The sequence below is a fragment of the Sphaerisporangium melleum genome, from assembly GCF_014646695.1.
GTDB lineage: Bacteria > Actinomycetota > Actinomycetes > Streptosporangiales > Streptosporangiaceae > Sphaerisporangium > Sphaerisporangium melleum.
Map to the genome: position 1 here is coordinate 24,352 of NZ_BMNT01000036.1, position 56,577 is coordinate 80,928.

Here is a 56,577-nt window from a genome sequence, read left to right on the forward strand (position 1 = left end):
TGTGCGACGATCGCACCGAGGGCGATTAGCTCAGTGGGAGAGCGCTACCTTGACACGGTAGAGGCCACTGGTTCAATCCCAGTATCGCCCACCATCGAGATCCCCAGGCCGACGGCCTGGGGATCTTTCGTTTCCCACCCGTGCCCCTCCCCCGCCGGTCAGCCGAGCAGGCGGAGCGGGAGGCGGCGGGGCCCGCGGAGGAACAGATCGTCCGTCCACTCCAGCGTGGCCGGGTCGGCCGCCAGGTTCATGTCCGGGAAGCGGCGCACGAGCGTGCCGATGGCGGCGCGGGCCTGCACGCGGGCCAGGGCCGCGCCGAGGCAGAAGTGGATGCCGTGGCCGAAGCCCAGGTGGCGGTTCGGGCTGCGGGCGATGTCGAAGAGGTCCGGCCGGGGGAACACCGCCGGGTCCCGGCCCGCGGCCAGCAGCACGGGGACGATGATGTCGCCGCGCGGGACGACCGCGTCGCCGAAGTCCACGTCGTCCAGCGCGAACAGCGGCCGGGAGTGCCCGACGGGGCCGTTGTACCGCAGGACCTCCTCCACGGCCGGGCCGATCAGCTCGGGGTGGGCGCGCAGCCGGGCGAGCTGGCCGGGGTGGCGGAGCAGTTCCAGCACCCCGATGCCGATCAGGTTGACCGTCGTCTCGTCGCCGGCGAACAGCAGCTGGAACACGCTGGAGATCAGCTCGTACCGGGTGATCCCGCCGGCGGCCTCCGCCTCGGCGAGCTGGGACAGCAGGTCGCCGCCCGGCCGGTCACGCCGCTCGGCGATCTTCCGGGTGATGTAGGCGACGAACTTCATCCCCGAGCGGCGCGTCTCCAGCCCGTTGCGACCGGCGACCATCTCGTCGCTCCAGCGGCGGAACAGCGCACGGTCCTCGGCCGGGAAGCCGAACAGGTCGGCGACGACGAGGATCGGCAGCGGGAGCGCCAGCGCCTCGATCACGTCGGGCTCGCCGCCCGCGGCCGCCGTGGCGGCCATGCCGTCGGCCAGGTCGCCGACGACCCGTCCGACGCTCCGCTCCAGCTCCGCCACGGCCCGGGCGCCGAAGGCCGGCGTGATCAGCCGGCGCAGCCGGGTGTGGTCGGGCGGGTCGAGGTTGAAGACGTTGCGCCGCACCATCGCCAGCGCGTCGTTCTCCCACCTGCGGTGCGGGGCGGCGAGTTCCTCGGGCAGCCGGTCGAGCTGGCGTCCGATGCCGGGGTCGAGCAGGGCGCGCTGCACGTCCGCGTACCGGGTGAGGAACCAGAAGACCCGGCCGCTGTTCGGGGCGACCTGGCGGTAGACGGGCGCCTGCTCCCGCATCCGGTGGAAGAGCGGGTGCGGGTCGGGAACGTGCAGCGGGTCCGCCGGGTCGAACGCCTGCTCCTGCGCGATCGCGGTCATGGCCTCTCTCTCCTCACCGTGCCGTCGGGACGTGTCCGAAGGGGCGGCCGGGCTCAGCCGGATCCGCGGCCGCGCTGGACGTCCAGGGCGAAGAACCGCCGGGCGACCCGTCCGAGCTCCTCCGCGGCGAAGAAGCCGCGCCGGGCGAGCTCGACCTCCGCCTGCGCGCCCGGCCGCCGCCAGTGGCGCATGAAGATGCGGCCGCACAGCTCGGGCGGCGGGAGGACCAGCCGGCCGCGGCTGCGTTCGGCCGCCTCGTCGGCGCCGGCGACCAGCTCGCACCATTGCGCCCAGCGCCCGGTGCCTTCCACGTGCTCCAGCAGGGCGGGCCGCCAGTCGGCCGACTGCCAGACCGGCCAGACCCGCACCATGACCAGCCGGAGCCGGTCGGCGGTGGGCAGCGTGGCCGACTCCTCCGCGGTGAGCCATGCGGCAAGGCCGGGCGGCAGGACTTCACCGTCCCCGACACCGAGCGTGGCGTGCGCGTACGCGGAGAGGTCCAGGCCCTGGGCGGCGGCGAAGCCGCGCAGCAGGCCGGTGAGGACCTCCTCGTGCAGCGCGGGGTAGCCGGGGTCGAACAGCCGGCCGGCGTTCAGGGCGTCGAGGTCGGACATCCACCGGCCGGGCGCGTACTCCCGCCTGGACCTGCGGCGCAGCGCCTCGTCGCGGGTGAGGCCGGTCAGCCCCGCACCGGCGGGCGGAGCCGCGGGCGCGGCGGCCGGCTGCCCGGCGGCGGCTCTGAGCGCGGTCATCGCGTCCAGCCGCTTGACGTCCCACTCCCCCGTGCCGATCTTCCGCTGCAGGGTGCGCAGCGGGCCGCCGGCGTCCGGGCCCAGGGCCTGCTCCATCTCCTGCCAGGTGCGATGGGTGAACGGCCGCGCCTTGGCCTCGGCGACGATGCGCTCCGCGGCGTCCGCGGGCAGCAGCTCCGCCCGCGCGCCCTCGCGGCAGCCGTAGCGGATGTTGACCATCGCCACGGTGCTCGCGCGGTACCCCATGGCGGCGGGGCCGTGCAGCACGGCGACCTCGTCGTCGCCGTCGACCACACCGGTGGCGTACATGCCGAACACCTCGCCGACACCGCGCATGCCGTACGGGTGGAGCTCGGCCGCGCGCAGCGCGCCCATGCTGGCGGCGCCGATGACCTCGACGCCCTCCTGCAGCAGCCGCAGGATCTCCTTGTGCCCCACCGACAGCCGCTCCCGGTAGTAGCCGTCGATGATGACGGCGGTGTCACCGGGGGCGAAGTCCTCGGCGAACAGGTCGCCGCGGGCGACGGGCGGGCGCACCTCGGCCTGCGGCACCAGGTCGTGCACCTCGCCGGCCGAGATCGTCGGGCCGGCGTAGACGACCACCTTGCGCGGGCTCACTACATCACCTCCGGGCTGACGCGGCTGCCCGGGGCGATCACCTTGACGACCGGGACGCCGATGACGTCGTCGGTCAGGTCGACCATCAGGGGCGGGTGGGAGAAGGCGACCGCGGCCCGCTTGACCACGTCCTCCAGGTCGTCGGCCAGGGTGGCGTGGGCGTGGCAGGGCGTGATCGGCGCGCCGGGCCCGGTGATCGGCGCGGGCCGCGCGGGAGGCTTGCCCTGGTCGTCGTTGAAGTCCGACCACAGGTCGTCCCGGGCGCCGGAGACGTAGCTCAGCCTGGTCTGCGCGGCCTCGGTGATCGCCCGGGTGAGCGCGATCTCGGAGCTGAGGTGGCAGCCGAACCCGAAGAACGCCGGCGGGTAGTCGTCGCAGGTGATCCGGGCGAGGAAGCACGGCAGCCCGGTGGGCGACGGCACCGACCTGACCTCCAGGCGGACCCCGGCCCGGTCGATCGTCTCGCACAGCCCGTCGGCCACCGGCGAGCCGAGCGTGGCCGGGTCGGCGCGGACGCCCATCTCGCCGCCGGCGTGCAGCGCCGCGGTCATCGCGTCGCGTTCGATCACTTCGTACAGCGCGTGCAAGATGGCCTCGACCAGGGTGTTCCCGCTGGCCAGGCCGTTGGTCGAGGACAGGAACACCGGCGGGTTCCACCCCTCGCGCACGTCGAGCGTGAGCGCCACGGTGTCGCGGGGGACGAGCGTCGCGGCGCCGTCGACCAGGGAGCGGGCGGGGACCCAGCCGAGCGGCAGCCCGTCGTGGAGCACGCTCGGCGCGCACGCTGCCAGAGCGTGGACGTCGTACCCCAGCCGGTCGCCGAGCTCGCGGATGCTCGCCGTCGTACCGGCCGGAAGCGGCCGCTCCACGTGCCACAGCTCGACGGACTCCATGATGGCCGACAGTTTCGCCAGCTCGGGGGTGATCCCCTTGCCCTGCGACACCGCGAGCGTCCGGGACGCCGGGCGGACCGCCTGGTAGGTCGGGATCCCGATGGTGTCCAGCCGGGTGATGTCGGCGACCCGGGTGACCCCGACCGCGCGCGCCGCGCGGCCGGCCATCGCCAGCGTGGTCGCGGGGTCCACGGCGCGGTCGGTGCCCGGCAGCCGGACCTTGGCCTGGTCGGATCTCGCGAAGATCCCCGAAAGGGAGGAGGTGTCAGTCTGCATAGTCCTTGCCGTCGTCCACGGGCCAGTACGGCGATCGGGGGTCAGATGTTGCTCGCGCGGTTCAGCAGGGCACGGCCGGCCACGGCGTAGCCAGCCGCGGCGATGCCGGTCAGCACCAGCAGGTCCGGCCAGGCGTCGGCGAAACCGAAGACCGCGGCGTCCCGCATGCCGTTGATCGCGTAGGTCAGCGGGTTGACCACCGACACCCACTGCAGCACCAGGGGCATGTTGTCCACGGTGTACATCGAGGGGGCGCTGAAGACCAGGACGAGCAGCGACACGTTGGTCAGCACCATGAAGGTCTGGAAGTCCCTGATCGTGATCGCGGCCGCCAGGTACAGCCCGTTGATGGCCACCGAGGCCAGCGTGAGCGCCACCAGCAGTCCGAGCCAGCCCTGCGCGTCGAAGGGGAAGTCGAAGATCAGCACGGCGACCCCGAGCGCCACCAGGCTCTGCCCGAGCACCAGCGACACCCCGGCGAGCAGCTTGCCGAGCAGGAACCGCGACCGGCGCAGCGGCCAGGACCACAACTGGGTCGACACCCCGCTCAGCTCCTCCTGGAACAGCGCCATGCCGGAGGTGCCGGCCGCGCTGACGACCGACATCGCCAGCACCATGGGCAGCAGGAAGATCGCGAACGGCAGCCGCGCGCCCTTGTAGTCGATGACGCCGACGAGGTCGCCGAGCGAGGTGTTGACCAGCAGCAGGTACACCATCATCGGCGTGAGGCTGAGCACCAGGTTGATCCGGTTGCGGGCCAGCAGGGCGTACTCGCGGTAGAGCACGGCGAACAGGTCGGCCGCCCTGGCGGTCGCGGCCGGGGCGGTGTGGGTGAAGGTCAGTTCGGCGCTCATGTCAGGCGGCCTCCTCGGTCATGCGCAGGAAGACCTTCTCCAGCGAGTCCAGTGCGGTCGAGATCCCGGTGATGGCGACGGCGTTGTCCTGGCAGTAGCGGGACAGCTCCGGCAGCACGTCGCGCACCTGGGCGCCGTGCACGTGCACCTGGGTGTCCTCGGCGGTGGCCGCGAAGCCGGCCTGCTCCGCCCAGCCCGCCACGGCGCGGCTCGCCTCGGGGTCGTCCACGGTCACCAGCATGTGGGTGGTGCCGAACTCCTCGACCAGCTCGCGCGGCTTGGCGAAGCGCAGCACCCGCCCGTGGTCGACCACCATGACCCGCTGGCTGTTGCGCTCCAGCTCGTCGATGTGGTGGCTGGTCCACAGCACGGTCACCCCGTGCTCCTCGCGCAGCCAGGTCACGAACCGCTCGACCTGGTGCCGGCCGGACACGTCCAGGCCGGCCGAGGGCTCGTCGAGGATCAGCAACCGGGGGATGGTGATCAGCGCCCGCACCATCTGCAGCCGCTGCCGCTGCCCGCCGGACAGCTGGAAGCAGAACTGCGACAGCACGTCCTTCAGGCCGAGGTACTCGGCCACCTCCAGCGACCAGGGCGCGACGTCGCGCCAGCGCAGGCCGCGGAACCGCGCCGCGATGCGCAGGTTGTCGATCGCGGGCAGCATCATGTCGAACGGCCCGCTCTGGTGCATCGCGCCGATGTGACTCTTGGCCAGGACCGGCTGGCGCACGGGGTCGGCGTCGAAGACGCGGATCCGTCCCGAGGTGGGGGCCGTGACCCCGCAGATCATCTTGATCAGTGTCGTCTTGCCGGCGCCGTTCGGCCCGAGCAGCCCGATGGTCTCTCCCCGGGCGATCTCGAAGGAGACGCCGTCGACGGCGGGGGTCTGCTTGCCCCGGTACCGTTTGGTCAGTTGTTCCGCCGTCACCACGTCGCTCGACACGGCCATGTCTCTCACTTCTTCCGCAGCGACCTTCCCGGTCCGAATCGTGCTCATGGCCCGGGCGGGCGGCGCGCTCCGGTGGTCCGGTCCGTCCGCACGCCCAGGCCATGGATGCGTCCCCGGGAGCCCGCGCCGGGCTGGTTCGCCCGGCGGGCGGGCCCCGGAGGCCGCACCCGGGGGTCAGTTCTGGGCGTTGCCCGACCCGGACCAGAGCCCGCAGGCGCACAGCATGGCGGCTTCGAAGCCGTGCTGGGTCGCCTCCGGAGCGTCCCACTGTGCGCTCGCCATGTGGGCGAGCACCTCGGGCACGACCGCGGGAGCACGGCTGTTGAGCGTGATGAGCAGGTTCGTTTCCTCTTCACTCAGGGAGGCGAACGCCTCCTCGAGTGCCGGGGCCACCGGGTCGCCGAGAATTCCGGCCGCCCGGAGGGCTTCCTTGGGATCGAAGGCCATGCCGCCACCTTCCTTTTAGGGCGGAAATGGGGATGCGATCCGAGTATGAACGCGCCCCAGGCGGCCCGCACAACCCCACGAACGTGGGCGACCGGGCAGGATTATCGGCCCGATAATCGGGCCGGCCGGGACGGACCCACGTGATTCGGCCGCCCGTCACATGCGCGGCGCCCGGCCCGGCATGAGGCGATCAATCACGGCCGACGGCCCGGACCTGGGGATCAACCGGGCACATGGTTGGTCCATACCGATGGTTAAGCGAACGCTCCTAGCGTACCGGCATGGCGATTCCATCAGGACGCCTCCGGGCAACGCATTCGATCCGGGACGACGTATGAAACAGGTTTCCGACGGCCTGATCGATGATCGCGACAGGCTGTTGATCGTCATGCTGGCCAGGGGGCACACGACAGCGAGAATCGCGCGCGAGATGCGCCTGAGCAGGTACACCATCGCCGAGCGGATCAGCAAACTGCTCGACAGGTTCGGCTGCAGCAACCGCAGTGAGCTCGTGGCCTATTCCTACGTCCACGAGCTCCTGCACGCCGGAAGCTGGCCGCCCTGCGCCGCCGCGGCCGGCCGGATCGACCCGCACGTGAAGGCGGAATTGTCCCGTAGCTGATTGTCGGAAAAAGCGCGTGACCACCGGCGTGAACGGCCGTGAAATGGCCCCACGTTCGTGGGGTTGCCGCACTCGGTCAAGGCGAGTTCATACTCGATCTGCGACCCATCCCCGGTCAATCAGAGAGGTGGCGGCAATGGCCTTCGACCCGCGGGAAGCACTGCGTGAGGCCGGAATTCTGGGCGGCCCGGTGGCCGAGGAACTGCAGGGGGCCTTCGCCACCCTGTCCGAAGAGGAAACCAATCTGCTGATCGCGCTGAAGAACCGCATTCCCGCGATGCTGCCCGAGGTGCTCGCGCACTCGGCGGGCGTGCAGTGGAGCAGGCCCGAGGCCGCGCAGCACGGCTTCGAGCCCGCGATGCTGTGCGCGTGCGGGCTGTGGTCGGGAGCGGGACAGAACTAGTCCCGGCAGCCGGTGGTGCGGCCCCGGCGTCCGGCTCCCCCGTCCCGCGCGGACCGCGGAGGAGGACCCGGGGCCCGCACCCGCGGCTGAAGGGCGCGAAGGGAGACCGGATGCCTGCGATGCTGGCCAGAAACCGCTCGCTGTTCGAGGTGCCGAACGACCTCACCTACTTCGTGCACGACGAGGACCGCCTGGTGGTCAACCCGCACTCGGGTGGCAGGTGCCTGCTCGGCCCCCGGGAGTTCGCCGTCCTCACGGCCCTGGCACGTCCCGGAGCCGACGGCGGGCCGGCGCCCCTGCCCGAGACGGTGGAGACCGAGCGGACCCTCGCCAAGCTCATCCTGAACTGGGTGGTCTACTACAACGGCAACCGCCCGGAGATCAGGATCCAGGAGGCGCCGCTCCGCACGGCGTACTACGCCATCACCGACGGGTGCAACCTCCGGTGCCCCTACTGCTACGCGTCCTCCGAGAAGTGCCTTCCCGGCGAGCTGAACACCGAGGAGTCCCTCGGCCTGGTCTCCCAGATCGCCGATTTCGGGGCCGACCTGATCGTGTTCACCGGCGGCGAGCCGATGCTGCGCAAGGACCTGTTCCAGATCGCCGAGCACGCCAACCGCAGCGGCCTGAAGTCCAACGTCATCACCAACGCCACGATGATCCGCACCCCGGCGACCGCGCGGCGGTTCGCCGAGCTGTTCAACGCCGTCACCATCAGCCTGGACGGCGGCACGGCGGAGTCGCACGACCGCACCCGGGGCGCCGGGTCCTTCGCCCGGACCCACCGCGCCATCCAGCTGCTCAACGACGCCGGCGTGGTGCCGGCGATCAACCACATCGTCACCTCCGACAACGTGGAGGAGCTGGAGCAGTTCGCCACCTTCGTCAAGGGGCTCGAGGTGCACAGCGTCCGGCTGATGTACCACAACGACCTGGGCCGGGGCGTGGACGACGAGTACGGCTTCGGCTTCGAGGACCACCTGCGGATCCAGCAGATCGTGTGGACCTCGCCGGTCGCCGGGAAGCTGAAGCCGGACGGGCCGCGCATCGTCTCGCCGTGCTCGATCAAGGGCAACTGCGGGATGGGCGGCAACGAGATCTACGTCAACTCGCTCGGCGACGTCTACCCGTGCAAGCTCATCACCGGCAGGGCGCAGTACGCCGGCAACGTCCGCGAGCGGCCACTGGCGGAGATCTTCGCCGCCCCCGTGCTGAGCGCCATGCGGCGCAGCACCGTGTACGGCGGGGACTACCACGCCGACTGCGCGAAGTGCTACATCAAGCCGTCCTGCGGCGGCGGATGCCGCGCCGCCCACATGGCACAGTCGGGCGACCTGCAGCGCAACAGCCGCCACTGGTGCCGCATCCTGCGCCACGGCGTCGTCACCCAGCTGTGGCGGGAGGCGGGCTTCGGCAACGCCGAGCTGGCCGAGAAGGACCTGGAGATGACCGTCCCGCGGCTGGTCCGCGACGACGAGGTTCACCCCGTGTTCGACGACTGGAAGGGCTACGTGCCCGACTCGCCCAAGGCGATCAAGGTCGGCGAACTTCTTTCCATCACCCCGGTATGACAGGAGGTGGAGCATGTCGCTCCGGATCAGTGACGCCGTGGTGTGGCAGGAGACCGCGGAGGGCGTCTCGCTGTACCACACCGAGACCGGCGACTTCCGCACGCTGAACGAGTCGGGCTCGCGCATCTGGATGCTCGTCGCCGACAACGGCGAACGCGAACCGGTCGTCAGCGAACTCTCGGGCGAGTTCGCCGGCAGCAACACCGCGATGCTCAAACGCATCCTGACCGACGTGGACGAGTTCATCAGCGCCCTGGTCAAGGACGGCCTCATCGAAGAGCACCTTTCGTGACGAACCCGGGCGAGGGGGCGCCGCGCGCCCCCGTCCGGCCGGGCCGCCCGCCCGCCGCGCGTCGATGACCACGGTCGTCGTCCTCGGCGGGGGGTTCGCCGGAACGCTGACGGCCGCCGTGCTCGCCCGGCACGCCGACCGGGTCGTCCTGGTCGAAGGCGACCGCTATCCCGCCGGCGCGGGCCCGCGCCGGGGACTGCCCCAGGCAAGGCACACCCACGTGCTGGTGACCGGCGGGGCGCGGGCCCTGGAGGCGCTGCTCCCCGGCACCCTGCGTGAGCTGTCCGAGCGGGGCGCCCACCGGCGCGGCCTGTCCGATGGCACGCTGATCCTCACCTCTGATGGGTGGTACCACCGCCACGACACCGAGGCCTACCTCATCTCGTGCAGCCGCGGACTGCTGGACGCTGTGGTGCGGCGGCGGGCGCTCGGCGGGGGCGCCGTCACGGTCCTGCAGGGCACGCGGGCGCTCGGGCTGACCGGAGACGCGGCCCGGGTCACCGGCGTGTCGGTGCGGCGCGGGGACGGGCCGGAGGAGACGATCGAGGCGGACCTGGTCGTCGACGCGACCGGCCGCCGGTCCAGGGCGCCCCGCTGGCTGGCCGATCTCGGCGCGCCCGAGGTCGAGGAGGCCCTCCTGTCCTCGGGCCTCGCCTACGCCACCCGGCTCTACCGGGCTCCCGCGGGCCTGGCCGCCGCGATTCCGGCGGTCATGCTGCACCCCGCCCCCACGGCCGGGCGGCCCGCCCAGGGGGCGACGGTGTACCCGATCGAGGACGGCCGGTGGGTCGTCACCCTGACCGGCACCCGGGGCGGCGAGCCGCCGACCGGCGAGCGGGCCTTCGCCGACTTCGCCCGCGGCCTGCGCAGCCCGATCGTGGCCGAGCTCATGGCGGCGGCCGAGCCCGACGGCCCGGTGCGGCCGTACCGGGACACCGCCGACCGCAGGCGGTTCTTCGAGCGGGCGCGCCTGCCGGACGGCTTCCTGGCCGTCGGCGACGCGGTCGTGGCGCTGAATCCCGTCCACTCGCACGGGATGTCGGTCGCCGCGCTCAGCGCGCTCAGGCTGGAGGAGGAGCTGACGCGGCACGGCAAGATCGCGCCGTCCGCCGCCCAGGAGTTGCGGGAGGCCGTGGCGGCCGAGGCGGAGTGGTCGTGGCGGATGGCGACCGGGGACGCCGGGCCCGGCCACCGCGCGGGGCCCGCGCGGCGGGAGGCGACCGCGTTCGAGCGCCGGGTGCGCGAGCACATGGCCCGCGCGGCGCTGAGCACCCCCGAGCTCGCGGCCGGTTTCTTCCGCGCCCACGCCCTGATCCCCCCGCCCGCGGCGGGCGGGCCTAACCCGTCCCGGGGGGCGCCGGTGCGGGCCGAGCCACCGCTCACCGACCAGCAGGCGATCGCGCAGTACCCCGGGCTGGCCGCATGGTGGCGTGCCAGGCCCGCCCCGGCGCCGGCCGGCGCGCCGTACCCCGGCTCACCTGCGGCCGGCGACCACGTGGCCCTCGCATAGTGGGAGTACCGATGACCACCACCCAAGCCGTCCCGCTGATCCCCCGCGACGTGCTGTTCGGCAACCCGGCCTACGCGGCGCTCGGGATCTCCCCGGACGGCACCCGCCTGCGCTACCTCGCGCCCGACGAGGGCGTGATGAACGTGTGGGTGGGCCCGGTCGACGCGCCCGCCGAGGCGCGGCCGGTGACCCGCGACCGGGGGCGCGGCATCCGGGCGTGCGGCTTCTGCCACGACGACCGCACGCTGTTCTACCTGCGGGACAAGGACGGCGACGAGAGCTGGCGGCTGTACCTGGTCGACCTGGACTCCGGGCTGGAGCGCTGCGTCACCCCGTTCGAGGGGGTGCAGGCGCGCGTCCTGGCGCACAACCGGTGGCATCCGGACACCATGCTGGTCGGGCTGAACAGGGACCGCCGCGACCTGCACGACGTGTACCGGCTGGACCTGCCGACCGGTGAGCTCACCAAGATCGCCGAGAACCCGGGGTACCTGACCTGGGAGATCGACACCGACCTGCGGGTTCGCGGCGGGACCGCGATGAACCCCGACGGAAGCAAGACCATCCACCTGGCCGGGCCGGACGGAGAGACGGCGCCATGGCTGGAGGTGCCGCGCGAGGACGTCATGGGCACCCACATCGCCGGCCACTCCCGGGACGGCGCCACGTTCTACCTGCTGTCGTCGGTCGGCGCGAACGCCACCCGCCTGTTCGCGGTGGACGCCGCGACCGGGACGCGGACACTGCTCGCCGCAGACCCGGTCTACGACGTCAAGCAGGTCGAACTGGACCCCGAGACGCGGGTGCCGCAGGCGGTCGTGCTCGGCAAGGACCGCGAGGAGCGGGTGTTCCTCGACGAGGGCCACGCCAAGGCGGTCGAGCAGCTCCGCGCCGAGCTCGCGCTGCTCGGCGTGGACGGGGAGATCTCCCTCGACCGGTCCGACCGTTCCGGCCGGCGCTGGGCGGTGACCGTGATGGCCTCGGACCTGCCGGTGAGCTTCTACACCTTCGACCGGCTCGACGGCGGCCTGCGCTTCGTCTTCGACCACCAGCCCGGGCTGGGCGGCTACCGCCTCGCCCGCATGGAGCCCTTCGCGTTCACCGCGCGCGACGGGGTCGAGGTGCACGGCTACGTCACCTGGCCGGCCGGCGTGGCGCGCCGGGATCTGCCCGCCGTGGTGAACGTGCACGGCGGGCCGTGGGCGCGCAACTCGTGGTGCTTCGACGAGGAGGCGCAGTGGCTGGCCAACCGCGGCTACGCCTGCGTGCAGGTCAACTTCCGCGGGTCGGCCGGGTACGGCAAGGAGTTCCTCAACCTGGGGGCCAAGCAGTGGGGCAGGGCCATGCAGAGCGATCTGCTCGACGCCGTCGGCCACCTCGCCGCGGGCGGTGCGATCGACCCGGCCCGCGTGGCGATCATGGGGTGCTCCTACGGCGGGTACGCCGCCCTGGCCGGCGCGGCGTTCACGCCCCGGGCGTTCCGGTGCGCGGTCGACCTGTGCGGCCCGTCCAACCTGCTCACCCTGCTCGACGGCGGGCCGGCCTACCGGCGGCCGCTGATGTCCTTCATGTACGCCAACGTGGGCGACCCCGAGACCGAGCGCGACCTGTTGTGGGAACGCTCCCCGCTGTCGCGGGTGGACGACATCGCCATCCCGGTGCTGGTGGCCCAGGGGGCCAACGACGTGCGGGTGCCCCGCGAGGAGGCCGAGCAGATCGTCGCCGCGCTGCGCGCCAAGGGCCTGCCGCACGAGTACCTGCTGTTCGAGGACGAGGGCCACGGCCTGGGCAGGCCGGAGAACCGCGAGCGCTACTACGCCGCCGTCGAGCGCTTCCTCGCCGAGCACCTGGCCTAGCGGACCCGCCTCCACCCTCCGGCAGGGGGGCCGGGGGTCGGGCGCATACTGGGAGCGATGTCCCAGCAGAGCCAGTTGCGCAGCTTTCTCACCTCGCGCCGGGCGCGCCTGACGCCGCCGGAGGTCGGTCTGCCCTGGCGCGACGGCCGCCGGGTGGCCGGGCTGCGCCGGGAGGAGATCGCGCTGCTGGCCGGGGTGAGCGTCGACTACTACACGCGCCTGGAGCAGGGGCGGGCCGGCAACGTCTCCGACCAGGTGCTGACCGCCGTGGCGGACGCCCTGCGGCTGGACGGCCTGGAGCGGCGCCACCTGTCCGACCTGGTCAGGGCGGAGGCGGGCCGATCAGGCCGCCGCGGCCCGGCCGCCGGGGCGGTCGTGCGGGCCAGGCCCGCCCTGCACGCCACGCTCCAGGCACTCGACCCGGTGCCGGCCCTGCTGTACGGCCCGCGCCTTGAGGTGGTCGGCATCAACCGGATGGGCGCGGTGCTGTTCGACGACTTCGACCGCAAGCCGCCCATCGAGCGGAACCTGGCCCGGTGGGTCCTGCTGGATCCGAAGGCGCGTGCGGTCTACCCCGACTGGGAGGAGATCGCCACCCAGGCGGTGTACATCCTGCGCGTCGCCCACGGCCGCGACGCCCGCGACCCCACCCTGACGGCCCTGGTCAGGGAGCTGAGCGCCCGTTCCGAGCACTTCGCCCGGCACTGGGGCGACCACGGGGTCTTCGAGCACACCCACGGCCCCAAGCGGGTGCGGCACGAGGCGGTCGGCGTCATGACCCTCAACTACGAGACGCTCCGCCCGCAGGCCGACCCCGGCATCCGCCTGACCCTCTACACCGCGCCGCCCGGCTCACCGGCGGAGGAGAAGCTGCGCCGGCTCGCCGAGTGGGCCCGCGCCGCGGGCACCGGAGCCGGCCGGGAGCCCTCGGCGAGGGCGGGGCGGGAGAGTGCGCCGGGAGGCGCGGCGCCTAGGTGACCTGCCGGACGGCGGGCGACCAGGTGTCGCAGGTGCCGGGACGGCCGGTGCGGTAGCCCCGTTCCAGCCAGCGCAACTGGGTGGCGAGCCGGCCGTGGTCGCGGACCCACGCGGCGTCCAGCGTGCCGGTGTACTGCTCGCGGAACCGGTGCCAGGGCGGCACGGCGGCGCGCATCGCGTGCAGCGCGACCCCGGCGAAGCACTCGGCCTGCAGTTCCATCCGCCTGCTGAGCAGATCCTCTCTCGCCCGGCCGCGGGCGACGTCGTACGCCTCCTGGTAGTAGTCGGAGATGTAGGACATGTTCTGGACGTGGTGGGCGTACTCGTGCGCGACCAGCTCGGCCATGATCGCTTCGGCCCACGGGACCAGATCCTCCCCCGCGACGATGACGTAATAGGTCCGCGTCGCGTCGCAGTAGGTGCCGTCGGCGCCCTTGGACGGCATCAGGCCGCACTCGCGGTCGCGCACCCGCTGCCGCACGAACCTCCGCTCCGGCGGCCGGTAGTAGACCCGGGCGCGCTGGAAGTGGCGAGTCCAGACCCGGTCCAGGCAGGCGGAGACGGTCGTCAGGTACCGTCGCATCGATTTCCAGTCGCCGGTCCTGATCTCGGGCGGCCGGCAGGTGACCCGCCCCGGAGTCAGCGCGTACAGCAGGTTGTCCACCGCGGCCGCCCTGCCCTGCGGCGGGGAGAGATTCCTCGCCGCCTCCGCCCGCAGCGGCGCCCGGGACGCCGAGGGTGAAGGCGAAGGCGAAGGCGAAGGGGAGGTGACGGCGGCCGCCCAGTGCGTCACGTCACCGGCAGGAGGGCCGGGCGCCCGCGTGCAGCCCGCCAGGACGGCACACGTCACCAGGAGCAGCGGGAGGGGGCGCATGATCGCGCAGTTTATGCGCCATTAGTGGCAAATGACACCGGATTCGACGACAGAAGGTCCGGGGAAATGACCGCTTCCCGGGCGGCCACCCACCCTCGGGTGCCGCCCGGTGGTGACCGGCCGGGGACGCGTCCGTCAGTCGCGGGCCATGTTGTCCAGCGTCTCGATCATGTGCTCGCGCAGCTCGTTGAGGCGCACATCGAGGATCACCGGAGCGATCTCGGGGTTGTTCTGGATCATCTCGCGCAGCCCGCTGGAACCCGGGCCGTGCTCGAAGCTGTGCCGCACGACGGTCGTGCCGGGCTCGTCGCCGGGAACCAGCTCGTAGTGCCAGCGTGACGAGGGCCGCTCGGGGTCGCCCTCGGCGTCGAGCACCAGCCAGCCGAACGTGCTCGGCGCCTCCAGCTCGGTGACCACGCAGGTGACCGTCCAGACGCGCCCCTGGCGGCGGTTGCGCCCCTGGAAGCGGGTGCCCTCGCGCAGCGTGCCGTCGCCGGGGTCGACCCAGGCGCCGTGCTCGCACTCGGGGCTGAAGTCCCCGATGCGCGGGACCGCGGTGATCAGCTCCCAGAGACGCTCCGGCGGAACGTCCACGGTGACCTCGAGGTCCACCCGGGCCCCGGTCACTCCGTGATCGTCCAGGCCCGCCTGCGCTCCGGTGGCGCCCTGGTCCTTCATGCCGACCTCCGCGGAAGCTCCCGTGGCACCTTCGTCCGATGCCACCCCTCTGCAGTCACTATCGGCCGTACCGGGACGGATGTTGCATCTCCGGCGTAAGCCACGGGGTCGGTAGGGGGGTTTCTGGGGTCACCGCCCGCGCGCGGGCGGCGGGCTGTCGCGGCGGCGCGCGCAGAGCGCCAGATGGCGCGGCCGGGCCGCCGGGCTCACGACGGGTCGCCGGGCGGAGACCCCTTCGTGAGGGTCTGGCAGGCGCTCAGCTCCCAGTGGCTGATGGCCGGGTCCTTCAGGACCTCGGCGACGGTGGCCCTGATCTGGTCACTGGTGGTGTCGTCCTCGGTGTCGACCCGGATGACGATCCCACCGTTCGCCTGCCGCAGGTCTTTACGCCATTCGTCGGGAAGCAGGGCCAATATCCGGATGCCGTCGATAGGGGAATTGGCCGTTGGTCGTGTTGGGGCGGCGCGGTGCATCGTCAGCTCGACCAGCATCCTCACCCGTCCTCGTTCAGTCCCAGGTGGTGCCCGGGATCCTCGTGGTGCAGCGGCCTACGCCGATGGTACCGCCGATGCTACCCGAGAGCGCGTGCAGGACGATCGCGTACGAACGTTTCGCCGTGAATGCCGGTTTCCGCATTTCTTTTTCCATTTCACCTGGGCACACATTTCGGCCCGGCCTGCAAATGATCCCTTTTGCCGGCGTCCGCTGCGGGACGGCGGCTCGACCGGTCCCCCCGGTCCGTACGGGTGCCACCGTCCCCTGACGCCGGGCGGCCTCACAAGAAGATCTTGGTGAGCCAGTCCTGCCAGGCCTGCTCGACCTTCCTCGGGTCGATCTTGTCGGCGAAGATGTGGTGCCCCACCACCACCGTGTCGCCCTGGCTCAGGATGAACCGGTACAGCCCATCGCCGGTACGCACCCCGAGGAATCCGGGGGCCACGTAGTCGGCCACGCCCTCGATCGGCGCGAACCCCTCCGGGGTCAGTCGCACCCGGTCACCCTGCACCACCTTGCCGGAGAGCCCGAGCCCGCGCTCCAGCACCTCCCACGCCGGCTCCGCCCCACCGGCCGCCCGCGCCGCGAACACCACCAGCGCGAACTGACCAGGGAAATGGGTCAGATACTGGTCCAGGGTGTGCAGATACATGTCCCAGCCACGCTCCACCGCATCAACCTCCACTTGCCGTCCGACCATGGCTCAACGGTACGTACCGAACACTTTTTTTGTCAAGACTATGATGATTGTCGGATGGCGGGCAGGAGAAGACCGGCCCGCCATGACGGCGGGCCGGTCGTGACCAGGGGTTACCGGGTCGAGCGTCTCCGGACGGATCCGCGCTGACCTGTCCGGGCGTTACGCCGACTCGCGGACCACCAGCTCGGTGGGCAGCATCACCGGCTCGGCGCTGCCGCCCTCCAGCAGGCGCAGCAGCAGTCCCACCATGGCCGCGGCCTGCTCCCGGAAGGGCTGGCGGACCGTGGTCAGCGGCGGCTCGGTGTACCGGGCGGCCTCGATGTCGTCGAAGCCGACCACCGCCACGTCGTCCGGCACCCGCCGGCCCGCCTGGCGCAGCGCCTGGAGCGCGCCGATCGCCATCAGGTCGTTGGCCACGAACACCGCGTCCAGCGCGGGGTCGTCCTCCAGGAGCTGGCGCATGGCGACGGCACCCGACCCCCGGGTGAAGTCGCCGATCGCCACGATCGACCGGCGGTCGGAGCCCTGCAGCACGGACCGGTAGCCGGCCAGGCGGTCCTGGCCGGCGATCATGTCCGGCGGGCCGGCGATGGTGGCGATGCGCCGCCGCCCACGGTCGAGCAGGTGGCGCACGGCCGCCTCGGCCCCGCCCACGTTGTCGTCGTCCACATAGGGCAGGTTGACGTTCACGGCGGGCCGGCCGTACGACACGGCCGGAACGCGCATGCGGTTGATCGCCGCGGGCAGCGGGTCGGCGCCGTGCATCGAGATGAGCATGACCCCGTCGACGTGCCCGCCGGTCAGGTAGCGCTCGACCCGGGCGTGGCTGGTGGGGGTGCCGGCGAGCATGAGCAGCACCTGCTTGTCCGCGGCCTCCAGCTCGGCGCTGGCCGAGCGGATCACCGTGGAGAACATCGGGTCGTCGGAGAACACCCGGGTGGGCGGCTCGGACACCACCAGCGCGATCGAGTCGGTCCGCTGGGTGACCAGGCTGCGCGCGGCGAGGTTCGGGACGTACCCCATCTCGTCGATCGCCCGCATCACCGCCTCACGCAGCTCGGCGGTGACGGTCGTCCCCCCGTTCACCACCCGGGACACCGTGGCGCGGGACACCCCCGCCCGCGCGGCCACGGCCTCGAGCGTGGGTCGCCTCATTCCACTGACCTCCACATGATCGTTCCACGCCGACTCCGGTACCACCAGCTCGTTTCCGCATGATGACAGATTCGCCGCGATCGCAGTCCGAGCGGCGACCGTGCGGCTACCGTGACCGCGGGGCAATGTGGCATCGCTACCGTCCTGGGCATGCGTTCCCGAATCGGCCGGACCCTCGCGGCCGGCGCCGCCGCCGTGGTGGCCGCCGGCCTCATCGCCTCCCCCGGCCCCGCCTCAGCATCCGGCGCCCACACGGTCAAGGTGACCGTGATGGCGAGCTCCGACATCCATGGCAACGCCCTCAACTGGGACTACTTCAAGAACGCCGAGTACGACGACAGCGCGCACAACGACGTCGGGCTGGCCAAGGTGTCCACTCTGGTCAACCGGATCCGCGCCGACCGCGGCGCGGACCGCACGCTGCTGTTCGACTCCGGCGACACCATCCAGGGCACGCCGCTCGACTACTACTACGCCAAGGTCGAGCCGATCACCGAGACCGGCGAGACGCATCCGATGGCACGGGCGATGAACGCCATCGGGTACGACGCGGTGACCCTCGGCAACCACGAGTTCAACTACGGGCTGCCGCTGCTGGCCACATGGACCCGGCAGATGAAGGCCCCCGTCCTCGGGGCCAACGCCGTCTCGGCCAAGACGGGCCTGCCGGCCTACCGGCCGTTCGTCATCAAGACGATGAAGGTCAAGGGCGACAGGCCGATCAAGGTCGGCGTGCTCGGCCTGACCAACCCCGGCGTCGCCATCTGGGACAAGGCCAACGTCGAGGGCCGGCTGAAGTTCCTCGACCTGGTCGCCACGGCCAAGAAGTGGGTGCCGGTGATCCGCGGCCTCGGCGCCGACGTCGTCCTGGTCACCGCGCACGCCGGCGACAACGGCATGTCGTCCTACGGCACCGAGCTGCCGGTCGAGAACGCGGCGGCCCTGGTGGCCGAGGAGGTCCCGGGCATCGACGCCGTGCTGTTCGGCCACGCCCACAACGACGTGCCGCAGCGGCTGGTCACCAACAAGGCCACCGGGCGGCAGGTGCTGCTCACCGAGCCGGGCAAGTGGGGCCAGCGGCTGTCGGTGGTCGACTTCACGCTTGCCAAGCAGCGAGGCCGCTGGACGGTCACCGGCACGTCCTCCGCGACGATCAACACCGGCACCGTGCCGGAGGACCCGAAGATCGTCACGCTGATGAAGCGCCAGCACGACAAGACGGTCGGCTACGTCAACCAGGTCATCGCCGAGTCCAAGGAGCAGTTGTCGGCGGCCGAGTCGCCGTACAAGGACACCCCGATCCTGGACTACATCCAGAAGGTCCAGACCGACCTGGTGAGCAAGGCCATCGCGGGCACCCCCGCCGCCTCGCTGCCGGTGCTGTCGATCGCCGCGCCGTTCAGTCGCAGCGCGGTGTTCCCCGCCGGGCCGGTCAGCGTGCGCGACATGGCCGGGCTGTACGTCTACGACAACACGCTGCTCGGCGTCGAGCTCACCGGCGCCCAGATCAAGGACTACCTGGAGTACTCCGCCAAGTACTTCGCCCAGGTCGCACCGGACGCGCCGGTCGACCCCGCGACGCTGACCAACGCGGGCGGCACGCCGGACTACAACTACGACCAGCTTTCCGGGGTCACCTACGACATCGACATCTCCCGGCCGGCCGGGCAGCGCATCGCCGGCCTGTCCTACCAGGGCGCGCCGGTGACCGCCGACCAGCGGTTCGTCGTGGCGATCAACAACTATCGCCAGTCGGGCGGCGGCGGCTTCCCGCACGTCACCAAGGCGCCGGTGGTGTACAACGCCCAGGTGGAGATCCGGCAGGCGCTCATCGAGTACGCCACCGCGGCCGGCGTCATCGATCCGTCCCAGTTCGCCGACGCCAACTGGAGACTGGTCCGCGCCGGCGTCCCGGTGTTCTGACACCTCCGCATCCCCTCATGGCCGGCGCCCCGCGTATCCAGGGGCGCCGGCCATGGCCACCTGGATCACGAAAGGGACGAAAGGCCTGGTGGCCCGGGCATCTCGTCCCTGCTCAGCGCGACCGGAACCGTGCGAGGCTCGGTGCGCAGAAGTGCCGATGCCGCCTTAGTTCCGCCGATCCTCATGGGAATGATGTCGCGATGCGTGTGATCTCCGAGTCCCGGCTCGTCTCTGTGCTGTCCGGCCTGCCCGGCACCCCGCGCGTGGTGGCCGGCGGCAACTTCGCCACACCGTGGCGTGCCCTCGCGGCGCTGGACACCGCGCTCCCGGAGTACCGGCTCTTCATGCTGAACGCCCAGCCCGGCGTCCCCGACCGCGAGGGCGTGACCCTGGAGTCGCCGTTCGTCGGCTCCGGCATGCGCGGCCGGGCCAACCTGCGGTACTTCCCCTCGCGGCTGTCACGCGTGCCGTACCTGCTGGCCCAGGCGCTGCCGCCGGACATCGTGCTCGTGCACACCACCTTGCGGAGGAACGGCACGCTCTCGCTGGGCACCGAGGTCAACATCCTGCCCGCCGCCATCGAACAGGTGAGGTCACGCGGCGGCCTGGTCATCGCGCAGATGAACCGGCGCATGCCCTACACCTACGGTGACGCCGTGCTGGACGAGAGCGAGGTCGACTACGCGATCGAGGTGGACGAGCCGCTGGCCTCGCCCGCGCACCGGCCCGCCACCGAGGTGTCGCAGGCCATCGGCGACCGGGTGGCCCACCTGGTGCCCGAGGCCGCCACCCTGCAACTCGGGATCGGCCAGGTGCCGGACGCCGTGCTGGCCGCGCTGCTGTCCCGCCGTGGCCTGTCGGTGTGGTCGGAGATGTTCAGCGACGGCGTGCTCACCCTGGAGAAGGCCGGGGCGCTGGACGACCGGGTGCCGATCACCGCCTCGTTCGTGTTCGGCAGCTCCGAGCTGTACGACTGGGTGGACCGCAACGAGCGGGTGCGGCTGCTGCGCACCGAGAAGACCAACGACCCGGCGCTGATCTCCCGGCAGAGTTCGCTGACCTCGGTGAACGGCGCGCTGCAGGTGGACCTCTACGCGCAGGCGAACGCCGCCCGGGTGCGCGGTCTCATCTACTCCGGCTTCGGCGGCCAGACCGACTTCATCGTGGGGGCGCTGCACTCCCCCGGCGGCCGGGCGATCATCGCCCTGCCCTCCTGGCATCCCAAGGCGGACGTGTCGACCGTGGTGCCGCGGCTCGCCGGGCCGGTCACCTCCTTCCAGCACAGCTTCATCGTCAGCGAGCAGGGGGCCGCGACCATCTGGGGCAACGACGCGGCCACCCAGGCCCAGCAGTTGCTGGACAACGTCGCCCACCCCGACGCGCGTGACGCCCTGCGCGAGGCCGGCCGCCACCTCGGCTTCCCCCTGCGCTGACCGCCACGGCCCTCCGGCCTTCTCCGCGTCACGGGTGTCCGCGAGCTCCGCGAGCTCTATGGGAACCTGGGCCCGGGGCCGTTCGTTCCCCGTGCGGTCAGATCACACAGGTGCGGCGAGAGAGGAAACCGTGGTCTTCAAACGGATGCTGGGAGCCCTGGGAGTCGGGGGCCCTTCGGTGGACACGGTGCTGGCCACCCCCCGGGTGCGGCCCGGCGAGACGCTCGCCGGCGAGGTGCGGGTCAAGGGTGGTGACTTCCCCTCCGACATCGAGTACATCTCCCTCGGGCTGGTCGCCCGGGTGGAGATCGAGTCGGGCGACGCCGAGCACACCGGCACGGCCGAGTTCTTCAGCGCGCGGGTCTCCGGCCCGTTCCGCCTCGGGCAGGGCGAGCAGCACGCCATCCCGTTCCAGCTGCCGGTGCCCTGGGAGACGCCGGTCACCGAGATCGGCGGCGCCCGCCCGCACGGCGCCTTCGTCGGGGTGCGCACCGAGCTGGCGGTGGCCAAGGCCATCGACAAGGGCGACCTCGACCAGGTGTCGATCGTCCCGCTGCCCTCGCAGGACGAGGTGCTCCGCGGGTTCGCCGCACTCGGCTTCCACCTCAAGAGCGCCGACCTGGAGGCGGGGCGCATCTACGGCGTCGACCAGCGGCTGCCGTTCTACCAGGAGATCGAGTTCTACCCGCCGGCGCAGTGGGCCGGCCGGATCAACGAGGTCGAGCTGACCTTCGTCGCCGATCCGTACGGGCTCACCGTGGTGCTAGAGGCCGACAAGCGCGCCCGGCTGTTCCAGCCGGGCTCCGACGCCATCGGCCGCTTCCAGGTCACGCACGAGCAGGCGGCGCGCACCGACTGGGCGTCCGAGATCGGCCGCTGGCTGGACTCCGTGGCGCACGGCCACGGCGGGCACCACGCGCCCGGTCCCTACGGGCACCAGGGCTCGTACGGACACGGCGAGCACGGATACGGCCATCCGGGGCAGCACGGGCATGGCGGGCATGGCGGGCATGGCGGGCCCGGATGGGGCGCGGTGGCCGCCGCGGGCGCGGCCGGCGTCGTCGGCGGCATGATCGCCGGCGAGGTCATCGACGAGATCGGCGACATGTTCGAGGGCGACGGAGGCGACGAGGGCGGCGGCGACTGGTGACGGCCCACCGGGCCGCGGGCGTCGAATCCGGCGCCCGCGGCCCGGTGCCGCGCCCGTCCGTGGCGGGCCGCCCCGCGTGGGGGGCGGCCGTCAGCCGACCGGCTCGGCGGCGTCGTGCCCGGCGAACTGCGTGCGGTGCAGCTCACCGTAACGACCGTCCGCGGCCAGCAACTCCTCGTGCGTGCCGCGCTCGACCACCCTGCCGTCCTCCACGACGAGGATGAGGTCGGCGGCCCGGACGGTGGACAGGCGGTGGGCGATCACCACGGCCGTCCGCCCGGCGAGCGCCTCACCCAGTGCCTCCTGCACGGCGGCCTCGGAGGTCGAGTCCAGGTGCGCGGTCGCCTCGTCCAGGATCACCACCCGCGGGCGGGCGAGCAGCAGGCGGGCGATGGTCAGCCGCTGGCGTTCACCGCCCGACAGCCGGTAGCCCCGCTCCCCCACGACGGTGTCCAGCCCATCGGGCAGCCCGGCGACCAGTTCGTCCAGCCGGGCGCGGCGCAGCGCGTCCCACAGCTCCTCCTCGCTCGCCCCTGGACGGGCCAGCAGCAGGTTCGCGCGCACCGACTCGTGGAACAGGTGCCCGTCCTGGGTCACCATGCCGAGCGTCTCGCGCAGTGACGCCGCGGTGAGATCGCGTACGTCCACCCCCGACAGGCGCACGGCGCCGTGGTCCACGTCGTACAGCCGGGCGAGGAGCTGGGCGATCGTCGACTTGCCCGCCCCCGAGGAACCGACGAGCGCGATCATCTGCCCCGGCTCGGCCCGGAACGACACATCGTGCAGCACCTCGACGCCGCCCCGCGTGTCCAGAGCGGCGACCTCCTCAAGGGAGGCGAGCGACACCTTGTCGGCGGACGGGTAGGCGAAGCGCACGCCGTCCAGCTCCACCGACACCGGCCCTTCCGGCACCGCGCGGGCCCCCGGGCGCTCGACGATCAGCGGCTTCAGGTCGAGCACCTCGAAGACGCGCTCGAAGCTGACCAGCGCGCTCATCACCTCGACGCGGGCGCTCGCCAGTGCGGTGAGCGGCGCGTACAGGCGGGTGAGCAGCAGAGCGAGGGCGACGACCGCGCCCGGCTCGAGCTGGTCGCGCAGCGAGTAGAAGCCACCGAGGCCGTAGACGAGGGCGAGCGCGAGCGCGGAGACCAGGGTCAGCGCGGTGACGAACACCGACTGCACCATCGCCGTGCGCACGCCGATGTCGCGCACGCGCCGCGCCCGCCGCGCGAACTCGGCGGACTCCTCGACCGGCCGGCCGAACAGCTTGATCAGCGTCGCGCCCGGCGCGGAGAAGCGTTCGGTCATCTGGGTGCTCATGTGCGCGTTGTGGCCGGCGGCCTCGCGTTCGAGCCGCGCCAGCCGCGAGCCCAGCCGCCGGGCCGGGAGCACGAACAGCGGCAGCAGCACCAGCGCCAGCAGGGTGATCTGCCAGGAGACGCCGATCATGACGACCAGCGTGAGCACGAGCGTCACGAGGTTGCCGACGACGCCGGACAGCGTGTCGCTGAAGGCGCGCTGGGCGCCGATCACGTCGTTGTTCAGCCGGCTGACCAGCGCACCGGTCCTGGTGCGGGTGAAGAAGGCGATCGGCATCCGCTGCACGTGGTCGAACACCGCCGTGCGCAGGTCGAGGATGAGGCCCTCGCCGATGCTCGCCGACAGCCACCGGGTGAGCAGGCCGAGCCCGGCGTCCAGCACCGCGATGACCGCGATGAGCACGGCCATGGTCAGGACGCCCGCGAAGGGCTCCCGGTGCACGATGGCGTCGACGACCCGGCCCGCCAGCACGGGCGAGGCCACGGCGAGCACGGCCGCCACCACGCTGAGCAGCAGGTAGAACGCGAGCATGCGGCGGTGCGGCCGGGCGAAGCGCGCGATGCGCGCGAGCGTGGCCCGGGAGAACGGCCGCCGGTCCTGCTGGGCGTGCATCGCGTTGTACATCGAATGCCACGCCGTCACTTCCATGTCCACCGGCCACCCCCGCGCGTCATGTCCACACCGAACCGGCCGCGCCGAAGGCGGCGGGCCGGAGACACCACGAGGTTAGAAGCTCAACCTAACTTCACGTCAACACCTTTCCACCCGCGAGACCGGCCGGACACGCAGAGATCACCACGTGTCGGCTCGGCCGGCGGGCGGAGAAGACCCGCACGCGAGCACCGACGCCGCCCGCGTTTCCGCAGCTAGGGGCCGGGCATGGTGCGAATGTGAGCAGGATCGGCGAAGGGGACATCACCTCCCCGGCGCTGCACCACGCCCGCTCCGCTCCGGACCTGGCGGCGGAGGTCACGGTGACCGTCTGCGAGGACGGGCCGCTGCTGGTGCGCGGGCCGGTCACCCTGCTCACCCAGGACGGCCGGCCGATCGATCCTGGCCGGAAGACCGTGGCGCTGTGCCGGTGCGGTCGTTCGTCGGTGAAACCGTTCTGTGACGGCTCGCACAAGGCGCCGCGCTCTCGCCACGACCCCGCAGCGGACCGGGCCGACTCCCCGCCGCCGGACTGACCGCCCCCATCTGGCTCCGGGCAGCGGCACGGCGGCGGAGGTGGCGCAGGGAGTGTCCGGCCACGTGGATGCGCCGTCCCCAGTACGGGATGCCCCTGCCGGTCAGGCGGGCGGCCAGGGCGAGCCAGCTGCACACAGCGCGTTCGAGCACCCAGCCGGGGGCCAGCAGCACGCTGGTGAACGGGTACACCCGCCGTCCGCCGCCGCGCCGCCGGCCGGCCTCGGCCAGCAGCACGACCAGGACGGCGCCCGCCGCCACGGCGCCCGGCCGGCCGCGGGCGAGGGCGAGGCCGATCGCGGGCAGCACGGCGAGGAACACGGCCATGCGGACGGGCTGCGCCAGGTCGTCGTAGGCCTGCCAGACGCGCTGGGCCCGGAAGCGGTCCACGCCGGGCGGGAGACGGGCCACGAACAGGTCGGGCGGGCGCAGCTCGCGGCCGCCGTGCGCGCGCACGGTGCGGATCAGCTCGAGGTTCTCGAACAGCACGTCACCGTCGTATCCCCCCATCGCCTGGAAGGTGGACCGGCGCACCCCGAAAGTGCCGGGATGGTCGGCGCCGAAGGCGCGGTTCAGCAGCGTACGGGCGGTGTCCCAGCGGGCGTGCCAGGGCATCGGGCGGAAGTGGTTCTGCGGGCGCACCAGGTCGGCCTCGTCCAGCAGCGCGGCCACCCGGGCGAGCGCGTGGGCGTCGTAGCGCACGTCGTCGTCGGCGATGACGACGTGTTCGGCGCGGGCGAGGCGCAGCCCGGTGACGATCCCGTCGACCTTCCCGTTCAGGAACTTCGGCCCGGGGCCGGGCGGCACGTGCACGTCGACGACGTCCCGCCACGCCTCGGCGTGCCGCGCGAACACCTCGGGCGGCGAGCCGTCGACCACCACCACCCGTGCCAGGGGAGCGATCTGGCGCAGGTAGGCGGTGAGTTCGCCGAGCCTGCCGCCGTCATCGGCCCAGCGCAGAGGCAGTACGTAGTCGAGGTCGCTCACCCGCGGCGCTCGCCGCGCAGAGAGCCGGTCCCCGCCTTCCAGGCGTCCAGCAGGTGGGCCGCGAAGAGCCGGTCGAGGGTGAGACAGCACGCGGCGCCGTACAGCACCTCACCCGTCATTGCCGGCTCGGCGGCGGCGAAGGCGGCGCACATCTGGGCGGCGACCTGCTCGTGAACGGCGTCGGCCTGCACGTGCTCGTCGTAGAAGCGCGCGGTGTCCGCGCCGGCGCCCAGGCGGCGCAGCCCGCGGGCGTACTTGACGTTGGGCCGGGAGGAGGTCATCTCCAGCGCCGCCAGATGGCCGAGCAGCGCGCCGCGGTGCCGGCGGTGCAGCCCGAACAGCGACATGGTGGCCCCCACGGCGAGGGTGATCGCCGGCACGAGGTCGAGATGGGTCCCGTAGGCGTCCGGCAGCCCGAGGCCGCGCATCGTCTGCCGGTACAGCTCCGCGTGCATGCGCTCGGGACGCCCGCCGCCGTACTCGTCGGCCTGGATCTCCACCAGCAGGGCCTTGGCCGGTCCGCTCAGCCGCGGGATGGCGAAGGTGTGCGGGTCGGCCTCCTTGAGGTGGTAGATCGACCGGTGGACGACGAACTCGCGGAACTGCTCCGGGCGCGCCCGGTGCTGGAGGAAGTCGGCGAGCGGCGGGAGCTCGCCGCCACCGGCGGTCAGCTCGGTGAGCGCCTTTGGGAGCTCGCGTGGGAGCACGGGCTCGGGGCGGGCCACCGTCTCGGCCAGGCCCTCCTCCAGCCGCCGCTCCAGCCGGGCGCGCAGGGCCAGCAGCGGGGGGTGCCATTCCCACCGTTCGTCCACGCCGTCGAAGCCCCGGTAGTGAAGTTCGTAGCAGACGTGCAGCGCGATCTGCAGATCCTCGTCGAACAGGGCGGGCTCGCCGGAGTCGACGGCGACCTCCGGGAGGTCGTACGGGGCACGGGTCAGTGCCCCGAAAAGGAAGGCGCTCAGCGGGCCGCGGGGTTCGGGCAACCGCGGCGGTTCCCGTCCACCGGCCGGTACGCCCGGAAGCGCTTCGCCGGGCATGCCGGCCGCGACGTCGGCGCCGGGGAGAACGGTCACATGAGGACCAAAGGCCATGGCGCGGGAGGGAACCGGTGCGTCAGCGGGAACGGCCGGCGGGTTCGGGAAGCTGGGCGTGTCGGACGGCGAAGGATTCATGGCCGCTCGGGCTCCTCACTCACGACTGGTGCCGGCGCGGTCCGCCGCGGGGGCGACGGTGCCGCTTCTGAGCACCTCCCCCGCATCCCCGCAGGTCAACCGGACGACACGCGAGAGGCCGCCCTGTCCACGGTCGCTCGGACTTGCCGAACCCATGCTCGCGATTTGCCGCCTTTCGGGTGACCTGTCGTGAAATGTCGTGATTAGCTGAGAGCTGTACCGCGCCGTACGGCGTCTCCCGGGAAACCCATCGCGACGCTCCGCAGGCCGAGGGCACGGTCCCTCAAGGGTCACGGAAATCTGGAGGGATTCTCATGCTCAGACGACTCATCGCCATCGGCGTAGCGCTGACCGTCGCCCTGCTCGCGGCCGCGGCCCCCGGTCTGACCAGGGGCGGCGACTACGACGATGACGACTGGGACGACGAGGACGACTACGACGACTGGGACTACTGACGCCGTCCCCGCGGCGTCCGCCGACAGCAGCACGCCGGCATCGATGGCGTGCCGGGGACGGGGGTCGCCCGGACACGCGGCGCCGCCCCGCGGGAGTCTCTCGCGGGGCGGCGCCTGGCGTGCGCGGGCGGTGGTGACGGGCCGCGCCCGCGCACGGGACCGGCGGGCGGGCGTCAGCCGCAGCGCCTGCCGCTGTTGATGCAGTTCACCGCCTGCTTCATCAGCCCTTCCGACATCACGTTGATGAAGTCGCCGTGGTCGGTGATCGGCTTGTGCAGCTGCTCGGGGAAGCTGTCGACGGCGAAGCCGGGGCCGGGCGGCACGTTGTAGGTGATGCGCTGCTCCAGCGCCGGGATCGCCTGGAACCCGCCCGGGCACGATCCGTCGGCCGCGGCGAAGGCCACGTGCGTACGGTGGTTGGCGCTGTCGATGTTGTTGCCGTCCCAGCAGCTCTGGAACTTGAAGGTGCGCACCACCTGGCTGCCGCGCGGGCAGATCGGGTACTTGTCCTTCAGCTGGCGGTTCTCGAAGCCGGTGCACGACCAGCTCGCGTTGGCGTTGGTCGGGCCGTTGGTGAACGACTTGGCGTCACCGGTGATGATGCGCAGGAACGTCGGCATCGCCACCACCTTGCTGGTGGGGTTGCCGCGGAAGCTCAGCGTGACCGAGGCCGGGCGTACGATGCGCCCGACGTTGCCGTCCAGACCGCCGCCCGGCTTGTCGGCGTCGTTGCCGCGCTGGTTCTGCAGGCGCAGCACCGGCCAGTAGTGCGTCGACTTGTCACCGTTGGAACAGGTGGTGCCCGCGGCCTGCAGGCTCTCGTTCGTGGAGAAGCCGCTGGCGTCCAGGTTGCCCACGTAGTCGTGCACGTGGTGCGCCCCGTTGGTCACGCCGGGGGCGACGATGACGTTGTCGGAGTTGAAGTGGCCGTTCTCGTTGCGGCCGCAGCGCGAGATGAAGGTGCCCTTGGAGGCGTTCGGCCCATCGGCGGGCCGGTTCACGTTGGGCTGCACCCGGCGGATGTCGACGAAGTCGTCCGGCGAAGGGCCGGTCGCGCCGCCGGGCGCGGAGGCGCTGGGCGAGGGCGAGGCCGGACCGCCGGGGTCGGCCGTCGGGCTCGCGGTGGGATTCGCCGTCGGGTCGCCGGTCGGCTGGCCGGACGGGTCGGGCGCCGGAGTCTGGCCGCCGCCCGCGCCGTTCTGCACGGTGCAGTTCGTCAGGTTGCGCAGGTCGGCGTTCGCGCCGGCCCGCCGCAGCGCGAAGGCGATGCGGTTGATGACGACCGAGCGGGCGATCCGCAGCGGGTTCAGCACCGAGTTGCGGACCGTGCGGTCGTTGGCGCGCGAGCCGAGGCGGGCCAGCCGCTGGTCGGCCTGGGCGATCTGCCGGTCGAGAACGGCGAGGTTGCGATCGACCTCTCGACGGGCGCGGTCGGGGACATCGGTCAGCCGGTCGGACACCGAGGGACAGCTGACCGTGCGCGCCCCGTTCTGCTGGCCCTGGCCCGAGGGCTGACCGGAGTCCTGCCCGCCGTTCTGCCCGTTCTGGCCGCCGTCCTGGCCGCCGTTCTGCCCGTCCTGCCCGCCGTTCTGGCCGTTCTGGTTCTGGCCGTCCTGCCCGCCGTTCTGGTCCTGCCCGCCGTTCTGGCCGTTCTGGTCCTGGCCAGAAGGCGAGGGCGTCGCGTTCTGCCCGCCGCTCGCGGAGCCGGTGCTCAGCTTGCACGCCGCCAGGTTCTGCAGGCCCGCGGGGCGCTCGGCGAACCGTCCGATGGCGGTGGCGATGCGGTTGACGGTGGCCAGGCGCTTGTCGGCGAGCGGCCCGAGGATGGCGTTCTGCACGAAGTTCGGCCCGCCCTGCCCCTGCGTGCTCACCAGCCGGCGGTTGGCCTCCTCGATCTGCGTGTTCAGCAGCTCGATGTTGCGCCGCACCTCGGCCTCCGCCGCGGCGGGCACCTGGGAGATTTTGTCCGCCACCGACGGGCAGTTCACCGTCGGGGCCGCGGTCGTGCCGGCGAGGCGTGTGGCGGCGCTGACGGTCAGAGCCGAAAGCGGCGCGTCCCGGCCTGGCACCTGCCCAGCCGGGGACAGGCTCGCCATGACGAGTCCGACCCCCGCCCCACCCAGGGCAAGGTAACTCAGGACGGGCCTGAACCGCCGTCTGTGCTGAAATCCGATCACCAGAACTCCTCCGGAGTACGTGCTCTTGGCGGCATTGCTTGGTGCCCCATCGGCACGAGGTACGCGGAAAGGCGCGGGAGGGTTCGATCACCGGTGCAGAAAATTTCTCGCGACCCGTCCGGCGATGTTCGGCTGAACCGAGTCCCGCCGCGCCGCGTACCCGCTGACGGTGAACTTCGCACGGCAACAGTGGATGGGAGATCTGCCATGGGACGCCCAGGACTCGGTACACAGGTGACGACGCGTACGGCCGCCGTCCTCGGGTGCGTTCTCGCGCTCGGGCTCGCCACCGGCTGCGGCGGCGGCGACACGGCCTCCGGGGGCGCCGCTCCCGCCGCCGCGGCCGCCCCCGCCGCGCAGGCCGGGCCGCCCGCCACCCTCAAGCAGCTCGCCGAGCGCACCGGCTGCAAGAAGCCGCAGGTGCAGACCGAGGCCGACGAGCTGCGCCAGGGCGTGTGCAAGACCGGCAAGGGCCAGTACACGGTGACGACGTTCGCCAGCGACGACGGCAAGGCCGCGTGGCTGGAGGAGGCCAAGAAGTGGGGCGGCAACTATCTGGTGGGCACGCGCTGGGTGATCGCCGGCAACGACCCGGCCGTGCTGCAGTCCTTCAGCGAGAAGGTCGGCGGTGTCCTCGAAGCGACGGCGCCGTGACCTCCCGGGTGACCGTCCCGCGCGGCCCGCGTCCCTCGCCGTCCGTGCCGCCATCTCCGGGGACGGCACGCGCGAGGCGAGCCGCGCGGCCGGCATGGTCCGGCCGCTTCCCGCGCTCTGCGCGGGCCCTCGCGCTCGCCGGGGTGGCCGTCGCGCTGGGCGCGGTGACCGCGTGCGGCGCTCCGGCGTCGGCGGGAGCGCCGGTCACCCTGGAGGAGATCGCCGCCAGGACCGGGTGCACGGCGCCGCAGATGCAGGTGGATGCCGACGAACTGCGCCAAGGGGTGTGCAAGACGGGCCGGGGTCAGTACTCGGTCACGACCTTCGCCACCGAGGCGGGCAAGCGCGATTGGCTGGACGACGCGCTGCCGTACGGCGGGGCGTACCTGGTGGGCGCGCGCTGGATCGTCCTGGGCAACACGCCGCAGATGCTGGAGCCGTTCCGGGAGACGCTGGGCGGCACCATCACGACCGGCGGCCACGGCGCCCCCTCAGGCGAAGCCGCCCAGCACGGCACGCCCACTGGACGACACCCGGCCCCCTGACCGGCGAGCAGCACCGAAGGCTCCCGGCACCGCCCGGCCGTGCGCGCGAACGTGTGGTCCCGGATGCCGGTGGACCGTCGCGGACGACCGGCATCCGGTCCCACCCGGGGCCCGGCGCGGCTGAGCGTGCGGGCCTGGGGCGAGCGGGCGGGAGCGCGCCGGGACATCGCGAAGGACACTTCCTTCAGCGCGCCCGGCCGGCCGGGGTCAGTCGAGGGACAGTGCGCCGGAGGGGCAGACCTGGACGGCGCGGCGTACCGCCGCCTCGTCCTCGGCGGCCGGTTCGTCGACGAGCAGCAGGACGGTGCCGTCCTCCTCGCTCTGGTCGAAGACCTTGGGCGCGGTCAGCGCGCACATGCCGGCGCCGATGCAGCGCTCGGTATCCGCCTTGATGCGCAATGTGCCTCCTCCTACCAGGCCACCGGAAGGCGGTGGACACCGTAGATCGCCATGTTGGACCGCATGGCGACGTCCTCTGCGGGCGTGGCGAGCCGCAGGCCCGGGAACCGGCGCAGCAGTGCCGGATAGCCGATGCGCATCTCGATGCGGGCGAGCTGCTGGCCCAGGCACTGGTGGATGCCGTGCCCGAAGGCCAGATGCCCTGCGGCCTGCCGGGTGATGTCCAGCCTATCGGGGTTCTCGAAGCGTTCCGGGTCGCGGTTGGCCGCGGGGAGGGACAGGGTCACGGCCTGGCCGGCCCTGATCACGTGGCCCTCCACCTCGACGTCCTCCAGGGCGGTGCGGACCGGGCCGAGATGGACGATGGTGAGGTAGCGCAGCAGTTCCTCGACGGTGCCGTCGATCAGCGAGGGGTCCGCCCGCAGCGCGGCGAGCTGCTCGGGGTTGGTCAGCAGCGTGTAGGTGCCGAGGGCCAGCATGTTGGCCGTCGTCTCGTGCCCGGCCACCAGCAGCAGGACCGACGCCCCGGCGACCTCCTCGTCGGTGAGCCGCCCGCTCGCCACCAGCCCGCTGACCAGGTCGTCGCCCGGCTCGTCGCGCTTGCGCTCCACCAACCGGCCGAGGTAGTCCACCAGGGCGTCCAGTGCGGCCTGCACCTCCTCGGGGCCGCGCTCCAGATTGAGCAGGGTGGAGGAGTTGCGCTGGAACTCCTCGTGGTCGGCGTAGGGGACGCCGAGCAGCTCGCAGATCACCAGGGAGGGGATCGGCAGGGCGAACGCCTGCACCAGGTCGGCGGGCGAGCCGCCGCGCTCCATCTCGTCCAGGCGGTCCTGGGTGATCTTCTCGATGCGGGGTTCCAGCGACTTCATCCGCCGCACGGTGAACTGCCCGGTCAGCAGCTTGCGGAACCGGGTGTGCTCGGGCGGGTCCTCCCGCAGGAAGAACCCGGGGCGCCGGCGGGCCTGGACGAGTCTTTGGCTGATGGGCGGGTGGAACAGCTCCGTGCGGTTGCTGAAGCGGGGGTCGGCGAGGATCGACCGCGCGACGGAGTGGCCGGTCACCAGCCAGCCCACGTGCCCGTCGGCGAAGAGCATGGGGCGCAGCGGGTCCTCCGAGCGCCACCGCCCGAGGTCGGCGGGCGGATCGAGCGGGGTCTCGCGGGTCAGCGGAAAGGTCACCGGTGGGGATGCGGCGTTGCTCATGGACGCGCTCCTCGAAGTTGACGGTGGACGTTGACCGGAGGTCGTTCCCGGCGTACACAGAAAACAGTACCTTCTCCGAAATTGCAATGGATGAAGGAAATAGACCTATGGAGTAAAGTTCCGCCATGGCCGGTGGTCCTGGACTGAGGGAGCGTAAGAAGGCGCGCACGCGCCGCACGCTCATCGAGGCCGCGGTGCGACTGTTCGAGTCGCGGGGATACGAGGAGACGACGCTGGCGGACATCGCGGCGGCCGCCGACGTCTCCACCCGCACGTTCTTCAGCTATTTCGCCGGCAAGGAGGACGTGGTCTTCTTCGACACCCGCCGGCGCGTCGAGCGCGCGCTCGCCGTCATCGCCGGCCGCCGGGCGGGCGAGCAGGTGTCCGAGCTGCTCAGACGGGTCGCGAACGAGGCGTTGCGGCCGGATCCCGAGGAGGCCGAGCTGGCGCTGGAGCTGTACGCCGCGCGCACCCGGCTGGTCATGACGGTGCCCGCCCTGCAGGCCCGGGCGCTGCATGTGCTGTTCGAGGTGCAGCGCGAGATGGCGGACGCCCTGCTGCGCTCCTGTCCCGGCGAACTGGACGCGATCGAGGCGGCGGCCGCCGTCGGCGCGCTGGTGGGGGCGATCAAGCAGGCGGTGATGGCCGCGCGCGACCGGGGCGACCCGCCCGAGCTGATGTGGGACGCCGGACGGCGGGGCATCGACATCGCCCTGTGCGGGCTGCACTCGCTCGACGGGCGGCACACGCCGGGAGCGGACCTCACCGGCAGAGTCATATAAGCCTAACCGATCGGGTGATATTGCACGCGTTATGGGCGAAATGGGTCTCTTGCCGCTATACGCTACGCCGCCTGGCGTTTGTGCGGGAAAATCGGCCCCCGAGGGCGTTCGCGTGGAGATCCCTCGACCAGGAAACACCCGGCTTCGGCCGGGAGCCGCGCCGGGTTCCCGGCGGAATCACGTTGCGGCGCGGCCGTTCCTGGTGTTCCGTCGCGCTGTGGGGTACATGACATGAACAGTGGTGAGGCTCCGCAGTCCGGTGCGGGCACCTCCGGCGAGGCCCCGCTCGTGGGACGGCACGACGCGCTGAGATCCCTGGCCCAGGCGGTCAAGGCGACGGTCACGCACGGCTTCCGGTTCCTCACCGTCGTCGGCGACCCCGGCGCCGGAAAGACGCGCCTGCTCGGCGAGCTGGCCGCGCTCGCCCGCGACCGCGGGCTCACCACGCTGTGGGGCAGAGCCGCCGAGTTCGAGCAGATCATGCCGTTCAGCGCGCTGGTCGACGCCCTGGACGACCACCTGGAGACGCACCGCGACGACCTGGCCGGCCGCCTCGGCGACCCGCAGGAGCTCAGGCTCGCCACCGTCTTCCCGGCCCTGGCCGCCAAGATGCCCGAGGACGACCTGGCCGGCGAGTCCGAGGACACCGACAAGAGCGGCATGGTCCGCTACCGGCTCTACCGGGCGCTGCGCCAGCTCATCGACGAGCTGGCCTCCCCCGCCGGGCTCGCGCTCATCCTCGACGACGTCCACTGGGCCGACGACAGCTCCGCCGAGTTCCTCGACCATCTGGTCCGCCACCCGCCACGCGGCAGGGTGCTGGTGGCCGCCGCCTACCGGCCGGCCCAGGCGAGCCCGCGCCTGGCCGCGCTCACACTGAGCGCCGGCGCCCGCGGCCTGGAGGTCCCCGCCCGGCCGCTCACCCGGGCCGAGGTCGAGGAGTTCCTCGGCCCGGAGGTCAACCGCACCCGGGGATCCGCGCTGTACGAGGCGAGCGGCGGCAATCCCCTGTACCTGGAGGCATTGGCGCGCATGCGGCGGCTGGACGCCGGCGAGCTGCCCCCGACCGTACGGGCGGCGCTGCAGGTGGAGCTCGGCGACCTGAGCCCGGGGTCCCTGCTGGTCGTCCAGGCGGCGGCGGTGACGGCCGACGAGTTCGAGCCGTCCCTGGCCGCCGTCACCGCCGAGGTCCCCGAGGCGGCGGCGCTGGAGGCGCTCAACGAGCTCGTCGCCCGCGACATCGTGCGCCCGGCCGCCGCGGGGCGGTTCCGCTTCCGCCACCCTCTGGTGCGCCAGGCGGCCTACGAGTCCTCGGCCGCGGGCTGGCGCCTGGCCGCGCACGCGCGGCTGGCCGGGCACCTCGCCTCGCTCGGCGCGCCGGCCACCGTCCAGGCGCACCACTTCGAGCGCTCGGGCTCCTTCGGCGACCAGCGGGCGATCAGCACCCTGATCGAGGCCGCGCGCAAGGTCGCCCCGCAGGCACCGGTCACCGCGACGCACTGGTTCCGCAAGGCCCTGGACCTGTTACCGGACGAGCCCGGCACGCTGGAGGCGCGGCTGGAGCTGCTGATGGAGCTCAGCCGGGCGCAGGGTGTCAGCGGCCGGCTCGCCGAGGGCCGCGACACCGCCCGCGAGCTGCTGCGGATGCTGCCGCCCGACGACCACGCGCGCCGGGCCAGGGCAGCGCGCATCTGCGCGCTGATGGAACGCCAGCTCGACCGGCCGCACGAGGCGCGCGCCCTGCTGCTGGACGAGCTGCGGCGCATGCCCGACCCGCGGGCCGCCGTGGCCGTCCCGCTGCGCATGCGCCTGGTCGCCGAGAGCATGATGCGCGGCGACTTCCGCGCCGCGCAGGCGGTGCTGGACCTCATGCCCGACTCCGGCGACGACTGGCGGCCCGACCTGGCGATGGCCGTGGCCGCGCTGCGGCCGATGCCCGCCTACGCGGCGGGCCTCATCGGCGAGGCCATCCGGCACGCCGAGGCCGCCGACCGGCTCATCTCCTCCGCCCTGGACGAGCACCTGGCCGAGTGGCTGGACGCCGTCGCCTGGGTGTGCTGGTGCGAGACCAACATGGGCCGCTACTCGGTGGCGCTGCGCCATTTCGAGCGCGCCGCCGCCGTCGCCCGCTCCACCGGCCAGACCTACATCCTGACCAACCTGCTCGCCGGCACGGCCAAGACCCTGGTGCAGCTCGGCAGGCTGCCCGAGGCGCTGGCCGTCGCCGACGAGTCGGTCGAGGGCGCCCGCCTGCTGGAGTCGGGCCAGCAGCGCGTGTTCGCCCTCACCCAGCTGTGCCTGGCCAGCGCCTGGTCCGGCGACCACGAGGCCGCCCTGAGCGCCGGCGAGGAGGCCGTCCGTGCCGGCTTCGGCGCGGGCGAGGCGTGGGGGGACATGGCAAGGCACGCCCGCGGGGTGGCGCTGATCACCGCCGGCCGGTTGGCGGAGGGCGCCGCGGCCGTCCTGGACGCCTGCGCCGGATTCGAGGACTCGCGGCTGGACCGCGGCACGCTGATGGCCAGCGCCGAGTTGCTCGCACAGGTCGACGCCGTGCGCGGGCGGCCGGCCGAGGCGGGTGAGTGGGCCGGGCGGGCGGCCGACCTCGACCACGCCGAGCTGCCGTCGTTCTCCGGCCTGATCCCGCTCGCCCGCTCCCACGCGCTGCGCGCCTCGGATCCGCGCTCGGCGGCGGCACTGGCCGACGAGGCCGCCGCCCTGCTCAACGGGCACGAGCGCAGGGTCGACGCCGGGCGGGCGCTGCTGCAGGCGGCCCTGGCCTACGGGGACGCGGGCGAGCGCGACCGGGCCCGTGAGCGGCTGCGCGAAGCCGCGGCGATCTTCCAGGCGTGCGAGGCGCGGGCCCTCGTGGCCCAGGTCGTGCGCGAGCAGCGCCGGCTCGGCGTGCGCGTCGCCGGCGCCGCCCGCGGACCGTCCGGCGCCGCGCCGTACGGGCTGTCGCCCCGCGAGATGCAGATCGCCACCCTGGTCGCCGAAGGGCTGACCAACCAGCAGATCGCCGAGCAGCTGTTCCTCAGCGCGCGGACGGTGGAGACGCACCTGACCCATGTGTTCGCCAAGCTCGGGGTCGGCTCGCGTGTCGGGGTGGCGACCAGGCTCAACCGCGGCGCCTGACCGGCCCGCCACGGGTCCGCGCCTACGTGGTGCGGGGTGGCGCGCCGGATGTACGGGGTTTCCACGATGTGGCACCCGCCGCCGGCTTGGCAAGGTGGGGGCGGGTCACGAACAGGAGGTCGGCCAGATGCAGCACCGCATCCCGCGGTACACGTTGGAGGGCGTGCCCGGCGCACAGGTGTCGGTTCACCCCTTCGCGACGGAGGACCGGCTCGGGCTGACGCTGACGCGGTTCTTCGCCGAGGAGTGCGACGATGTCGTGCTGCTGGTGCACGGGCTGACCTCCTCCACCGACATGTTCATCATGCCCGAGCACCGCAATCTGGTGAGTTACCTGCTGGACAGCGGTTTCGGCGAGGTCTGGTCGCTCGACTTCCGGATGAGCAACCGGTTCCCGTACAACATGGAGACCCGCCGGCAGACACTGGACGACATCGCGGCGTACGACCACCCCGCGGCCATGAGGGAGCTCCGCCGTCACGTTGGGGCACGGCGGATCCACGTCATCGCGCACTGCCTGGGGTCGGTGTCGTTCCAGATGAGTCTGTTCGGCGGCGCGCTCGACGGCGTCACGAGCATGGTCGCCAACAGCGTCGGACTGACCCCGCGGGTCCATCCCAGGGCCCGCGTCAAGCTTCGTTTCGGGCCGCCGTTGATGGAGTACGCGCTGGGGCTGTGCTACATCGACCCGCGCTTCCACAACGCGCCCCCGCTGACCCGCCGCTGGCTGCTGGCCCGCGTGATCTCCATGCTCCACCCGGAGTGCCGCGAGCCCGCCTGCCACATGCAGAGCCTCATGTGGGGGTACGGGCGCCCGGCGATGTACCGCCACGGCAATATCGCCCGCGAGACCCACGTCCACGAGCGGCTGGCCGACCTGAACGGCGCGGCGGACATCAACTACTACCGCCACATCGCCAAGATGGTGCAGGCGGGGCGCGCGGTGAAGTGCGACCCCGGCAACCCGGCGCACGCCGGGCTGCCGGACGACTACCTGGCCGGGGCGCACCGCGTCGAGACGCCCGTGCTGTTCCTGACCGGTGAGCACAACAACGTGTTCACCGACTCCAACATCGTCTGCCACCGGCTGCTGTCCGAGCGCACCCCTGGACGGCACGAGCTGCAGGTGGTGCCCGGTTACGGCCACATCGACCCGCTCATCGGCAAGAACGCCCACGCCGACGTCTTCCCCCGCATCCTCGACTTCCTCAAGCGCCATGCCGGTTGACCCGGCGAGCACCGGCACGACGAGCACCGACACCGCCGACGTGGTGGTGATCGGGTCGGGGTTCGGCGGCGCCGTGGCGGCGTACCGGCTGGCGGCCGCCGGGCTCTCGGTGGTGGTGCTGGAACGCGGCCGGCCCTACCCGCCCGGTTCCTTCCCGCGCAGCCCGGCCGAGATGAGCAAGGCCTTCTGGGATCCCGAGGCCGGCCTGTACGGCATGTACGACGTGTGGAGCTTCGGCGGCTGCGACTCGGTCGTGGCCAGCGGCCTCGGCGGCGGCTCGCTCATCTACGCCAACGTGCTGCTGCGCAAGGACGAGCGGTGGTTCGTGCACGAGGAGCCGGTGGCCGGGGGCGGGCACGAGTCGTGGCCGGTGACCCGCGCCGACCTGGACCCGCACTACGACGAGGTCGAGCGGATGCTCGGGGCCACGGCCTACCCGCTGGACCACCCCGCCTACGACGTGCCGAAGACCAGGGCGATGCAGGACGCCGCCGCCGAGCTCGGCCTGGAGTGGCTGCTCCCGCCGCTGGCGATCGGCTTCTCCCCCTGGCCCGGCGGCGAGCCCGGCATCGGGCTGCCGATCGCCGAGCCCTCCTACGGCAACGTGCACGGCGTGACGCGCCGCACGTGCCGGCTGTGCGGCGAGTGCGACATCGGCTGCAACGACGGGGCGAAGAACAGCCTGGACCACAACTACCTGTCCGCGGCGCGCCACCACGGCGCCGAGCTGCGCACCTCGCACCAGGCGCGGGCCATCCGGCCGCGCGCGGGGGGCGGGTACGAGGTGTCCTACCTGCGCCATGACGGCACCGGAGCCAAGGGCGTCATCGGCTGCGACCGCCTGGTGCTGGCCGCCGGCACCTACGGCACGAGCTTCCTGCTGCTGAAGAGCCGTTCCCGGCTTCCCGGGCTGAGCGGCGCGCTGGGGACGCGCTTCTCCGGCAACGGGGACCTGCTGACGTTCCTGCTGCGTGCCAAGGACCGCAGCCTGACCCGGCCGATCAACGCCAGCCGGGGGCCGGTCATCACCAGCGCGATCCGGCTGGCCGACGGCGCCGACGGCACCGGGGAGTCCGGCCGGGGCGCCTACATCCAGGAGGGCGGCTACCCCGCGTTCATCGACTGGCTGGTCGAGGGCGCCGATGTGGGCGGCGAGCTCGGGCGGGTCACGCGGTTCGTCGCCGAGCGGCTGCGCGCGCGGGTCACGCGCGACACCAACCTGTCGGCGGAGGTCGCCGGCCTGATGGGCGACGGGGAGCTTTCTGGCAGCTCTCTCCCGCTGCTCGGCATGGGCAGGGACGTCCCCGACGGCGAGCTGCGGCTGCGCGGCGGCCGGCTCGACGTCGAGTGGAGCGCGAGAGCGAGTGAGGAGCACTTCGACCGGGTGCGGGCGACGATGCGGCGCATCGCGCACGTGCTCGGGGCCGAGCACTCCGATCTGCCGGCCTGGCTCGGCAAGCGCGTCATCACGGTGCACCCGCTCGGCGGCGCGCCGATGGGCAGGCACCCCGGTGAAGGCGTCTGCGACTCCTATGGCGAGGTGTTCGGTCATCCCGGGCTGTTCGTCGCCGACGGCGCCGCGCTGCCGGGACCGGTGGGGGCCAACCCGTCACTGACGATCGCGGCGCTGGCCGACCGCATGAGCACGCGGCTGCTCGAACGACTGCCCGCGGCGACGCGGCGCGGAGGGGGACGGGCCGAGATGAGCGTGGAGGAGGACCGGCCGGCATGAGCGTGGAGACCGGGCGGGTGCCCGCGGCGGGCTCCGAACCCGCCGGGCCGGGGCCGGACGGGCGCGAAGGGCGCACGTCGCTGGCGTTCACCGAGGAGATGAGCGGCCACATCGCACTGGGGGTGCGCGACCCGCGTTCCGGCGGCGTCGCCGAGCGTTCCCCGGGCGGAGGCTGCTCGTTCCGGCTGACCATCTCGATCGACGACCTCGACCGATTCCTGGCCGACCCGGAGCATCGGGCCCGGGCGGAGGGGTGGGTGGACGCCGGCTTCGCGGGGGGCCGGCGTCCGGTCGAGCGGGGCTGGTTCAACCTGTTCGCCGCCGGGAGCACCCCGGACCGGCGGGAGATGCGCTACCGGCTGTGGTTCACCGGCGCCGACGGGCTGCCGCGCACCCTGGCCGGGTGGAAGGACGTCCACCACGGACCGCCCACGCGGCTGTGGCTGGACACCTCGACCCTGTTCACACAGGTGATGTGGGGTCATGTCCCGGAGGGCGAGGACGTCGAGGCGGAGGTGGCGGGCGCCGGCACGCTGCACATCCAGCCGATGGACCTCGCGGCGACGCTGAAGAGCTTCACCACCGATGGCGCGGACGACGGCGTCGCCGCGCTGGCCCGGTTCGGCAGGTTCTTCGTCGGCCAGCTCTGGGACGTCTACAGACCGGGGTGAGGCGGAACCCCGAAGGCGGCCGATCGGCTGAGGGGGAGGTGGATCCCCCCGCCGATCGGCCGCCGGCTCTGAGAAGGCCCGGCGGGTGCCGGTCGCGTCCGCAGGCGGATTTTTCCAAGGACGCGGGGCGACGCGGGCCTGTTCCCCTATTTGGCGGGGTTGGGGGACGGAGGCGGAGGAGTCGGCAGGGCCGCGAAGTCGACCTTGCCGGTGCTTTCGAGCAGTGACATGTGCTTCATCACCACGTCCACCGCGACCTGCGCGAACGCCCGGATCTCGGAGTTCTTGGTGCCCGCGCGGACCACGGCGACCGCCTGGAAGACCTTGCCGTGGGCCCCGCGGAGCCGGTCGGCGAAGACCTTGTCGTAGGCCGTGCCGCTCAGGCCGGACAGCTCGGCCATCCACCCTTGCTGGTCGGCGTTCGGCGTGCTGGGCAGTTGGACGCCCAGCTTGGCGGAAAGGGCCCGCACCTGCTCGTCCAGCTTGACGTGGTCGGCGGCGAGCTGCAGGCCGACCTCCTTGACCCGGGGGTTGTTCGACCGCTCCTGCGCCTGCTGGCCGGTCGGGATCTCCCACAGGCCGGCCTGGCGCACCTTCACCAGGAAGTCCCGGTCGGCCGGGCCGAGCGGGCCGGACTCGGTCTGGGTCCACTCCCCCGCGTCCCCGCTGGCCGAGGTGATCGCGTTGGGCGCGATCATGAAGACCGCGATGGTGGCGATGACCAGGAAGGCGAGCGCGGCGAGCACCTCGACCAGCCGCATCGACCTCAGTTGAACGCGATTCACCGCAAGCCCTCTCCCTATCCTCTCCGTGTCCCGTGATCCCCTCGGGCGCGCTTTCAGGCAGAGGTACGGAGTTCTCCGGCCGCCGGTTCACCATCTGTGGCGAGATTTTCAGTTTTTTGCGGAAGTTACGGGATTTGCTCACGCGACTGGTGATCCACTGCCACCATGTGCCTGTGCAGCGTCATCGCAGCGTCCGGTCCAGGCCGGAGGAATCGCACGACGAATCCGAAGAGCAACTGGTCACGACGCTCTACCGGGAGTACGGCGGCCCCCTCCTCCGCAACGTGCGCAGATTGACGGGAGGCGACCAGCAGTGGGCAGAGGACGTCGTCCAGGAGACCGTCTTTCGCGCGTGGCGGAACGCGGGCAAGCTGAACAGGGAGCCAGGTCTGCTGTGGGCATGGCTGATGACCGTGGCCCGCAGGATCGTCATCGACGCCCGTCGCCAGCGTTCGGTACGCCCCCAGGAGGTCGAACCTGACCGGCTCGACAGTGTCGCCATCCCCGACGGCTCCGAGCCGATGCTGTCGGCGATGGTGGTATCGGAGGCCCTGTACAGCCTTTCGCCGGAACACCGGGAAGCGCTCGTCCAGACCTACCTCCACGACCGTACGATCAATGAAGCGGCAGAGGTGCTGGGAGTACCGCCGGGGACGGTCAAGTCCCGGGTTTACTACGCGCTTCGCGCCCTGCAGAAGACCATGAAGGAGAAGGAGAGGGGGTGACCGGTCTGATGGATTCACCCCCGCACGTCGAGGTGGCCGCGTACATCCTCGGGGTCCTGAACGAAGAGGACTCCGCGGCGTTCGACCGCCACCTGCCCGACTGCCCGAGCTGCCAGGCGGAGCTACGGGAGATGTACGAACTCCCGGACGCGCTCGACCTGATCAAGGGCATGCGAGGCCTGGTGGACGGCCCGGCCCGGGCCACGACGGACTCCACCGGCGCGTCGCCGACCGGCCTCGGCGCGCGATTCGCCGAGCTGGACGGCGACATCCTGACCGGCCCCGGCGCGACCGGGCCCATGCCGGCCGCGATCAACGGCGCACGCCCGCCCGGCACGCAGGTCCCGGGGCCCGCCGCGGTGAACGGCACCCCGCACAACGGCGGCGCGCCGTCTCCGGACGGCGTGGTCCGCGATCTGTGGTCACCCGGGCGGCGGCGCTCCTCCCCCGGCCGCCGGCACGCCGCGCCCGCCCAGGCCCGCTCTCGCGAGGAGCTGGCCGAGGCCCGCACGCGGCGCCGCCGCGCCCTGCTGGTCGGCCTCGCCGCGGCCCTGGTGGTCGGGGTGACCGGTGCGACGGCCTCGCACCTGCTGTGGCCGGCCCCGGGCCGCGTCATCGTCGCGGCCCCCTCGTCCGGCGGCTCGGGAACACCCGAGGTCAAGGAGGGCGCCAGCCCCGACACCGGGGTGAGCGGGTCGGTCGGCCTGGTGCCCAAGACCTGGGGCACCGAGGTGGCCTTCGCGCTCAGCGGCGTGCGCGGGCCCGAGCGGTGCAGCCTGGTCGCCGTCTCCCGGTCGGGGGACACCGATGTGGTGTCCGGCTGGCGCATCCCGCCCGGCCAGGGCTTCGGCGTCACGGGGTTCCCAGAGCCGCTGCACCTGACCGGCGGCACGGCGCTGGCCAGGAAGGACATCGTCCGTTTCGAGGTGCGCAGGGACGACGGGGTCCGCCTGCTGGAGATTCCCGTCGCCTGAGCCATCCGCGACGGGCCGCCCGCGGCCGCAGGACCGGCGGTGCTCGCCACCGCCGGTCCTGCTTTCGTTCGTGCGCGCGGTCACCGCCTGCTCTCGGTCGGCGCGGCGTTGAGCCGCAGCGCCAGCGCGGGACACATCTCGATGGCCCTGCGGGCCTCTCCCTCCAGGTGCCCGGGAACGGAGGCCGTGCTCACCACCGGGTATCCGTGCTGGTCGAGGGTGATCAGGTCGGGGACGATGAGCGAGCAGAGCCCATGGCCCTCACACCGCGACCAGTCCAGGATGAGCTGGGCCTCCGACGCCCTCGCCCGCACCGCGGCCTCGGCCGGCAGCGGCAGCACGCCCTTCACCGGCAGGCCGCAGGTGCCGTACGCCGCGTGGGTCATGATGTCCTCGGCGAACACGTCGATCGCGGAGAGCACGAACCGCGAGGTGCCGTCGGGGTGGCTGCAGGCGCCCCGGCCCTTCATCGTCTCGGCGGCGCGGTGCACCGCCTCGATGTGGCCGTTCCCGTCGGCGAGCGCCCCGAACGCCTGTGCCAGGTCGGGCAGGCCCATGTAGCAGGGGCCGCACTGGCCGGCGCTCTGGCCCGCCATGTACCGCGCGACCCGGGCGGTCTCGCCGAGCGGGCAGGACTCCCAGCCGAGCGGTACGACGATGCCCGCGCCGAGCGCCCCGCCGAGGGCCTCGAAGCCGGCGCGCGAGACCTCGGCCCGCTCGACGGCCTCGGGGCTCATCCACTTGCCGTGGTAGCCGCCGAGCAGCACGCCCTGGCCGACGACGGCGTCGCACAGGTCCAGGACCTCCTTGAGCCGCACGCCGGTCGGGGTCTCCACGACGGCCGGACGGCGGGCCGAGCCGGTGACGCTGAGCAGCACCGTTCCCGGCTCGGAGGCCAGACCCACCGAGGAGTACATGTCGACGCCGAGCATGGCCATCAGGGCGAGCTGGGCGTAGGTCTCGGCGTTGGACAGCATGGTCGGCATGCCGCCCACGCCGCTGTCGCTGGAGCGCACCTTGCGCCCCGGCGGGATCGGCCGCTCGCCGTTGATGCCGCGCACGAGCGCGCCGCCCTCGCCGGAGATGAACCGGTCGGGCATCCGCACCACGCGGACCGTGTCGGTCATGCCCCGCTCGTGGATGGCGTTGAGCAGCGAGCGCTCGCCGGGCCCGCCGTGGGCCACGCCGACGACGATCTCCACCGCCGACAGGGCCCTGGCCACCAGGTCGGCGCCGTCGAGGATCAGGTGCGGAGCCCGGGTGAGCAGCACCTTGTCCTTGTGCGCGGCGGGCTCACCCTCGGTCGCGTTGACCACCACCGTGATCGGCGCACCACGGCGTCCCGCCGAGTCGATGACGGCCCTGAGCTTGCGGGCGAACGGGAATCCCGCGCCGCCCCGGCCGCGCAGATCGCCGAGTTCGGCGAGCGCGATCAGGTCGTCGATCGGCAGGCGGGGCATCCGGCCGTGCACCCGGCGGTGGGTGTCGTAGTCGAGCCGCGGCGAGGCGTCCAGGCCGGCGGTGAGCCGGCCCGGCCCGATCCTGAACACGTCCGACACTCCGTAGGTGGTCACCTCCGGACCTCCTTTCGCAGCGTCACCCAGAACTCCTCGTCGAAGACGTCGTCGACGCGGATCTGCTCGGCCTTGCGCCCGGCGCCGGCGGAGCGGACCACGCCCCGGCCGCCGTCCTTGGGGCCGACGGTCACGACGAGCCGCACCAGCAGCATCAGCCCGACCAGGGCGAGGGAGACCACATAGCTCAAGGTCACCCAGTCGGCCGCGGGCCGCCCGGCGGTGAGCCCGTGCACGATCGCGACCGGCCAGGACAGGTAGGCCAGCACGTGCAGGGAACGCCACAGCCAGGGTCTGCTCATGCCGACGAAGCGCCCGCGGAAGGCCCCGGTCGCGGCGACCAGGATCATCAGGTCGGCGGCGATGGTGCCGAGGCCGACCGCGAACCCCGATCCGCTGAAGGGCAGGAAGGAGTCCGTGGGGGCCGCGCGGCCGCGCATTATCTGCAGGATGACGTGCGTGATCAGGAAGCCGACGGCGAAGACGGCGAACGCCCGGTGCAGGTCCTGCATGAAGACGCGGTGACGTACCGCGAGGATTATCCGATCGGTGGCCGCCAGTCCGATGACCACCGTTCCCGTCAGTCCAAGGAGAGTGAACACCCCCGCATAGAAGATCAGAAATGCCTGTACAGCGGCGAGGACCGCGGCTCCGAGGAGAGCGGTTCCCGCCAGGAGCGACGTTGACGTGAGCAGTCCGACCACGATTGGGGCCCGTGATCGGGACCGAGACCGTTGCGGAGCTCGTCGATGTCGCGTTTTTTCCATCCCGTCCTCCGCCAGATAACGCGGTACCGGCACAAACCGGACAACGTGCTGCTGGGTGCCTACCGGGATCATCGGGACATTTGCGCGCGGGATCACCCTAGCGCCTCACCGACCCCGTCGGTACCAGAACGTTACAGAAAACCGAGCCGTTGTCATCTTCAACTATCGAGGGGCAAATGGCACTGACAAACCGGGACAAAACATGCTTCGCTGCCACGTAATTCAGTGGCCGCCCCGGCTCCCCGGCTCTAGCGTTTGACGGCGTGAAGACTCTCAGCCGCCGCACGGTCGCCGACGACAGCGGCCGCCCGGTGTTCAGCTACGTGGAGGGCACCCGCGAAGGGCGCCCGTACGCCGATCTGGTGGAGGTGCTCGGGCCCGGCGCGCCCGAGCTCATCCTCCGCGAGCTGCCCGGCTGGGTGGTGTCCGGCGACGAGGAGCTCGGCCGCCTGCTGCTGACGGCGGGGGCCAGGCCACTGCGGCACGCCCACGGCATGTCACGCGATCTACGTGCCGACCCGGCGCCGGCGGAGTGGGCCGAGACCGGGCACGGCATCGTGGCCTGCGACGCCGTGCCGGCCGCCGAGGTCTTCCCCGCCTGGCGCGCGGCCTACCCGCCCGGGCATCCCGACCACCAGGCCCGGGACGACGACGCCGCCACGGCCGAGCTCGCGCCCCTGCTCGCCGGCAGGTCCTACGGCCCGATGCTCCCCTGCGGCGGGCTGCTGTTGCGCGACGACCGGGTGGTGGCCGGAGTCCTGGTCGGCGAGCTGCGTGGAGAGCCGCCGAGCGGCGGCCCGTGGGTGCTGGACGTCTTCCGTGACCCGAGTCCCGAGTTCGCCGGACTGGGTGCGGTGATGCTGCGCCGCGCGCTGGCGCTGGCCACGCTGCACGGGCTGCCCGCCCTGGGGCTCGCGGTTACCGAGGGCAACCCGGCGCGGCGCGTGTACGAACGCCTCGGTTTCCGCCTGGTTTCGTCGTCGATAACGGTGATCGTCCCCGGCTGACCGGTCCCACCGCCCGCGACGTGCAATGGTGGGCAACGGCCGCAGGAAGGGCCGGGAACCGGCGACCCCGCCACCGCGCCGAAGCGCCGCGGGTGGTCGCCGGGGCGGTTCAGGAGCGCAGGAAGGCCAGGACGGCGAGCACCCGCCGGTTGTGGTCGCCGTCGTCGGCGTACAGGCCGAGCTTGCCGAAGATGCTGCGCACGTGCTTCTCCACCGCGCCGTCGGTGATCACCATGCGGCGTCCGATGGCGGTGTTGGACCTGCCCTCGGCCATCAGGCCGAGCACCTCGCGCTCGCGCGGGGTCAGCGCGGCCAGCGGGTCGTCCCGGCGGCGCACCATGAGCTGGGCCACCACCTGCGGATCGAAGACCGTGCCCCCGGCGGCCACCCGGCGCAGCCCCTGCATGAACTCCTCGACGTCGGCCACGCGGTCTTTGAGCAGGTAACCGACCGCGCCCCGGGCGTCGGCGAGCAGGTCGTCGGTGTAGGACACCTCGACGTACTGCGAGAGGATCATCACCGGCGCGCCGGTGACCCTGCGGCGGGCCTCCACGGCGGCCCGCAGGCCCTCGTCGGTGAAGTCGGGCGGCATCCGCACGTCCACGACCGACACATCGGGGCGGTGCTCGGCGACGGCGCGCACCAGCCCTTCGCCGTCCCCCGCCTCGGCCACCACCTGGCAGCCGAACTCCTCCAGCAGCCGCACCAGGCCCGACCGGATGAGGACGGCGTCGTCGGCCACGACTACCCGCACGGCACCTCCGCGACGATCAGCGTGGGACCGCCGGACGGCGACCGCACCACCAGCTCGCCGTCCACCGCGCGGAGCCGGTCGGCCAGGCCCGCCAGGCCGTGCCCCTTGGCGACGTGGGCGCCGCCGACCCCATCATCGCCGATGCACAGCAGGAGCGCGTCCCCGGCCCTGCTCAGCGACACGGTGCACAGCTGCGCTCTGCTGTGCTTGGCGACGTTGGTCAGCGTCTCGGCCGCCACGTAGTAGACCGTGTTCTCCACGACGGCCGGGTAACGCTCGACGGTCTGCACGTCCAGCTCGACCGGCACCGTGCACCGGCCCGCCAGCGCGGCCAGCGCGGGAGCCAGGCCACGGTCGCTCAGGATCGGCGGGGCGATGCCGCGCGACAGCGCCCGCAGCTCGTCCAGTGTCTCCCGCGTGGCCGTGATCGCCTCCGCCAGCGTCACCCGCGCCGCCTGGGGGTCGGTGCCGAGCTGGCGCTGCGCCCGCGACAACTCCATGGCCAGGTAGACCAGGCGCTGCTGCGGCCCGTCATGGATGTCGCGCTCGAGCCGGCGCAGCGCGTCGGCCTCCGCCGACACGGCCGCGGCCCGCCCCTCGGTGAGGTCGTCGATGCGCTCGTGCAGCTCGGCCACCCCGGTGAGCAGGGCCCGGCCGAGCCCGGCCTGCAGCAGGGCGCCGCCACGGACGACGGCCGGCAAGGTCAGGGCGAACACCACCCCGATGGTCATCTGGAGCGCGGTCTCCGCCCAGAACCCGCCGCGCAGCCCGATCAGCTCGGCCAGCCCGACGTTGCCGGGGGCGCGCCGCAGGACCCAGCCGTAGAGCGGGTAGAGCAGGGTGCCGGCGGCCACCGACCACCAGGTGACGGTCAGGACGAAGGTGACGATCGCCAGCGGGAACACCAGGACGCCGTGCAGCAGGTCCAGCCACGACTGGCCGGTGGTCAGCGGATGGAGCGTCCGGCGCACCCACCCGGCGTCCCGCGGGGCGCGGGCGTAGCGGGGGCGGGCGATCGGCCGGGCGAGGATCTCCGGCAGCCGGCGCCGCTCGACCTCGGCGAACCCGCGGGCGACCAGCAGCGTCACGGCGAGGACGGGCAGGCCGACCAGCACGGGCAGGGTGCCGGCCGCGGCGGAGAGCCCGGTGACCAGCAGGGCGAAGCTCAGCACGGCGAGGGGCAGCCCGAGAAGGGTGTAGCGCGTGTCGGCGCCGAGCCGCCGCAGGAGGAATCCCATGGCCACCACGCTACGAGCCGGCTCCGGGCCGGGGACACCCCGCAGGCGGGCATGCCGATGGTAGGGCAGGCCCTACCATCCCGGGTCGCCTTCCCCGCCGCGTACACACCTGTCCGCGTCACTGTGCCCGGCCCCCTCCCTCCGCGATCGTGAACCCACGAACTCCCCACACCACCCGGTACCGGCCGACCGCCGACCGCCGGCGGCCGGCCCGGATCGCGGGCGGTGCCCCGGCCAGGTCGCGGCCGGTGACCAATCCAGGTCCCGGCCGCCGATCGCGGGGTCCGGCCGTCCGCGGCCACCGGCCGGATCGTCGCGGACGCCATGGCCGGTGGTGGCCCGGTTCCTCCCGGCCCGTCCGATGGGCTGCACTGCCCGCCGGCGATGTCCGACATCGCCCTATCGACCCGAGGTGCGCCATGCCCGCCCTGCTCCATCGATCTTCACCCCTGCCGCAGGCCCAGGTGGCCGGTGGGGACGCCGCCCGCCCGGCCGCTCTGGCACGCCCCGGGCGGGACGCGTTCATCGACCTGCTGCGCCTGTTCGGCATCGCGATGGTGGTACTGGAGCACTGGAGCATCCCGGTCCTGTCCTACGAGCACGGCCGCATCGCGACCGGCAACGCGTTCGCCGCCCCGGGCGCGGCCGTGATCACCTGGCTGTCCCAGGTGATGCCGCTGGTGTTCTTCGCGGGCGGCGCCGCCAACGCGATCAGCCTGCGCAGGCACCGGGAACGCGGGCTCGCCGGCCCTGTGTGGCTGGCCGGGAGAGTGCGCCGCCTGGCCTGGCCGGTCCTCCCGCTGGCAGCAGTGTGGATCCCGCTGCCCCACCTGCTGCTCGCGCTCGGCCTTCCGGCACAGCCGGTGGAGACGGCCGCCCGGCTGGCCGGCCAGTTGCTGTGGTTCCTGGCGGTATACCTGGTCGCGGTGCTGCTCACCCCCGTCCTGCTCCGGCTCGGGGAACGGTACGGCTGGCGGGTGCCCGCGGCGCTGGCCGCCGGAGCGGTCGCCGTGGACGTGGCCCGGTTCACCCTCGCCGAGCCGGCCGGCCTGCTGAACATCGCCTTGGTGTGGCTCGCGGTCCACCAGCTCGGTTTCCTGTACGCCGGCGGGCGGCTGGCGGGGTTCCGCCTGATGGCGGCGGGCGGCTTCGCCGCGGCGGCGGCGCTGGTGGCGGCCGGGCCCTACCCGCTGAGCATGATCGGCCTGCCCGGGGCGGCGGTGTCCAACATGGCGCCGCCGACCACCGCGCTGCTGGCCGTGGCGTTCGGCCAGATCGGCCTGGCGATGCTGCTGCGGCCCCACCTGGTGCGGCTGACCGCCCGCCCCGCCGTCGCCCGCGCGATGGCCTGGGCCGGGCCGCGCACGATGACCGTCTATCTCTGGCACATGAGCGCCCTGTTCGTGGTCGCGGGCGCCGCCGTGGTAGGCCTGGGCCTGGCCACTCCGGCACCGGGCGGCACGGCGTGGCTCGCGGGCCTGCCGGTCTGGCTCGGCGCCCTGGCGCTCGTCCTGCTCCCGCTGCTCAAGCTGCTCGCCCGCTTCGAGGAGCCGCCGGTGACGGCGTACGCGGCCACCGGCTGGGCGCGGCCGGTGGCGGCAGCGGCCCTGGCGGGCATGGGCCTGCTCGGCCTGACCGCCCTCGGGTTCGTCCCCGGGCCGGTCCCGATGCTCGCCACGGCCGCCGTCATCGCCGCCCTGGCCCTGGTCACCCCGCTCCGCCGCCCCGCCCGCGCGACCGACCGGCGGCGCGGCCACCCGGCCGACCTCGCGAACACCCGGATCTGATCCGTCCGCGCCACACCTCGCACCCGGCGCGGGATGGCGGCGGCCCCGCTGACCCTCCACCCGCTCCGAGGCGGAGCGGCCACGACGGAGCGGGTCAGGTGGCGGGGGTCAGCCAGACGTAGCCGGCGAACCTGCCGGTGCGCTGCTCACGGCGGTAGGAGTAGAGGCCCGCGGTCTCGATGGTGCAGCGGTCGTCGTGGCGGACGTCCGTCACCCCGGCCTTGGCGAGCTGGGCGGCGATGGCCGCGCGCAGGTCGAGGGCCGGGGTGCCCTGCCGGGTGGTCGACCACGCCTCGGGCAGCGCTCCGGCGACCTCCTCGCGCAGCGCGGCGGGCACCTCGTAGCAGGAGCCGCACGCGAGCGGGCCGATCAGGGCGACCAGGCCGGCGGCGCCGCGAGCCCGCATCTCGGCGACCAGGGCGGGCACCACGCCCGCCGCCGTGCCCGCGCGTCCCGAGTGGGCCGCGCCGACCAGGCCGGTGGCGGGGTCGGCCAGCAGGACGGGCGCGCAGTCGGCGACCAGCACCGCCAGGCCCAGGCCGGGCCGGTCGGTGCACACCGCGTCCAGGGCCGGCGGGTCGTCACCGAACGGCTCGGTGACGTACGCGACGTCCGGGCTGTGCACCTGCCGCATGAACACGACCTGGGCGGGGTCGAGGCCGAACCCCCGCGCGGTGCGGGCGCGGTTCTCCGCGACCGCCGCCGGATCGTCGCCCACGGCGCCGCCGAGGTTCCTGCTGCCGTACGGATCGGCGCTGACCCCGCCATGGCGGTCGGTGAACGCCATCCTCACCCGGTCGATCGCAAGCACCGCACCAGCCTACCCAGCGGGACCGCGCGAGATCGCGGCCCCGCCCGCCGCGGACGGCGCGTGACCGGCCGAGAGGGGCGACCGCGCGGGAGAGAATGATCCTTTCCGGCGCGTTCCGCTCGGTAATCCGCCGCGCGGCGGGCGTGACTGGCCTACCTTTGCTTCTGCCTGTCGAGATCACGAGACGATCGGGAGCCGACCACGTGGACGTGCCCTCTCTGCCCATCGCCCTGCTCATCGCCGGCGGCGTGCTGCTGCTCGTCTGCCTGATGCTCGGCGTCTTCCACCGCTGAGCCGCGCACGCGGATCATCCGTGCGGACAGGTCCGTCAGGGAGTCCTGCGGCCATCACCGTCATGCACCCCTGTGGCCTGGAGGCCTGACCACCGGGGTGCCAGTGTCACTTGACGGAGGCGTAGACGGCCTGGGTGCGGGTGGCGATGGCGGACCAGGAGAAGTGGTCGACGGCGCGGCGGCGGCCGGCCCGGCCCATGGCGGTGGCCAGTGACGGATCCGACAGCAGGCGGGTGACCCGTTCGGCGATGGCGTCGGCGAAGACGTCCGCGTCCAGCGGCTCCCCGTCGGCGGCCTGGTCGATGGGGACGAGCAGGCCGGTCTCGCCGTCGGCGACCACCTCGGGGATGCCGCCGGTCGCCGTGGCCACGACGGCCGTCTCGCAGGCCATGGCCTCCAGGTTCACGATGCCCATCGGCTCGTACACCGACGGGCAGACGAACACGGTGGCGTGGGTGAGGATCTGGATGACCTGGCTCCTCGGCAGCATCTCGGAGATCCACACCACGCCGGCCCTGCTCGCGCGCAGCTCCTCGACCAGCCCGGTGACCTCGGCGGCGATCTCGGGGGTGTCGGGAGCGCCCGCGCACAGCACGAGCTGGGCCTCCGGCGGGAACGACCGGGCCGCGCGCAGCAGGTGGGCCAGCCCCTTCTGCCGGGTGATGCGCCCGACGAAGACCACGGAGGGCCGTTCGGGGTCGATGCCGTGCGCGCGCAGGACGTCGGTGCCGTGGTCGGGGGCGTACTGGCCGGTGTCGATGCCGTTGTGCACGACCGTCACCCGCTCGGGGTCGATCTCGGGGTAGCAGGCGAGCACGTCGCGCCGCATGCCCTCGGAGACCGCGATGACGGCGTCGGCGCCGAGCAGGGCCGTGCGCTCGGCGAAGGACGACAGGGCGTAGCCGCCGCCGAGCTGTTCGGCCTTCCAGGGACGCAGCGGCTCGAGGCTGTGGGTGGTGACCACGTGCGGCACGCCGTACAGCAGCTTGGCCATGTGCCCGGCGAAGTTGGCGTACCAGGTGTGGCTGTGCACGACGTCGGCGCCCTCGCAGGCGGCGGCCATCTCCAGGTCGACACCGAGCACCTGCAGAGCGGAGTTGGCGGTGGACAGGCCCTCGGGGACGCGGTAGGCGTCGACGCCGGCCTCCTCGCGCCGGGCGCCGAAGCAGCGCACCCGCACGTCCACCAGGCTCCGCAGCTCCCGGGCGAGGTACTCGACATGGACTCCGGCGCCGCCGTACACCTCGGGCGGGTACTCTCGGCTCAGCAGATCGACGCGCATGCCTAAACCTTAGACGCGCGGGCGCGAACCTTGAGCGCGCCGGGGTGTTTCGGCGGGTTTAGCAGGGTAAAGCCGGGTAACGTCAGCTGCTATGACGACGCCCAGAATCCTCGCGATCGTGCTGGCCGGTGGCGAGGGCAAGCGGCTGATGCCGCTCACGGCCGACCGCGCCAAACCGGCGGTGCCCTTCGGGGGCATCTACCGGCTGGTCGACTTCGTGCTCTCGAACCTGACCAACGGCGGCTACCTCAAGATCGTCGTCCTGACCCAGTACAAGAGCCACAGCCTCGACCGGCATGTCACCCGCACCTGGCGCATGTCCACCATGCTGGGCAATTACGTCACGCCGGTGCCCGCCCAGCAGCGGCTCGGGCCCCGATGGTTCGCCGGGTCGGCCGACGCGCTGTTCCAGAACCTCAACCTGATCTACGACGAGCTGCCCGAGCACTGCATCGTGTTCGGCGCCGACCACATCTACCGGATGGACCCGCGCCAGATGGTCCAGCAGCACGTGGACTCCGGCGCCGACGTCACGGTGGCGGCCATCCGCCAGCCTCTGGCGCTGGCCGACCAGTTCGGCGTGATCGAGACCGACCCGTCGGGGCGGCGCATCTCGGCCTTCCGGGAGAAGCCCAAGGACGCCATCGGCCTGCCCGACGCGCCCGACCAGGTGTACGCCTCCATGGGCAATTACGTCTTCCGGACCCAGGCGATGATCGACGCGCTGCGGGAGGACGCGCTGGACCCGAGCAGCAAGCACGACCTGGGCGGCAACATCATCCCGATGTTCGTCAAGTCCGGCGGCGCCGAGGTGTACGACTTCGCGCACAACACCGTCCAGGGCTCCACCGAGCGCGACCGCGGCTACTGGCGCGACGTCGGGACGCTGGACGCCTACTACGAGGCGCACATGGACCTGGTGTCGGTGCACCCGGTGTTCAACCTCTACAACGACCGCTGGCCGATCTACACCGGGCAGGATCCGCTGCCGCCGGCCAAGTTCGTGCACGAGGAGGGCGACCGGGTGGGCCGCGCGCTGAACTCGCTGGTGTCGCCGGGGGTGATCGTCTCCGGTGGCACGGCCCGGCGCTCGGTCCTGTCGCCGGGGGTGGTGCTGCACTCCCACTCCCTGGTCGAGGACTCGGTGCTCATGGGGAGCGTCAAGGTCGGCAGGGGGGCGATCGTCCGGCGGGCCATCATCGACAAGAACGTGGTGATCCCCGACGGCGCGCGCATCGGCCTCGACCTGGAGTACGACCGCTCGCGCTTCGCGGTGACCCGGGAGGGCGTGGTGGTCATCGGCAAGAACGAGGTGGTGGAGCGCTAGCGGGGCCCGGGCCGGACGTCCGGCCCGGGCACCTCTCGCTCACCGGAGTATCGTGCGTATCAGGATCGAACACCGGCCCCGCAGGCGCGGGCCCTGGCAATCTGCACGACGACACAGGCAGGAACACTGGCATGAGCGGACTTCGTCGCGGACCCGACGACATGGGCGATGACGAGCAGCAGACCGAGATCGACGGGTGGACCGACGAGCTGCCCGCCGGCCATGTGATCGACGCGGACGACCCCGCCGACCGCGACGACCTCACGCAGCGCACCTGGCGGGAGGCCCGCGATCGCGAGCGCGTCCCCCGGGAGGATGCCCGCTACGTCCGGCCGGACGAGGGCGCGCACCCGGACGAGGACTCCGAGGAGTACGCCTCCGAGGTGGGCGAGGACGACGGCGACTTCTCCGCCGAGGAGCGCGCCATGCACATCGAGCGCCCCTGACCTCGCGACCGCGACCGGGCACCGGGCGGCCGGGACCCGGCGCCTGAGAGCCCGGGATGCCCACGCCGGCGGATCGGCGGGATGCCGTCCCGGACGGTTCGGAGCGGCCCTGACGGACCGGGACGCCGCCGGATATCGGCGGATACGCCGGTGGAACCGCGGCCGAGCGCGCTAAAGTCCCCGCGTGGTGCGATCACGACCGCTCTGGCGGCTGACGGCGGCCGAACGGAAGGTCTGGGAGGCCTACCCGTCGGGGTCCTGGGTCGACCTGCGCACCGGGGACGCCGACCGGGACGACCCGGCCGGCGGCGCCACCTGGGGACGCGAGCGCACGGTACGGGCCGAGTTGCTGACCGCGTTGCTGCTCGGCGCCCGCCCCGCCGCGCCGGGGCAGGTGGCCGGGCTGCGGCTGGCCGGGGCCCGCGTCGTGGGGACGCTCAACCTCTCCGACGCGACGATCACCACCAAGCTGCACCTGCTGAACTGCCATCTGTCCGGCACCGTGGCGCTCACCGACGCCACCACCAAGGGAGTGCGCTTCCGCGGCTGTGACGTGCGCCGCATCCGTGCCGCCCGCTGCACCATCGACGGTCTGTTCGAGCTGGACTCCTGCACCGTCCGCGCCGGGGTGCGGCTGGACAACGCGCACATCACCGGTCAGCTCCGGCTGGCCAGGGCCACGCTGTTCGCGCCGGACGGCACCTCGGCGGCCTCCGAGAGCTACAAGGCGGACGCCAGGCGCGCGTTCGGCGACGCCGAGAAGCAGGAGCGCGGCTGGGACCAGCACCACTGGGCGCTGTGGGCGGGCGGGCTGACCGTGGACGGCGGCGCCTTCTGCCGTGACCTGCGCAGCACCGGCGGGCTGCGGCTGATCGGCGCCAAGTTCAACAGCGGCCTGTACCTTCAGCGCGCCGTGATCGAGAGCACCGGCGGCCACGCCGTCTACGCCGACCACATGCAGGCGACGAGCGTGGAGTTCAGCGAGAACTTCACCGCCGAGGGCACCGTGCGGCTGCGCGGAGCCCGGGTCTCCGGGGTGCTGTCGTTCGACCAGGCGAAGCTGAGCGCGCAGGGCCGCGCACTGCACCTGAGCCACATGCAGGTCGACGAGCTGATCCTGCGGCCGGCCTCGGTGCGGGGCGAGGTGAACCTCGGCTACTCACGGGTGGGCGTCCTGCTGGACGACCCGAGGAGTTATCCCGGGCGGGTGCGGCTGAACGGCCTGGTGGTCGAGTCGATCCGCGGCAACGTCCCGCTGTCCGACCGGCTGGCGTGGCTGGGCCGCGACCCGGAGGGCTACCGGCCGCAGCCGTACGAGCACCTGGCCGCGTGGTACCGCAGGATCGGCCACGAGCAGGAGGCCCGGCGCGTGCTGCTCGCCAAGCAGCGGGCCCGCCGTGCCACCATCGGCGTCCCCGGCCGCCTGGCGGGCCTGCTGCTGGACGTGGTCGTCGGGTACGGGTACCGGCCGTGGCTGGCCGGGGTGTGGTTCGCTCTCCTGCTCACCGCCGGCACCGTGGTGTTCGCCACCCACCCGCCGGCCCAGGTGGGGCTGGACGAGCGGCGCCTGTTCCACGCCTTCCCCTACACGCTGGACCTGCTGGTGCCGGTCAGCGTGTTCGAGCAGCGCGGCGCGTGGGAGCCGGTGGGCTGGACGCAGTGGGTGGCCGGCATCCTGATCGCCTCCGGCTGGGTGCTGGCCACGGCCCTGATCGCCGGCGGCACCCGCCTCCTGCGTCCGTCCACCCCCTGACCGCGCCTCCCCCGGTGCTCGCGCCGGCCGCTCACCCACCTTCACCAGGAGGCACCGAGCTCGCGCCGAGGGCCGGTCAGGCGCCCAGCGTGCCGCGGCCGTCGGCCGCCGCCCTGCGGAACGGCCCGCCGCCCGTGCTCCTTCCCGCACCCCCGCCCGGGGCGCCGTCCGCGATCATCCTCGCGTCGTCCCGAGGGCCCACCGCTTCCCCGGGACGGACGCCGCCGTCCTCGACCCGGAAGCGCGGCAGGGCCTGCGGGTGTTCGCGGCGGACGTAGGCGATCATCGCCTCGCGCATGTCGCACTTCAGGTCCCACACGCTCGGCGCGTCCGATGCGCTCATGAGCGCGCGCAGCTCGACCAGTCCGTTGGGACGCACGTCGGTCACCTGCAGGGTCCAGTCCTTCTGGTCCCACAGGGGGTGCTCGCGCAGCAGCCGGTACAGCTCGGCCCGCAGCTCGTCCACCGGCACCGACCAGTCGACGTAGAACAGCACGTGCCCGACGACGCGGCTCTCGTACCGGGTCCAGTTCTCGAACGGGGTCGCGGTGAAGTACGACACCGGCAGGATGAGCCGGCGTTCGTCCCACAGCCGCACCACGACGTAGGTCAGGGTCAGCTCCTCGATGCGGCCCCACTCGCCGTCCACGACCACCGCGTCGTCCAGCCTGATCGCGTCGCTGAAGGCGAGCTGCAGCCCGGCGATCAGGTTGCTCAGGGTGGACTGGGCGGCGATGCCGGCCACCACGCCGGCGATGCCCGCCGAGGCCAGCAGGCCGGCGCCGAGCGCCCGGACGGCGGGGAAGCTGAACAGCATCGCGCCGGCGGAGACGACGATGATCACCGCGGCGGCCACCCGCCGGACCAGGGTGATCTGGGTGCGGATGCGGCGCGCCCTGCGGTTGCCCGCGCCCTCGATGCTGGTGAGCCGGGCGAGCACCACGTCGGTGACCGCGTAGGCGGCCTGGACGACCAGCCAGGCCACGCAGGCGATCAGCAGCACGGTGATGGTCTGCTGCACCGCGAATTCGAACGACCGCCCCGACATTCCGGGCGCGTATCCCGTGTTGAACGCGACCAGGCCCGCGGTCGCGAAGCCCGGCCAGGTGCACCGCTCGACGATCGGCCCCGCCAGTGAGAAGCGGCCGTTGACCCGCCGCGATCTGAGCAGGCGGCGGAGCAGTTCCACGGCCACGACGGCCGCCAGGACGGCGACCACCAGGATGATCCAGTTCACTGCCGATGACACGGGCGGCATCCCCTTCCCCAACTTCCCCCACATCGCCGCCGGCGCGGAGTCCGGCGGGCCGGTCCGGTGCCCTCGGCTGTCACCGCGGCCCGGACCGGCTCCGGCGATCCTTAACCACACCTTGACCGGAAAACCACCTTAAAGCGGGTGATTTGCCTCACAGTGCGTGATGTGGGGAAGTTCAGAACGCCTCGTCCAGGCTGACCGTGCCCTCCACCGCCACCTGGTAGGCCGAGACCCTGCGCTCGAAGAAGTTGGCCAGCTCCTGCACATCCTGGAACTCCATGAAGCCGAACGGGTTGGCCGTCCCGTACCGCTCCGGCAGCCCGAGCCGGACCAGGCGGCGA

51 protein-coding genes and 1 tRNA gene (1 of these 52 only partly in view) are annotated in these 56,577 nt (G+C 72.7%); 27 read left to right on the plus strand and 25 right to left on the minus strand.

Annotated features, from left to right (window positions below; translation table 11 throughout):
• Positions 1–19: 19 nt before the first annotated feature.
• A tRNA-Val gene (locus IEY93_RS27890) sits at positions 20–94 on the plus strand.
• A gap of 64 nt (positions 95–158) precedes the next feature.
• On the opposite strand, the gene IEY93_RS27895 is transcribed toward IEY93_RS27890, so the two are convergent.
• The 6 genes from IEY93_RS27895 to IEY93_RS27920 form a co-directional block, all read right to left on the minus strand.
• A complete protein-coding gene (locus IEY93_RS27895) occupies positions 159–1,388 on the minus strand; it encodes a cytochrome P450 family protein (protein WP_189166111.1) in 1,230 nt (409 codons plus the stop codon).
• A 53-nt stretch (positions 1,389–1,441) separates the two neighbouring features.
• Positions 1,442–2,758, minus strand: a complete 1,317-nt coding sequence (locus IEY93_RS27900; RefSeq protein ID WP_189166112.1) for a TfuA-like protein — start codon at positions 2,756–2,758, stop codon at positions 1,442–1,444.
• The gene (locus IEY93_RS27905; RefSeq protein WP_189166113.1) at positions 2,758–3,927 is read right to left on the minus strand and encodes a YcaO-like family protein; all 1,170 of its coding nucleotides are present in this window, start codon (positions 3,925–3,927) and stop codon (positions 2,758–2,760) included. The genes IEY93_RS27900 and IEY93_RS27905 overlap by 1 nt, the downstream gene beginning before the upstream one ends.
• A 41-nt stretch (positions 3,928–3,968) precedes the next feature.
• Complete coding sequence (locus IEY93_RS27910) at positions 3,969–4,781, minus strand: ABC transporter permease (RefSeq protein ID WP_189166114.1); 813 nt, start codon at positions 4,779–4,781, stop codon at positions 3,969–3,971.
• A 1-nt stretch (position 4,782) separates the two neighbouring features.
• The gene (locus IEY93_RS27915; RefSeq protein ID WP_189166115.1) at positions 4,783–5,730 is read right to left on the minus strand and encodes an ABC transporter ATP-binding protein; all 948 of its coding nucleotides are present in this window, start codon (positions 5,728–5,730) and stop codon (positions 4,783–4,785) included.
• 174 nt (positions 5,731–5,904) lie between these two features.
• Positions 5,905–6,177, minus strand: coding sequence for a StsA-related sactipeptide RiPP (locus IEY93_RS27920; RefSeq protein ID WP_189166116.1), 273 nt, complete (start codon positions 6,175–6,177; stop codon positions 5,905–5,907).
• 334 nt (positions 6,178–6,511) lie between these two features.
• Here IEY93_RS27920 and IEY93_RS27925 point away from each other — a divergent pair, with 334 nt between their 5' ends.
• From IEY93_RS27925 to IEY93_RS27955, 7 genes are all read left to right on the plus strand, one after another.
• Entirely contained in the window at positions 6,512–6,799 is a 288-nt protein-coding gene (locus tag IEY93_RS27925) for a LuxR C-terminal-related transcriptional regulator (RefSeq protein ID WP_189166117.1), read from the plus strand.
• Positions 6,800–6,935: 136 nt separating this feature from the next.
• A complete protein-coding gene (locus tag IEY93_RS27930; protein ID WP_189166118.1) occupies positions 6,936–7,202 on the plus strand; it encodes a StsA-related sactipeptide RiPP in 267 nt (88 codons plus the stop codon).
• Between the two features lie 110 nt (positions 7,203–7,312).
• Positions 7,313–8,773 carry a StsB family radical SAM/SPASM domain sactipeptide maturase gene (stsB, locus tag IEY93_RS27935; protein ID WP_189166119.1) on the plus strand — a complete coding sequence of 487 codons (1,461 nt, stop codon included), beginning with the start codon at positions 7,313–7,315 and terminating at the stop codon, positions 8,771–8,773.
• 13 nt (positions 8,774–8,786) lie between these two features.
• Entirely contained in the window at positions 8,787–9,065 is a 279-nt protein-coding gene (locus IEY93_RS27940) for a PqqD family protein (protein ID WP_189166120.1), read from the plus strand.
• 64 nt (positions 9,066–9,129) lie between these two features.
• A complete protein-coding gene (locus IEY93_RS27945; RefSeq protein WP_189166121.1) occupies positions 9,130–10,575 on the plus strand; it encodes an NAD(P)/FAD-dependent oxidoreductase in 1,446 nt (481 codons plus the stop codon).
• An 11-nt stretch (positions 10,576–10,586) separates the two neighbouring features.
• The gene (locus tag IEY93_RS27950) at positions 10,587–12,431 is read left to right on the plus strand and encodes a S9 family peptidase (protein ID WP_189166122.1); all 1,845 of its coding nucleotides are present in this window, start codon (positions 10,587–10,589) and stop codon (positions 12,429–12,431) included.
• 57 nt (positions 12,432–12,488) lie between these two features.
• Positions 12,489–13,409: a helix-turn-helix transcriptional regulator gene (locus IEY93_RS27955; protein ID WP_189166123.1), complete on the plus strand. Its 921-nt coding sequence runs from the start codon at positions 12,489–12,491 to the stop codon at positions 13,407–13,409.
• Here the strand turns inward: IEY93_RS27955 and IEY93_RS27960 are convergent.
• The 5 genes from IEY93_RS27960 to IEY93_RS27980 form a co-directional block, all read right to left on the minus strand.
• The gene (locus tag IEY93_RS27960; protein ID WP_189166124.1) at positions 13,402–14,283 is read right to left on the minus strand and encodes a neutral zinc metallopeptidase; all 882 of its coding nucleotides are present in this window, start codon (positions 14,281–14,283) and stop codon (positions 13,402–13,404) included. The two genes, IEY93_RS27955 and IEY93_RS27960, sit on opposite strands and share 8 nt — an antisense overlap.
• A 135-nt stretch (positions 14,284–14,418) precedes the next feature.
• Positions 14,419–14,961, minus strand: a complete 543-nt coding sequence (locus IEY93_RS27965; protein ID WP_189166125.1) for an SRPBCC family protein — start codon at positions 14,959–14,961, stop codon at positions 14,419–14,421.
• Between the two features lie 206 nt (positions 14,962–15,167).
• Complete coding sequence (locus IEY93_RS27970) at positions 15,168–15,452, minus strand: hypothetical protein (RefSeq protein ID WP_189166126.1); 285 nt, start codon at positions 15,450–15,452, stop codon at positions 15,168–15,170.
• 284 nt (positions 15,453–15,736) lie between these two features.
• The gene (locus IEY93_RS27975; protein WP_189166127.1) at positions 15,737–16,156 is read right to left on the minus strand and encodes a hypothetical protein; all 420 of its coding nucleotides are present in this window, start codon (positions 16,154–16,156) and stop codon (positions 15,737–15,739) included.
• Between the two features lie 159 nt (positions 16,157–16,315).
• Positions 16,316–17,311 (minus strand): LacI family DNA-binding transcriptional regulator, encoded by a 996-nt coding sequence (locus IEY93_RS27980; protein WP_189166128.1) that lies wholly within the window; start codon positions 17,309–17,311, stop codon positions 16,316–16,318.
• 150 nt (positions 17,312–17,461) lie between these two features.
• Here IEY93_RS27980 and IEY93_RS27985 point away from each other — a divergent pair, with 150 nt between their 5' ends.
• The 3 genes from IEY93_RS27985 to IEY93_RS27995 all read left to right on the plus strand — a co-directional run bounded on the left by IEY93_RS27985 (position 17,462) and on the right by IEY93_RS27995 (position 21,817).
• On the plus strand, positions 17,462–19,234 hold the full coding sequence (locus IEY93_RS27985) for a bifunctional metallophosphatase/5'-nucleotidase (RefSeq protein ID WP_189166129.1): 1,773 nt from the start codon (positions 17,462–17,464) through the stop codon (positions 19,232–19,234).
• Between the two features lie 200 nt (positions 19,235–19,434).
• Positions 19,435–20,667, plus strand: a complete 1,233-nt coding sequence (locus IEY93_RS27990) for an acetyl-CoA hydrolase/transferase family protein (protein ID WP_189166130.1) — start codon at positions 19,435–19,437, stop codon at positions 20,665–20,667.
• A gap of 130 nt (positions 20,668–20,797) precedes the next feature.
• Positions 20,798–21,817: a sporulation protein gene (locus tag IEY93_RS27995; protein WP_189166131.1), complete on the plus strand. Its 1,020-nt coding sequence runs from the start codon at positions 20,798–20,800 to the stop codon at positions 21,815–21,817.
• 90 nt (positions 21,818–21,907) lie between these two features.
• Here the strand turns inward: IEY93_RS27995 and IEY93_RS28000 are convergent, their stop codons facing one another.
• Positions 21,908–23,785: an ABC transporter ATP-binding protein gene (locus tag IEY93_RS28000; protein ID WP_203967983.1), complete on the minus strand. Its 1,878-nt coding sequence runs from the start codon at positions 23,783–23,785 to the stop codon at positions 21,908–21,910.
• Positions 23,786–24,141: 356 nt separating this feature from the next.
• Here IEY93_RS28000 and IEY93_RS38695 point away from each other — a divergent pair, with 356 nt between their 5' ends.
• Positions 24,142–24,324, plus strand: coding sequence for a CDGSH iron-sulfur domain-containing protein (locus IEY93_RS38695; protein ID WP_229691544.1), 183 nt, complete (start codon positions 24,142–24,144; stop codon positions 24,322–24,324).
• Positions 24,325–25,305: 981 nt separating this feature from the next.
• Here the strand turns inward: IEY93_RS38695 and IEY93_RS28010 are convergent.
• Positions 25,306–26,382 carry an iron-containing redox enzyme family protein gene (locus tag IEY93_RS28010; protein ID WP_229691537.1) on the minus strand — a complete coding sequence of 359 codons (1,077 nt, stop codon included), beginning with the start codon at positions 26,380–26,382 and terminating at the stop codon, positions 25,306–25,308.
• A gap of 413 nt (positions 26,383–26,795) precedes the next feature.
• On the opposite strand from IEY93_RS28010, the gene IEY93_RS28015 reads away from it, so the two are divergent.
• Positions 26,796–26,936 carry a hypothetical protein gene (locus IEY93_RS28015; protein ID WP_189166133.1) on the plus strand — a complete coding sequence of 47 codons (141 nt, stop codon included), beginning with the start codon at positions 26,796–26,798 and terminating at the stop codon, positions 26,934–26,936.
• A 173-nt stretch (positions 26,937–27,109) separates the two neighbouring features.
• On the opposite strand, the gene IEY93_RS28020 is transcribed toward IEY93_RS28015, so the two are convergent.
• Positions 27,110–29,032, minus strand: coding sequence for a DUF1996 domain-containing protein (locus IEY93_RS28020; RefSeq protein WP_203967955.1), 1,923 nt, complete (start codon positions 29,030–29,032; stop codon positions 27,110–27,112).
• Between the two features lie 315 nt (positions 29,033–29,347).
• On the opposite strand from IEY93_RS28020, the gene IEY93_RS28025 reads away from it, so the two are divergent.
• Both IEY93_RS28025 and IEY93_RS28030 read left to right on the plus strand, forming a co-directional pair.
• Entirely contained in the window at positions 29,348–29,767 is a 420-nt protein-coding gene (locus IEY93_RS28025) for a hypothetical protein (protein ID WP_189166134.1), read from the plus strand.
• Between the two features lie 143 nt (positions 29,768–29,910).
• On the plus strand, positions 29,911–30,312 hold the full coding sequence (locus IEY93_RS28030) for a hypothetical protein (RefSeq protein ID WP_189166135.1): 402 nt from the start codon (positions 29,911–29,913) through the stop codon (positions 30,310–30,312).
• Between the two features lie 207 nt (positions 30,313–30,519).
• Here the strand turns inward: IEY93_RS28030 and IEY93_RS28035 are convergent, their stop codons facing one another.
• Both IEY93_RS28035 and IEY93_RS28040 read right to left on the minus strand, forming a co-directional pair.
• Positions 30,520–30,711, minus strand: a complete 192-nt coding sequence (locus tag IEY93_RS28035; protein ID WP_189166136.1) for a ferredoxin — start codon at positions 30,709–30,711, stop codon at positions 30,520–30,522.
• 11 nt (positions 30,712–30,722) lie between these two features.
• On the minus strand, positions 30,723–31,913 hold the full coding sequence (locus IEY93_RS28040) for a cytochrome P450 (protein WP_189166137.1): 1,191 nt from the start codon (positions 31,911–31,913) through the stop codon (positions 30,723–30,725).
• A gap of 125 nt (positions 31,914–32,038) precedes the next feature.
• On the opposite strand from IEY93_RS28040, the gene IEY93_RS28045 reads away from it, so the two are divergent.
• The 5 genes from IEY93_RS28045 to IEY93_RS28065 all read left to right on the plus strand — a co-directional run bounded on the left by IEY93_RS28045 (position 32,039) and on the right by IEY93_RS28065 (position 39,458).
• The gene (locus tag IEY93_RS28045) at positions 32,039–32,695 is read left to right on the plus strand and encodes a TetR/AcrR family transcriptional regulator (RefSeq protein WP_189166138.1); all 657 of its coding nucleotides are present in this window, start codon (positions 32,039–32,041) and stop codon (positions 32,693–32,695) included.
• A 231-nt stretch (positions 32,696–32,926) separates the two neighbouring features.
• Entirely contained in the window at positions 32,927–35,827 is a 2,901-nt protein-coding gene (locus tag IEY93_RS28050; RefSeq protein ID WP_229691538.1) for an ATP-binding protein, read from the plus strand.
• A gap of 127 nt (positions 35,828–35,954) precedes the next feature.
• Positions 35,955–37,055, plus strand: a complete 1,101-nt coding sequence (locus IEY93_RS28055; protein ID WP_189166139.1) for an alpha/beta hydrolase — start codon at positions 35,955–35,957, stop codon at positions 37,053–37,055.
• The gene (locus IEY93_RS28060; RefSeq protein WP_189166140.1) at positions 37,045–38,787 is read left to right on the plus strand and encodes a GMC oxidoreductase; all 1,743 of its coding nucleotides are present in this window, start codon (positions 37,045–37,047) and stop codon (positions 38,785–38,787) included. The genes IEY93_RS28055 and IEY93_RS28060 overlap by 11 nt, the downstream gene beginning before the upstream one ends.
• Positions 38,784–39,458, plus strand: coding sequence for a hypothetical protein (locus IEY93_RS28065; RefSeq protein ID WP_189166141.1), 675 nt, complete (start codon positions 38,784–38,786; stop codon positions 39,456–39,458). The genes IEY93_RS28060 and IEY93_RS28065 overlap by 4 nt, the downstream gene beginning before the upstream one ends.
• Before the next feature lie 146 nt (positions 39,459–39,604).
• On the opposite strand, the gene IEY93_RS28070 is transcribed toward IEY93_RS28065, so the two are convergent.
• Complete coding sequence (locus tag IEY93_RS28070; protein ID WP_229691539.1) at positions 39,605–40,243, minus strand: DUF4142 domain-containing protein; 639 nt, start codon at positions 40,241–40,243, stop codon at positions 39,605–39,607.
• 32 nt (positions 40,244–40,275) lie between these two features.
• On the opposite strand from IEY93_RS28070, the gene IEY93_RS28075 reads away from it, so the two are divergent.
• Positions 40,276–40,968 (plus strand): sigma-70 family RNA polymerase sigma factor, encoded by a 693-nt coding sequence (locus tag IEY93_RS28075; RefSeq protein WP_229691540.1) that lies wholly within the window; start codon positions 40,276–40,278, stop codon positions 40,966–40,968.
• Positions 40,965–41,942, plus strand: a complete 978-nt coding sequence (locus IEY93_RS28080; RefSeq protein WP_189166142.1) for an anti-sigma factor family protein — start codon at positions 40,965–40,967, stop codon at positions 41,940–41,942. The genes IEY93_RS28075 and IEY93_RS28080 overlap by 4 nt, the downstream gene beginning before the upstream one ends.
• An 80-nt stretch (positions 41,943–42,022) precedes the next feature.
• Here IEY93_RS28080 and IEY93_RS28085 read toward each other — a convergent pair whose 3' ends face one another.
• Together IEY93_RS28085 and IEY93_RS28090 are read right to left on the minus strand one after the other, a co-directional pair.
• Positions 42,023–43,516, minus strand: coding sequence for an NADH-quinone oxidoreductase subunit NuoF family protein (locus tag IEY93_RS28085; protein ID WP_229691541.1), 1,494 nt, complete (start codon positions 43,514–43,516; stop codon positions 42,023–42,025).
• On the minus strand, positions 43,513–44,118 hold the full coding sequence (locus IEY93_RS28090) for a hypothetical protein (protein WP_189166143.1): 606 nt from the start codon (positions 44,116–44,118) through the stop codon (positions 43,513–43,515). The genes IEY93_RS28085 and IEY93_RS28090 overlap by 4 nt, the downstream gene beginning before the upstream one ends.
• Before the next feature lie 428 nt (positions 44,119–44,546).
• Here IEY93_RS28090 and IEY93_RS28095 point away from each other — a divergent pair, with 428 nt between their 5' ends.
• Positions 44,547–45,290 (plus strand): GNAT family N-acetyltransferase, encoded by a 744-nt coding sequence (locus IEY93_RS28095; RefSeq protein ID WP_189166144.1) that lies wholly within the window; start codon positions 44,547–44,549, stop codon positions 45,288–45,290.
• A gap of 109 nt (positions 45,291–45,399) precedes the next feature.
• Here the strand turns inward: IEY93_RS28095 and IEY93_RS28100 are convergent, their stop codons facing one another.
• On the minus strand, positions 45,400–46,044 hold the full coding sequence (locus IEY93_RS28100) for a response regulator (RefSeq protein WP_189166145.1): 645 nt from the start codon (positions 46,042–46,044) through the stop codon (positions 45,400–45,402).
• The gene (locus IEY93_RS28105) at positions 46,035–47,282 is read right to left on the minus strand and encodes a sensor histidine kinase (RefSeq protein ID WP_189166146.1); all 1,248 of its coding nucleotides are present in this window, start codon (positions 47,280–47,282) and stop codon (positions 46,035–46,037) included. Before IEY93_RS28105 ends, IEY93_RS28100 begins: the two co-directional genes overlap by 10 nt.
• Before the next feature lie 419 nt (positions 47,283–47,701).
• Here IEY93_RS28105 and IEY93_RS28110 point away from each other — a divergent pair, with 419 nt between their 5' ends.
• Complete coding sequence (locus IEY93_RS28110; RefSeq protein ID WP_189166147.1) at positions 47,702–49,069, plus strand: acyltransferase family protein; 1,368 nt, start codon at positions 47,702–47,704, stop codon at positions 49,067–49,069.
• A 94-nt stretch (positions 49,070–49,163) separates the two neighbouring features.
• Here IEY93_RS28110 and pgeF read toward each other — a convergent pair whose 3' ends face one another.
• Both pgeF and glgA read right to left on the minus strand, forming a co-directional pair.
• Positions 49,164–49,856: a peptidoglycan editing factor PgeF gene (gene pgeF, locus IEY93_RS28115; RefSeq protein WP_189166174.1), complete on the minus strand. Its 693-nt coding sequence runs from the start codon at positions 49,854–49,856 to the stop codon at positions 49,164–49,166.
• A 423-nt stretch (positions 49,857–50,279) separates the two neighbouring features.
• The gene (gene glgA, locus IEY93_RS28120; RefSeq protein WP_189166148.1) at positions 50,280–51,455 is read right to left on the minus strand and encodes a glycogen synthase; all 1,176 of its coding nucleotides are present in this window, start codon (positions 51,453–51,455) and stop codon (positions 50,280–50,282) included.
• Between the two features lie 91 nt (positions 51,456–51,546).
• Here glgA and glgC point away from each other — a divergent pair, with 91 nt between their 5' ends.
• The 3 genes from glgC (at position 51,547) to IEY93_RS28135 (ending at position 54,981) form a co-directional block, all read left to right on the plus strand.
• Positions 51,547–52,782, plus strand: a complete 1,236-nt coding sequence (gene glgC, locus IEY93_RS28125) for a glucose-1-phosphate adenylyltransferase (RefSeq protein ID WP_189166149.1) — start codon at positions 51,547–51,549, stop codon at positions 52,780–52,782.
• Positions 52,783–52,913: 131 nt separating this feature from the next.
• Complete coding sequence (locus IEY93_RS28130; protein ID WP_189166150.1) at positions 52,914–53,228, plus strand: DUF5709 domain-containing protein; 315 nt, start codon at positions 52,914–52,916, stop codon at positions 53,226–53,228.
• A 184-nt stretch (positions 53,229–53,412) separates the two neighbouring features.
• Entirely contained in the window at positions 53,413–54,981 is a 1,569-nt protein-coding gene (locus tag IEY93_RS28135; protein ID WP_203967954.1) for a pentapeptide repeat-containing protein, read from the plus strand.
• A gap of 76 nt (positions 54,982–55,057) precedes the next feature.
• Here the strand turns inward: IEY93_RS28135 and IEY93_RS28140 are convergent, their stop codons facing one another.
• Both IEY93_RS28140 and IEY93_RS28145 read right to left on the minus strand, forming a co-directional pair.
• Positions 55,058–56,230, minus strand: a complete 1,173-nt coding sequence (locus tag IEY93_RS28140) for a mechanosensitive ion channel family protein (RefSeq protein ID WP_229691542.1) — start codon at positions 56,228–56,230, stop codon at positions 55,058–55,060.
• A gap of 181 nt (positions 56,231–56,411) precedes the next feature.
• Positions 56,412–56,577, minus strand: the 3' portion of a protein-coding gene (locus IEY93_RS28145; RefSeq protein WP_189166152.1) for a ribonucleotide-diphosphate reductase subunit beta. It continues 830 nt past the right edge of the window; the window shows 166 of its 996 coding nt (coding positions 831–996); its start codon lies beyond the right edge, outside the window — the gene reads right to left on this strand; its stop codon occupies positions 56,412–56,414.

Coding starts and splice junctions, on each gene's coding strand:
- IEY93_RS28015 (WP_189166133.1), top strand. CDS start 26,796: ATGCTCAGACGACTCATCGCCATCGGCGTAGCGCTGACCGTCGCCCTG.
- IEY93_RS28060 (WP_189166140.1), top strand. CDS start 37,045: ATGCCGGTTGACCCGGCGAGCACCGGCACGACGAGCACCGACACCGCC.
- stsB (WP_189166119.1), top strand. CDS start 7,313: ATGCCTGCGATGCTGGCCAGAAACCGCTCGCTGTTCGAGGTGCCGAAC.
- IEY93_RS28065 (WP_189166141.1), top strand. CDS start 38,784: ATGAGCGTGGAGACCGGGCGGGTGCCCGCGGCGGGCTCCGAACCCGCC.
- IEY93_RS27930 (WP_189166118.1), top strand. CDS start 6,936: ATGGCCTTCGACCCGCGGGAAGCACTGCGTGAGGCCGGAATTCTGGGC.
- IEY93_RS27920 (WP_189166116.1), bottom strand. CDS start 6,177: ATGGCCTTCGATCCCAAGGAAGCCCTCCGGGCGGCCGGAATTCTCGGC.
- IEY93_RS27910 (WP_189166114.1), bottom strand. CDS start 4,781: ATGAGCGCCGAACTGACCTTCACCCACACCGCCCCGGCCGCGACCGCC.
- IEY93_RS28045 (WP_189166138.1), top strand. CDS start 32,039: ATGGCCGGTGGTCCTGGACTGAGGGAGCGTAAGAAGGCGCGCACGCGC.
- IEY93_RS28105 (WP_189166146.1), bottom strand. CDS start 47,282: ATGGGATTCCTCCTGCGGCGGCTCGGCGCCGACACGCGCTACACCCTT.
- IEY93_RS27990 (WP_189166130.1), top strand. CDS start 19,435: ATGCGTGTGATCTCCGAGTCCCGGCTCGTCTCTGTGCTGTCCGGCCTG.
- IEY93_RS28000 (WP_203967983.1), bottom strand. CDS start 23,785: ATGGAAGTGACGGCGTGGCATTCGATGTACAACGCGATGCACGCCCAG.
- IEY93_RS27915 (WP_189166115.1), bottom strand. CDS start 5,730: ATGGCCGTGTCGAGCGACGTGGTGACGGCGGAACAACTGACCAAACGG.
- IEY93_RS27960 (WP_189166124.1), bottom strand. CDS start 14,283: ATGCGCCCCCTCCCGCTGCTCCTGGTGACGTGTGCCGTCCTGGCGGGC.
- IEY93_RS27925 (WP_189166117.1), top strand. CDS start 6,512: ATGAAACAGGTTTCCGACGGCCTGATCGATGATCGCGACAGGCTGTTG.
- IEY93_RS27945 (WP_189166121.1), top strand. CDS start 9,130: ATGACCACGGTCGTCGTCCTCGGCGGGGGGTTCGCCGGAACGCTGACG.
- IEY93_RS27965 (WP_189166125.1), bottom strand. CDS start 14,961: ATGAAGGACCAGGGCGCCACCGGAGCGCAGGCGGGCCTGGACGATCAC.
- pgeF (WP_189166174.1), bottom strand. CDS start 49,856: ATGGCGTTCACCGACCGCCATGGCGGGGTCAGCGCCGATCCGTACGGC.
- IEY93_RS27950 (WP_189166122.1), top strand. CDS start 10,587: ATGACCACCACCCAAGCCGTCCCGCTGATCCCCCGCGACGTGCTGTTC.
- glgA (WP_189166148.1), bottom strand. CDS start 51,455: ATGCGCGTCGATCTGCTGAGCCGAGAGTACCCGCCCGAGGTGTACGGC.
- IEY93_RS28130 (WP_189166150.1), top strand. CDS start 52,914: ATGAGCGGACTTCGTCGCGGACCCGACGACATGGGCGATGACGAGCAG.
- IEY93_RS28020 (WP_203967955.1), bottom strand. CDS start 29,032: ATGGCGAGCCTGTCCCCGGCTGGGCAGGTGCCAGGCCGGGACGCGCCG.
- IEY93_RS27955 (WP_189166123.1), top strand. CDS start 12,489: ATGTCCCAGCAGAGCCAGTTGCGCAGCTTTCTCACCTCGCGCCGGGCG.
- IEY93_RS27905 (WP_189166113.1), bottom strand. CDS start 3,927: ATGCAGACTGACACCTCCTCCCTTTCGGGGATCTTCGCGAGATCCGAC.
- IEY93_RS27980 (WP_189166128.1), bottom strand. CDS start 17,311: ATGAGGCGACCCACGCTCGAGGCCGTGGCCGCGCGGGCGGGGGTGTCC.
- IEY93_RS27940 (WP_189166120.1), top strand. CDS start 8,787: ATGTCGCTCCGGATCAGTGACGCCGTGGTGTGGCAGGAGACCGCGGAG.
- glgC (WP_189166149.1), top strand. CDS start 51,547: ATGACGACGCCCAGAATCCTCGCGATCGTGCTGGCCGGTGGCGAGGGC.
- IEY93_RS27985 (WP_189166129.1), top strand. CDS start 17,462: ATGCGTTCCCGAATCGGCCGGACCCTCGCGGCCGGCGCCGCCGCCGTG.
- IEY93_RS27895 (WP_189166111.1), bottom strand. CDS start 1,388: ATGACCGCGATCGCGCAGGAGCAGGCGTTCGACCCGGCGGACCCGCTG.
- IEY93_RS27970 (WP_189166126.1), bottom strand. CDS start 15,452: ATGCTGGTCGAGCTGACGATGCACCGCGCCGCCCCAACACGACCAACG.
- IEY93_RS28050 (WP_229691538.1), top strand. CDS start 32,927: ATGAACAGTGGTGAGGCTCCGCAGTCCGGTGCGGGCACCTCCGGCGAG.
- IEY93_RS28040 (WP_189166137.1), bottom strand. CDS start 31,913: ATGAGCAACGCCGCATCCCCACCGGTGACCTTTCCGCTGACCCGCGAG.
- IEY93_RS27975 (WP_189166127.1), bottom strand. CDS start 16,156: ATGGTCGGACGGCAAGTGGAGGTTGATGCGGTGGAGCGTGGCTGGGAC.
- IEY93_RS28055 (WP_189166139.1), top strand. CDS start 35,955: ATGCAGCACCGCATCCCGCGGTACACGTTGGAGGGCGTGCCCGGCGCA.
- IEY93_RS28110 (WP_189166147.1), top strand. CDS start 47,702: ATGCCCGCCCTGCTCCATCGATCTTCACCCCTGCCGCAGGCCCAGGTG.